The organism is Aquisphaera insulae (assembly GCF_011064615.1).
GTDB classification, from domain to species: Bacteria; Planctomycetota; Planctomycetia; order Isosphaerales; family Isosphaeraceae; genus Aquisphaera; species Aquisphaera insulae.
In genome coordinates, this window is record NZ_JAALJH010000023.1 from 57672 (window position 1) to 104193 (window position 46522).

Sequence of the window (46522 nt, forward strand, 5' to 3'; positions counted from 1 at the left end):
CTGGTGGGGCCGGGATGAGACGACGGCCGTTCTGAGGGATATGGACCGGCTGAATCAGCTCGCGGCACCACGATCGGAGATACCATGAGGACGCCCGCCTGCTTTGAGGATCGCGACACTCGCGCGATCATTGATGACTTGTGCCGTCGCAACAACATAGACACCCAGCTCATCGTCGAGCTTTGTGAGGTTGTCGAGAAGTTCTCCGGCTCCGGCCGCAAAGAAGGTCTCGCCAGTGATATATCAACTTGTATTGATTCGTATCTGACCCGATCCGGCTCGGCCAAGAAGTGACATGTATCTGTCCAAAGTCCATCTCACAAACTGGCGTAGTTACGGCGATGCCGAGTTTCGGTTCCAGAAGCCGAGCGGCCGTCGCCCCCTCGTGCTCGTCGGGGCGATGAACGGGCACGGCAAGACCAGCCTGCTTTTCTCGCTGTACGTCGGTCTGTTTGGGAGGTTCGGCCTGCGACACGCGGAGGGGTTCACTCACACAGACGGCGAGGACGCACCACGGTATCGAGAGGCGATCCGACGGTTTCGCCGCTCGACTTCGACGTCGGATGAGCCTACTTCTGTCGAACTCGTCTTCACCCCGACCGCGAAAGAGGAAGGGTCGGAGATCAGAATCATTCGACGCTGGTTCTTCTCGTCTTTCGGGTCGCCTAAAAGCGGTGACGCATTCGAGACGCTCGAACTGTATCTCGACGACAAGCCACAGAAACTCCACACCGGTCTCGACGCCGCGATCCCCCGACTAGAGAGGTTCCTCTTTCGCGCCGACGTGATGCCCGCTTTCTTCTTCGACGGCGAGCAGGCCCAGACGCTCATCAACAACTCTGGCCAGGACGGCATGAAGAAGGCGGTGGAAGTGCTCTTCGGCACCCGGGTTGTTGAAGAGGCGCTCGACGCCACCAAACAGTTTATCCAGCTCTCACATTCGAAGCTGGGCGGAAAGAAGAACGCCGACTCCCAGCAAGTGCAGTTGGATGAGAAGATACAAGTCCGCGATGCTCTCGAGTCCGAGATCGTCGACCTGGAAAAGACGATCCGCTCTCTGGAGAAGAAACGCGAATCCCTGGAAACCGACCAGAGGCACAACCAGGAAGCGCTGTCGAAGCTCGGCGGCGAGCGAAGGGATGACTTGGTTCAGATCCACGCGGCGGTGGACCGCGCGGAGACTGAGAAGCGGAACGCCGAGAAGTCCCTCACGGAATCAGCCCGCAAGATGGGCATCGCTTTGGCGCTTTCACGCCTGGCGACCTCCGTCGCGAACCGTCTGAATGCCGAGGCTGCCCGTGAGCGATGGGAGAATGTCCGGGACGGCACGATCCAGCGTAGCGACGAGGTCCTCCAACTCGCCCTCCCCGAGCCGCACTCGTCAGATCCTATCCTGCATGATCTGGATGCTGGGAATTGGTCGCGGCTCCGGGATCGTTTCAAAGCGGCGATCGAGCGCATCTACATCCCGCCCCCCAATGATTGCGCCGCGGAGTACATCCTGGGCCACGTCAGAGGAGAGAGCCGCGACCGGCTGATGATGCAGCTCAATGTGGCAAAGGGCCAGAGCGTCGCCGACATTCGGGGGCGTGCCAAAAGGCTAACGGATGCCAGGCAGCAGTTAGAGGACGCGGTCTGGCGGCGGGAGCGGATCGGGACCCTGCCGGAAGAGGTCGAGAAGATCAGCGAGAAGCTCAGCGAGATCGGCGAGCAGATCTCGGAAACGAGCCGCCAGCTGGGTGCCGCCGAGAACGAAGTTAAGAAGCGGCGGGCCGAACTGCGTGATTTGAACGCTGAGATTGGCCGATTTCAGGAGTTGCTCGCCAAACTTGGACCTGAGCAGAAGCGGATCGCGGTCGCCGAAAGGGCACGAACCGTCCTCTCGTCTTTGAGTGAACAATTACGCCCGATCACAGTCGAGCGATTGCAGGACTCGGTGACGTCGCACTTCGTTCGGATCGCCGACAAGCGGTATCAAAAGGGAAAAATCGTCTTCCCTGAGAGCGGGGCGCCTGTTTTGCGCCGCCCCAATGCTCCCGATGCCCTAATCGAGATGATGAGTGGCTTCGAACGCCGCTCTTTCGGCATCGCTTTTTCCCTCGCTCTCGCGGAAATCACTCAGAAACGCGTTCCGCTCGTGATCGACACCCCTTTGGGCAATGCTGACCAGGGATACCGCCGCCGACTGCTCAAGGCTCTCATGAACGTAGACCTCGATCAGGTGATAATCCTGACGCACGACGCGGAAGTTGCCGGCTCCGTTTTTGAGGAGATCGAGGGGCAGGTAAGGCAGTACTTCCTCGTCGAGTTCGACCAGAACAAGCAGGAATCGGTCGTCTATCCGGACAGGTACTTTGACGGGATCGGCAGATGAACCTGGATTTTAAGGAACAGATCTGGAAGGGCGGGTTCAGGCCGACCCTGCAAGCTGAATCGTTTGAGGACAGGATACGCGCCAAGCTGGGCCTTACCGCGAAGTACGAATCGGCGAGGCTGTCTATCGGACGGTCTCTTTGCGATTCGGCCCCGCCGGAGCCCGTCAGGCCGACCGATGAACGCGGGAAGCCGATCGCGGGAGAGTATCTCTTTGGCGATGAGATCGACCTCTGGATGTCTATCATCGCGATCGACGGCCAGCTCGGCGAGAGTGCCACTCCCGACGATTTCCGCACCCTGCTCGAAGCACATTGGCTAAGGGGAGCGAGACTGCTGCAGGGGGAGTTTGAGGAGTGCGGGGAAGATGAGGTTCGCTTCATCACCCGCCTGGCCCAACTGCTACCAAGCTCGTTCGGAGCGAAGGCGAGCGCAGGGTTTGCCCCAGGGGTGTCTGGCGAGATCAGCCTGAAGGTGGGGAGCGTGTCGAGGACCTTCCCGGGCGAGGTTCCGGTAACTTTCTCGATCAACTCACCCGGGAAGGCGCCTCATATCGCCCTCATGGGCAAGAACGGAAGCGGGAAGACCACGACCGGCGTCCAGATCGCCGTCGAGATTGCGAGTACGGCTCGCATCCCACTTCTCTTCATTGACCCCAAGGGCGAGTTCGTCTCCGGCGTGGGTGCTGTTGGTGCCCTCGGAGCGGGGCTCCCCTCCATGCAGGCTGTCGAGGTCGGGATGGAATCCATCCCACTCGACTTCCTTCCCGACCCGGACGTCGGCAACGCCAGTATCACTCAGGCGGCAATGCAGTTCAGGGACTCAATCGCCTTGTGCTGCAACCACCCGGGCGACATCCAACTCGACATCCTTCGGACAGCGGTCGAGAAGGTCATCCGTCACGAGCGAAAGAGGGACCTGTCCGCGGTCCGAGAGGCTTACAAGCGGGAACTCGATCAAGCCGGAAAGAAGCACGATAGCATCCTGAGCCGACTCAACGAGCTGACGCAGCTCCAAGTCTTCGCCGCATCTTCGACCCCGTCCGAATTCTTCGGCCAGAGCTGGGTCCTTAGCCTGAAGACGGTCGCGACGGAGGAGCTAAAGAAACTTGTCATCCTCCTAATCCTCGACTCGCTTCGTACCTTCATGCTCTCGCAACAGGAATCCCCGGTCGTCGAAGGGTACAGGACGCTGAGGCACCTGCTCGTGATCGACGAGGCCCGGAGAATCCTGGCGAACAAGCGATATCAGTCGCTGGTCGACCTCGTGCGGCAAGGCCGCTCGAAGGGCGAGGTTGTCATGCTTCTCTCGCAAGATCCCAGCGATTTCGATGGTCAGGCGGACTCTTTCATGACGCAATTAGGTACTGTGATTGCGTTTGCGTGCGTACAAACGCAGAGGGGACTTCGGTCTCTTCAAGGTACCTTCGGTAGGCGGTTGCAGCCGAATGAGTTCGCCGATACATTCCTGCCGCCTGGGGTTGCGTTCGCGAAGCTGCCAGGGCGGGAGCCGGAGCGGATTATGTGCTGGTCTGCAGAGCGCGAGAAAGCTTGAGTATCATAAACCGGATTCACGCGTGAAATTTCGATAGATCAAGATCGCCGTCAAGTGACACATGGCGTGGAGGGGGCAAGATGCCAGCTATTAAACTCTCGTCAAAAACCCTGGTCCATATTAGCTCTGGGCTCTATCGCAGTACCGCCAACGCGCTGAAGGAACTTATCAGCAACGCTTTTGACGCGGACGCGACGCTCGTCGAGATCAACACAAACTCCCCAAGATTCGACACGCTTACTTGCAAGGATAACGGCACGGGAATGTCCAAGACAGAGTTCGAGCGGCTGATGGAAGGAGGTATCGGCAACAGCAGGAAACGCGTAGGCATGGCCGATGACAACGAGGTCACAGCAACTGGACGGCCGCTGATCGGGCGAATTGGCATTGGGTTGTTGGCGATAGCTCAGGTCTGCTATCAGTTCAAAATCAGTTCGCATCATCGCGAGACACGCACCGCATTCGAGGCCGTCGTTAACCTTCGGCCTTACCGACGTGATGAACTGGCGTCGGCTGATACTGAGAAGAACATTGATCTTGAGGTTGGCCAATATACTTGCAAAGAAATCCGATACGATGAGTCAGCTGCCGGGGTTTTCCTGTCAACGAAAGACATGCACCCGTCCTACACGCAGAGATACAGCGACGATGTTGTGCGAGAAGCCTTTCAGCTTGTCCCCATGCGGTTTTCGAGCTTTCTGAGCGAGGTCCTTTCCAAGCGTTCAATAAGAGAGCTTGGGGACTACTGGCAACTTCTTTGGGAGCTATGCATCTCCTGCCCGGTCAGTTATGTAGACGAGGGACCGTTGCGTGCCGATTACATCATTGCCTCCTCGGAACACGATTCCAAGACCCAAGTTGTGGCGTCGGCTACCGAGGCCATCGGTATAGCGGGCAAGCTCTCTGCGGCTCTCACAGGCTACAACTTCACAGTTAAACTCGATGGAACACCAATTCGCAAACCTGCATTGCTGCCGCACAAGGAATCTCTCCAGCTTGAATCACGGGCGTTCCCAATCGAGTTTGACGGGAAGATAGAAGGCAGCCGCCTCAAGTACGATGGTTATATTTACCTTCAAACGCGAATGATAAAGCCCGCCGAGTTGAGGGGTATTCTGGTTCGCGTACGCAATGTTGCGATTGGCGATTATGACCTCACCTGCTTGAACTACGAAAAGGTTCAAGGTTTTCGACGAGACTGGTTGAGCGGAGAGGTGTTCGTCGAGCACGGCCTCGAAGACGCGCTCAACATCGATAGGCACAGTTTCAACGAAGTTCACCCTCATTTCATGGCGATGCAGCGGCATATACACAAGCTTCTGAACGAAGACGTTTTCCCATCAGCGTTACGTGCCTCGACTCTATCTGGACGCCGCAAGTCGGAATCAACCAGAACAACGGGGGATAGCGCTCTCACTGAGTCAATCAAAGCCGTCGTCAATATGCGTTACACAGTCTCGAGAGATGGAAAGAAGACCAGCGAACCAGTACCGATAAATATTGACGAGAAGAAGCACCGCATTGTCATCCACGAACATCCACTTTGGCCGAAGAACAGGACTGCTCGCATAGCGGCGGAGAGAATAGCTGTCGCATTCATGCTGGCGAGACTGCACGCCGAGGATTCCGAATCTATTGCGGAGATCGCGTTTCAGATTCTCGGAGGTTCGACGGCGTCATGAGCAGGATCGATTACGACACAGACATCGTAAAGCACTTTGTCCGATACGACGGTTGGCTCCAGGCCCTTAAGTATCGGCATCAGGCAGTCCGGCGCGCGATCAACGGGAAACGAAGGACTCAGCCTATGAATTATTTCACGTTTTGCGCGTCGAGTGCCATCGACGTATTTATGCTTGAACGTGCGAAGCTCTTAAAGCGAGACAGGTCATCTGGACGCCTTGAAAACGTCTATTACTGTGAGGCCGATGAGCAAGAGTTCGCAAAGATCGCGAGTCTCCTTGGGTCCGGTGAAGCCGGATTTATGGAGAAGTTTGAGGATTTTGTTCTATTCAGGGATGATAATCACACTCGAGGAAAGTCGAGGCTTGATCCAAGCGAAAAGGTGCCCGATGATTCGAGCATCCGACGAAAATTCGCGTGTAAGGCGCTCCACGAGAAATTCGTCGGTTTGTTTCCATTTGACGTTATCAATCTTGACTTGTTCGGAAACTTGTTCCCGCCTCTCGGCCCTGCCTACAGCCCAATACTCAAGACCTTTGAGCGAATCTTCGAATGGCAGAATCGCGCCTCGGATCACGACGGACATGAGTGTGAGGGTTTCTCGCTTTTTCTTACTGCCTATGTCCACAAAGAAAATATCAATAAAACTGCACTTGGAGATCTCATCAGGAGCGCGAGGTCCAATCTGCGTCATGAGGTTCTGTCAGCGGCTTTTACCGAGCGCTATCCCCATGGCGACCCCGGTCAACTCATGGAAGATAACTTCCCTGTGTTTTTCTCGATCATCTTGCCCAAGATTATTGCAAACATTGCTTTGAAGCATAGGTGGATCGGAACTCACCGGAAAATCTACCTGTATCATCGAACAGAACTTGGCAACAGGCCCGAACTTGGCGATTACCACATGATGACGTCCGTGGTTTGCTATAAGAGGTTCGATGAGTCGGATTGCTTGCCCGGCGAGGCGCATCATGACCGATTTCTGAGATACTATCTGCCAGAAATTGCCAGCATATTTCGTTTCAAACCCCTTGATGTTGGCGATCACCTCGACATGCGAGGTAACGAACTAGTAAGAATAATATCGAAAGACCTCGCGGAGGTCGTGAGCTTTCGTAATAATGTGCTTGAATCATTCTGCGAATAGACCACGAAGGATAAGCCTTGATTGATTTGGCCGAATCAGGTCATTTACCACTTCAAATCCGTCGGTATCTGGTCCCGCTGGGAATTCAGTAGCCACTCACTCAAGATAGAAAATCTCGAAAAGCGGGGAGACGCATCTCCCGAGGGGGCCGGAAAAGGGGCCGGAAAAGGGGCCGGAAAAGGGCCGGAAAAGGGGAGGGCCGGAAAAGGGGACATTCTTATATCAATAAGGGCCGGAAAAGGGGACATTTTTATATCAATAGGAAAGCCAGTGAAACTGGGAAATCCTTCAAGACTGGGCACAGGATGGGTATCACTGGAAGCTCGTTCGTGGTCTCGTGGCCCTGGTCGGGGACGCAACGCAGGTCCCGGATGTCAGAACTGGGTGGCGAGCTCGGCTTCCGTCGAGGTAAGACGGCTGGCGTAGTGGGGCACGATGGCTCTCGCGGACAGGACGCAGGCGGGGTGGGTACGTGACGAGAGTCGAGCTAGCGTCGGGAGCTGAGCAGGGCTCGGGATTCACGGAATTCGCGGGTCCGGTTGGCGGGGCATCACATCGAGGTCCGCCGTGTCGAGGAGGAATCAGGAGGAGGAATCAGTGGCCACGCACCCAAGATAGAGAAGCTCGAGAAACTGGGGGGGGGCTCCCGAGAGGCTCCTCGAATTTCGCGCCCCCCATCCGAGCGATTGGTCTCGTGCTTCGGCGTCAATCCACGGCTGACAGACCCGCTATATTCAGCACATTACCCAGTCTGTTGGCCTTGAGTGTCTGGCCTCGAACATGCCCTGCGTGGCAGGCCTCGGTGATGTTTGGTGGCCTTCGACGCGGCCCTCGGATGCCGGGTGACGATCCGTGTCAGGAACGAGCCGCGACCAGATGCCGCGGAGCCGACGCGGGGGCGGCGCGGCCGCACCAGCCATCGTACAGGGAGCCCCCCTTCAGAGCAGTCCGCCTTTCAGGTCGGGGTGGGTTTTGCGCCAGGCCTTGAACGCCCGTGCGAGCTTGCCGCGGGGAGAGCAGTGGATCACGCTGGAGAGGTCGTGGGCGAAGTCGCCGACGTCCTGGTCCGGACCGAGGGGCCAGCCGGTGTCGTTCAGGAAGGTTTGGGCGACGTCGTAGTCTCGGGAGTAGCTGAGCCGGTTGGGACGGTAGACCATCGACGTCTTCCGGCCGATCACGTGCTTGCCGATGAATCCGTCGAAGGTCTTCGCCAGCCGCTTCAGGGCGCCGTGGCGGGGGAGGAGAGAAACGCCGCACTCGTGTCGCGCGGGATCGGTCGAGTCGCGGGCGTCGAAGGCGTACGCGTCGCCGCCGTTATCGCTCCCGAACACGATCAGCCCGCGGATGCGGTCGAGGGGCACGTCCGGAAACCAGTCGGTGAGGTCCTCGTCGCTCCGACTGGCGAATCGATAGAAGCGGTTCAGGCGGGCGAGGTCGTGCCAGGTGAGGTCCTTCGGATAGCCGGGCGACGCGACCTTGATTTCCGCGTCGTGATCGAACCGGCCCGGCCCGAACCGGAGGACGAACGCCCGGTAGCTCGCCGGCAGGGTGAACCCGGACTCGGCCTGGAATGCGTCCAGGTCCTCCGCGGTCGGTAGCGGGACCGACTCGTCGTCGGCCTGCAGCTCGATTCGGTCGTACACCACGTTCCAGGGGCCATCCTCCCTCGGCCCCTCCGGACAGGCCACGCGGGGATTGCTCCTCGGCACCGGCTCCCAGCGCACCTCGTGCGGGCCCGGCACGCTCCAGTCGATCCGCCTCGCGGCCTCCTCGAACCGCTGCATCTCCGTCCGCTCCTCATCCGACCCGACCGTCCAGATCCGGATCTCGACCTCCCCCGTCGCAGTGACCTCCGTGTACAGGATGCCCTCGTCGATCGACTTCCCCACCCGCCGCGGCGGCATCACCAGCATCACCCTCGACTCCGCACCAAGCTCGGCCATGATTCCGCTCCTGGGCATCGATCGGACTCGAATCTCGGGCCGGAAAAGAGACAGTCTACCCCAGGGATGTTGGAAAGTTGGTCTTTACGACCGGCGAGGCATGCCGGATTTCTTGCGCGGGATCGAGGCTTCCTTGAACATCAAGGGCCTGCCCGGGGCTCGGCCGGAGCCTCGCCCTCCCGAAGGGAAACGTCCCCGGCCCGGGAGGGCGAGGCTCCGGCCGAGCCCGGCGCGAGCTGTCGACCGCGCCCGGGCCGGGTTCCCAGCCGCATCTCGGGCCCGAGAGGGCGCAACAGAAACGGTCGGGTTCCGACCCCGCCTCCGGGTCGCCAAGACCCACTTTCCGGCATCCCAGGCCAGGAGTCTGTCCCATAAGCCGTACGCCATGGTCCTGCGACCCCCTCCGACTCCCACTCGGTAAGGGCTCTGATTGACCCACAAGTGAGTCGGTCCATTCTGATCCCCTCCCCCCTGGTGGGGGAGGGTTAGGGAGAGGGGGAACGGGCAGGCCAAGGATGAAAGACCGGCCGCTCCGATGAGGACCGCTCGGCATCAACGCCGGGCCGGCTGGCCGGTGTGGTAGCCCCCTCTCCCTAACCCTCCCCCACACGGGGGGGAGGGGACCGGAAGGCCCGCCCAGCCCGCCATGTCCCCCCCTTAGACAGGGCTTCCTAGCACCGTGAGTGCCGATGAGCCAAGGGGGAGCGGATCATCGGTCGCCTCTCCATTCGTGGGTAAAGCAAAGCCTTTCGAAGGGGGGATTCAGGGGGGTCCTATGGGACCGTCACGGACAAGTCACCCGGCAACGAACCGAGGAGATGCGAGTCGTGAACTCGCTTCGCTCAAGGCTCCCTCACCGCTCGCGGAGTCCCCATGCCTCGGCCTCGCGGCGGCCGGCCTCGAGGCCGTCCTGGTAGCCCTGGTCGAAGAGGCGGTCGCGGAATTCGCGGTCGTGGACTTCCATGCGATCCTCGTGGACCTCGGGGCTCTCCGCGCCGGTCCAGCGGATGAGCTGGGCCACGCGGTCGAGCTGGTTGGCGAGGAAGCCGCCGACCGGGGTCCCCCAGGCGCGGAAGCCCAGGGCCTCGTGCTCGACGATCTCGAGGAACGTGGTGGGCTGGCCGTTGGCGGCGACGCGATCGGTCGCGGGGACCTGCACCGCGTCACCGGGCAGGGGACGCGGGCGCGGGTGGGCGATCTCCTCGGCCTCGTACTGCTCGTCGAGAGGAGACTCCATCAGCCCGCAGGAGACCAGGGCCTTGACGTGCTTGCAGCCGCCCGGATCGATACCCGCGCGGTGGAAGACGAAGTCGGGGCACTCGCAGGCGATCCCCGTCTCCGCCTGGACGACGTCGTACTCGGTGCCGTCGAACTTGCGGAGCCGGAACGCCCGGACCACCCCGGGCTCCTCCACGACAAGCGGCCGGACCTGGTACGCCGACCCGTTGATGAACAGACTCAGCCGCGCCGAGCACCGGGCCGACGGGCGGGGCGAACCCCCGTCGGGCCGCTCGTGAAGTCTCGGGTATGGGGCGTGCAAGCTCGGCATGATGACCCTCCCTCGTCGGCAATCCGTCCTGATCCTGGTGCCCTCGTCGCCGGAACTGTTCCTTCCCGGGGATCGCTGGCGGTATCATCGGGACCATGCTTCCTTACTCCATCCCGCACCTTGAATTATAGCCGCGAAGTGTACCTGTGTATAGTATTTCTCGAGAGATTTTTCCGGGTGTCTTCGCGGCCGTTTCGGCGGGCGGGAATCGTGACTGAACGGCGGCATCGGGCGGTGTACCTGACGGGTCCGACGGCCTCCGGGAAGTCGGCGGTGGGGGTCTTCCTGGCTCGTCGGCTGGGCGCGGAGGTGATCGCGCTCGATTCGATGACGCTCTACCGCGGGATGGACATCGGCACGGCCAAGCCGTCGATGGCGGAGCGGGGGGGGGTGCCCCATCACCTGATCGACGTGCTGGACCCCTGGGAGTCGGCGAGCGTGGCCGAGTACCGGCGGCTGGCCGAGGCGGCGGCGGCGGAGATCGAGGCCCGGGGAAAACGCGTCCTGTTCGTGGGCGGGACGGCCCTGTACCTCAAGGCGATGCTCCGCGGCCTCTTCGAGGGCCCGGGCGCCGATCCGGGGTTGCGGTCGCGTTTGGAGGCGGAGGCACGCCGGGTCGGCTCGCCGGCGCTCCATGCGCGGCTCGCCGCGGCGGATCCGGTCACGGCGGCCCGGGTGCATCCCAACGACGAGCGGCGGATCGTCCGGGCCCTGGAGGTCCACGAGCTGACCGGCCGGCCGCTGAGTTCGCTCCAGTCCGAGCACGCAAGCCCCGCGCCGGCCGGGACCATGGTCTTCGCCCTGGATCGGCCCCGGCCCGAGCTGCACGCCCGGATCAACGAGCGGGTCGACGCCATGTTCGAGGCCGGCCTGGTGGAGGAGGTCCGCGGGCTCCTCTCGGCGCCCCGGCCGATCGGCGGCATCCCGGCCCAGGGCGTCGGCTATCTCGAGGTGATCGATCACCTGCAAGGCCGGACCACGCTGCCCGTGGCCGTCGAGCGGGTCAAGGCGCGGACCCGGCAGTTCGCCAAACGCCAGATGACCTGGTTCCGGGGCCTGACCGAGGTCCAACTCCGAGCCGTCGATCCCTCGGCGTCTGCCGAATCGATCGCCGACGACCTGTTCCGTGAGCTGACGACCGGTTCGAGCGACCGCTGAGGGGAGGTTGATTTGCCCTTCACGGCATGGTCTCGATCTGCTATCAACCGGGCTGATCGACGGGATTGGGCCGTCCCGCGCCGGGATTGCGCGAGGATCGGGCCGACCGGACGGTCTTCCCCGTCTGCACTCGGGTCGTCGTGACACGGCGGCGAGCGTCCGCCAGGCCTCGATCGGGGCCGTTCCCAGGGAGGGGACTGATGCCAATGGGCCGGCGAATCTTGATCCTGCTGGCGATGCTGCTCCTGCCGACGCTCCTGGAATGGCCGGCCCGCGGCCAGGACCCGCCGCTCCCCACGCCCGCCCCGGGGGAGGTCGTCGGCTCCGGGTTGCCCCCGGTCTCTGCCGCGGCCGACGATCCGCCGGCCGGGCTCGCGGCCCCGCAGGACCCCGCCCCCGCCCCCCCGCAGGACGCGAAGCCGATCGGGCACGAGCCCGCGGCGACCGACGCGACGGCTCCGCCGAAGAAGGCGCCCGCGAAGCCGAAGGCCCCGGCGGCGAAGCCGGCCGTTGCGATGCCCGAACCGACGCGCGACGAGGAGGTCCGTCGGACCGAAGGTGCCGAAGGGACGCCGCCCGCCCAGCCCGCGGCTCCTGCCGCGACTCCGGCCGCGCCGCCCGCGTCGGCGCCCGCCTCCGCGGCGGAGGGGACCGGCTTCGCCCTGCCGGCGGACCAGTTGCTCATGGGCAAGCAGGAGGCGGTGCTGAGCGTCGAGGTTCAGGCCCCGCCGGACATCGTCTTCAACCGCGAGTCGACCGCGAAGCTGATCATCCGCAACAGCGGCTCGTCGGACGCCGCCGCCGTGATCGTCCACGACGAGCTGCCGCCGGGCCTGGAATTCGTGAGCTCGCAGCCGGATGCCGAGCGGCCGGCCCCGAACCTGCTCGCCTGGCGGATCAGCACGATCTCCGCCGGCACCGAACGGGTGATCCTGGTGAAGACCCGGCCGACGAAGCGAGACGGGGCCGTCGACCACGCGGCGACGGTCACGTTCCAGGCCGGCAGCAAGGCCAACAGCCGGATCCTCTGCCCGCAGCTCAAGGTCGAGGTGACGCAGGCCCCCTCCGAGGGGAAGGTCCTCAAGAACAAGTACGCCGAGTTCCGGATCGTGGTGAGCAACCCGGGCAACGGCCCCGCGCGGGACGTCATCGTCAAGGCGATCCTCTCCAAGGGGCTCCGCCATGGCGGCACCGAGCCGACCGAGGACAACAGCTTCTCCCTCCCCCTCCAGAAGCTCGTCGCCGGCCAGCGGATGGAGCTCGACCCGCTCGAGGTCGACGCGGTGCAGGGGGGAGAGCAGTCGTGCATCGTCAGGGTCACGAGCGCCGACGTCGACTTCGCCAAGGAAGCGCACGAGGTCGAACGGAAGGTCGAGGTCGTGGAGCCCAAGCTGAAGATGACCATCACCAGCCACGACAAGCGATTCACCGACATGGTCGCCCCGTACACCATCACGCTCGAGAACGAGGGCACGGCCCCGGCGCGGAACGTCAAGCTGACGGCGACGCTGGGCATGAACGGGAAGTTGACCGCGCCCCCGGCGGGCGGCAAGTACGATCCCAGCACGCGCAAGCTGTCGTGGGTCGTCCCGCTCATCGAGCCCAAGGAGAAGCCCCGCCAGTTCTCCTTCGAGGTCCGGATGGGAGGCGTGGGCGACTACGAGGCGTACTTCGAGGCCCGGGGGGACAACGGCCTGAACGTGTCGGATAGCCGGCACACGAAGATCGAAGGGATGGCCGACGTCGACCTGGTCGTCAAGGAGAAGCGCCGGGTCGTGGATGTGGACGGCACGACCACGTTCCAGATCCTGGTGCGGAATTACGGCACAAAGGAAGCCACCAACCTGAATCTTCGCGCCGCACTCTCGTCCAACGTCCAGGTGGAAGAGACGGGAGGAGGGCCCAACAAGCCGGCCCACGTGAACCCGGGCAAAGAAGGGGAGGTCATATTCCCCCCGATCGAGCGCCTCGGGCCGGGCAAGGAGATCGCCCTGTCCATCAAGGTGAAGATCCTCAAGCCCGTGCCCAAGATCGCCACCTGCCGGGTCTTCCTCCTCCACGACGGCCTCGAGCCGAACGAGACCCTGGAAGACATGGCCGGCGTGAAGGTCGGCGAATCGCGCCGCGCCCTGAGCATCGGCGGGCCCTGACCGGGCCCCTCGATCGAACCCGTGCCGCCCTCTCGCCGTCTCGAACCCCTCGATCGCCGTGCCGGTCCCCGTTACCCTATCGACGGCACGCCTCGGGAATCGGGCGTGCCCGGGGTGGCGCCGGGTGCCCGGCGTCTTCGCGAGTGCGGGATCTCGGGGCACGCAGGGGCGCGGGGGGTGAACGATGGCGCGACGCTCGGCCGCGACGGCCGGCCTGGGTGGTCTGGTCGTCGCCGTGAGTTTGATGGCGACCGCTCCGGCCGCACCGGCCGACGGCCCTCCGCTGCGGGGCGGGCGCGTGGTCGTGCTGGGAGACTCGATCACGAAGGGAGTGCGCCCGGGAGTCCGGGCCGAGGAGACGTTCGGGTCGCTGGCGGAGCGTGCCCTCAAGGTCGACGGGATCGACGTCGAGGTCGTCAACCTCGGGATCGGCGGAGAGCGGACCGACCAGGCCCTGAAGCGGCTCGACTCCGTGGCGGCGGTTCGGCCCCGGGTCGTGACCGTGATGTACGGGACGAATGACAGCTTCGTCGATCCCGGGTCGTCCGCGAGCCGGATCTCTCGAGACGAGTTCGGGGCCAACCTGCGGGCGATCGTGGCCGGCCTGCTGCTCCGCGGCATCGAGCCGGTCCTGATGACCGAGCCGCGATGGGCCGACGGGGCCCCGTTCAACGGACTCGGCGAGAGCCCCAACGTTCGGCTCGCTTCCTACATGGAGGCGAGTCGCGAGGTCGCCGCCGAATGCCGAGTCCCGCTCGTGGATCATTTCGCCCGCTGGAGCGAGACCCGCGCGAAGGGCCAGGACCTGGCCGAGTGGACGACCGACGGCTGCCATCCCAACCCGAGGGGCCACCGCGAACTCGCCCAGGCCCTGGCGCCGGCGCTCCGCGCCGCCTTCGGTCCGGCTCCCGCGATCGTTCCCTTCCGGACCGAGCTTCGGACGATCCTGGAGCATGACGACGGCCGGTTCCTCTGGTATCACCCGAGGGCGACGGCCGTTCCGGGCGCCGGCGGTCCGGCTCGGCCCGAGGTCCTCATCACGCTCCAGAAGCACCTGCGGACCTCGGACCATTATTCGGGGCTGAGCGACCTGAGCAGTCCCGACCTGGGGCGGACCTGGATGGGCCCCCGGCCCGTGGCCGAGCTGGACTGGGTCCGCGAGCCGGGCGGCGTGGACGTGGCGGTGGCCGACGTCACCCCGATGTATCACCCGCGGTCGGGGAAGGTCCTTGCCGTGGGCGCCCAGGTCCGCTACAGCGCGAAGGGCGAACAGCTCGAGGACCGTCCCCGTTCCCACCAGACGGCCTACGCGGTCTTCGACCCCCCGTCGGGCCGATGGACGCCCTGGCGGCGGGTCGAGATGCCGGCGAATGAGACCTTCCATTTCGCGCGCAGCGCGTGCGCACAGTTCGTCGTCGAGGCCGACGGTACGGTGCTCGTGCCGTTCTACGTCGGGAAGTCGGCCGACGTCCCCTATCGCGTCACGGTCGTCCGCTGCGGCTTCGACGGCGACGCGCTGACGTATCGCGAGCACGGCGACGTCCTCGCCCTGGACGTCGCCCGCGGGCTCTACGAGCCGTCGCTCATTCGCCTGGGCGATCGCTATTTCCTGACCCTCCGCAATGACCTGAAGGGGTATGTGACCTCGAGCGGCGACGGCCTGCGTTTCCGCCCCGTGAAGCCGTGGACCTTCGACGATGGCGAGGACCTGGGGAGCTACAACACGCAGCAACACTGGCTGGCCCACGCGGGCGGCCTCTTCCTCGTCTACACCCGCCGAGGTGCGGGCAACGACCACATCCCGCGCCACCGCGCCCCGCTCTTCATCGCGCAGGTCGACCCCGAGCGGCTCCACGTGATCCGCGCGACCGAGCGGGTTCTCGTCCCCGAGCGTGGCGCGGAGCTCGGGAACTTCGGGGCGTCGCCCATCACCGACCGCGAGTCCTGGGTCACCGTCGCCGAGGGCCTCTGGGACGAAGCGTCCCGTCGCCGGGGGGCGAAAGGGGCCATCTTCGCGGCCCGGGTCCTCTGGTGGGAGCCGGCAACGGCCCCGGATTGACGGGGCCCTCGGGATGTTGGACTCGCGACGGCCCGGCTTTCATCCTCGGCCTGCCTGTTCCCCCTCTCCCTGACCCTCCCCCACCAGGGGGGAGGGGAACGGAATGGACCGCCTCACTTTTGGGTAATGAGAAGCCCACCAGGGGGGAGGGGAACGGAATGGACCGCCTCACTTTTGTGTAATGAGAAGCATGGTCAGGGGGAGAGCCGGGTTTGGCCTCGTCCTCAAGCCCAGGCACGCTGTGCCGGATGAGCCTGTTTTCGTGTGATCGAGGTGGCACATGTTCCTTCCATCGCTCGTTCTGGCCTTGCTCGCCGCCGCCGACCCGCCGCCGCAAGCCGCCTCGATCGCGACGATCGAGGAGCTCTGGTCCGGGTTCGACCCGCGGGCCGCTCCCCTCGACTTGGAGGTCGTCAAATCCTGGGATGAGGGGGAGGTCCACCTGGAGACTTTCTACTTCACGGGCGAAGTCTTCGAGGGCGAGGCCGTCCGCGTCTTCGGCCACTTCGGCCGTCCAGCGCAAGCCCGGGGACTCGTGCCTGGCGTCCTCCACGTCCACGGCGGCGGGCAGACGGCCAGCCTGGACTGGACCCGGTTCTGGGCGAAACGCGGGTATGCCTGCCTGAGCTTCGACTACTGCGGAGACGCGAATGTCGCGGGCCAGGGACCGGGCCCTCGGCGCGAGCGGTACACGCGCTGGGGGAAGGTCCCGGCCGACATGATGAAGGTGGGCGGCGGCCTGTCGATGACTCCGTCCGCCCGGTACAACCCGTGGTATCACTGGACCCTCGTCGCCCGCCGCGGGCTCACCGTCCTGGAATCCCGGCCGGGCGTGGACGGGGAGAAGCTCGGCGTCTTCGGCATCTCGGTCGGCGGGACGCTCACCTGGAGCATCGCGGCCCTTGACTCGCGGGTGAAGGCGGCGGCCCCGATTTATGGCTGTGGGTGGGAGTTCTACCCATATCCGCCCGACGAATCGGCCCCGGTGACCGACGACCTGAAGCTCTGGCGCAGGCTCATCGCCCCGGAGGCCCATGCCGCCTCCATCCGGTGCCCTGTCTTCTTGCTGAGCGCGACCAACGACTTCCACGGCCGGATGGACCTCGCCTTTCGCACCCTGGACCGCGTGCCGGCCCGGGTGAAGGGGCAGGTCTTCTCGGCGAACTACGACCATCACGTCGAGCCCGCCGAGGCTCGTTCGCTGCCGCTGTTCATGGACGCCCACCTGAAGGGGGCAGGGGGGCCGTGGCCCGCGTCGCCGCGGGTCGAGGTGGACGCCTCCGACGGGGTGCCGGTCGTCCGCGTGGTCGCCGCCGACCCCGACCGGGTCGAACGGGCGGACCTCTACTACTGTCTGAACAACGCCTGGCCCACGGCGCGATTCTGGCGGTCGATCGCGGACGTGCATCGTCAGGGGGACGGATTCGCGGGGCCGGCCCCCTTCCTGACCACGACCGACGTGCTCCATGCGTTCGCCAGCATCACCTACTCATCGGGCGTGCGGATCAGCTCGCGGCTGTTCACCAGGCCGGTCGCCTCGCTCGCCGGCGTGCGGCCGACCCTCGAACGGCAATCGCTCGTGGACGCGATGGAGACTCCGCGCGACTGGGCCTGGGTCCCGGCGTTCACGGACCCGTGCCGGGAGGGACGCTTCTTCGCCGAATGGTCCGGCCCGGACGGCCGGCGAGGGTTCACCCTCGACCCGGACATGTTCCCCCGCTCCCGGCCGATGCCCTTCCACTTCGGCACGCGGAAGGTCGGAGATCCGCAGTTCAGCGGGGAAGGTCGCAAGGCGCTCCTGCTCGACCACCTCGCCGCTCACGTCCCGGATCGGGTGACCGTCCGCCTTTCGTACCGGCCTCCGGACCAGAACCCGACCGAGTACTCCTCCGTCCTGCCGGCCGCGATCGGCGAGGGCGACTGGCGGACCTGGCGGATGGAGCCCGGCCAGTTTCGCGACATAGCCGGTCATCGGCTCCCGGGCTGGGATCGCGTCGACCGATTCGTGCTCGAGGGGAGCAGCCCGGCGCACCGACCGCCGGTCTTCAGGAACCTCCGCTGGGCGGACGAATGAGGGATCCCCAGACGATCGAGCGGAGACGCGACGGGCAATCGCCCGGGGCACACCCAGGCCCCCGCGGGCTCGGCCACGTCGCCGCCCGCTCGAGTCCCGTCAGGCGTCGGTGGACATGCCGGACGCCTGGAGGACCGATCGCTGCACGGCCAGGTCGTGCCGCGGCGAGAAGTCGGTCTCCTTCTCGCCGCGAATCACGCGGGCCATGTCGGCGGCGTCGGCGACGTATCGGGTGTACTTCGGAAAGGTGAGGTCCTGATACCCCTTGCGGTACGGCTCGTGGGGGGTCTTGAAGCTGACCCGGGCCGACGGATCGTCGAGCGGCTGGATGTGGAACGTCCCCTCCGTGCCGCAGACGACGAGGTGACGCCTCTCGCCTCCGTCCACTTCCAGGGCACTCGACCTGACCGTTGCGGTCGCTCCGGGATACTCGAAGACGGCGAGCATGTTGTCGATCAGGGAGTCCTTCGCCCGCGATGAGTGACGGGCGTAAGGGATGACCCGCGCCGGCGGACCAAGCACCCCCACGACCAGGTCGATGACGTGGCAGCCCAGCTCGAACATGATCCCGCCACGGTACTGGGCGAGGCCGATGCGCTCGTCGGGCCCCACCACCTTGCTCATGACCGCGTGGACCTCGAAGACGTCGCCGAGCCAGCCGCGCCGGAGCACCTCGCGGAGCAGGACCACGGCCGGGTTGTAGCGGTACATGTAGCCCATCTGCACCAGGAGCCGCTTTTTCTCCGCGGTCTCCAGGATCCGGCGGTACGCGGTGAGCGACTCGCCGGCCGGCTTGTCGAGGTGGACATGGAGCCCCGCGTTCACGCCGGCCTCCGCCGCGTCGAGCAGGTCCCGGACGCGGGTCTCGACCAGCACGGCCTGGAGCCCTGGCACGTTGAGGAGCTGCTCGCGAGTCATCCAGGGCAGGCCGCGGTAGGCCTCGTTCGAGCTCACCTTCTCGCGCAACTGGTCGTCCGGCTCGACGAGGCCGACGACCTCGTAGTCCCGGGATTGCCGGTAGACGGACAGCTTGGTGGCATGGGCGTGCCCCACGCCGATCTGGCCGATCCTGATCCGCGGCGGCGACGGCCCGACGTCGTCGTGTCCTCCCCGCGCCGGGGCCCCGAGAAGGGGCGCGGCGAGGAGACCGGCGGCTTCTCGCATCAGGGTCCGACGGCTTCGACCGTGCATCGTTTCCTCCGTTGGAGCGGCGGTGGAACCAAGTTGATCGCCGTGGTCACGGTCCCTGGAAGTACTTCTTGACGATCCAGTCGGGCTGCCACTGGTCCGGCTTGCGTTCGAAGTCGTCGAATCGCACCGCTTTCGGCTTCGGCTCCTTCACGGTCAGCGGCTGCGCGTCGCCGACCTTCTCTTGCCAGGTCTTCATCAGGACGGTCAGGCGCTTCATCTCCGGCTCGTGCCCGGGCTCGGCGGCGAGGTTCCGGGTCTCGTGGGGATCGTCTCGCAGGTCGAAGAGCTCGCGGTGGTTGATCCGCGGATAGACGATGAGCTTCCACCTCGCGTCGCGCACCGAACGCATCAGGTCGCTGAAGGGGAGGAAAACGGAGTCGCGAATCTTCGCGTTCTCATCCGTCCAGAGCGGCCGAAGATCCCGGCCGGCGAGCCCGGCCGGCGGTTTCGCACCGGCGAGGGCGCAGATCGTGGGGAAGAGGTCGAAGAGGTACGTGAAGGCCGTGGTCGTTCGACCGGCGGGGATGCCGGGGCCGGCGATGATCAGCGGGCTTCGCATGCTGTGTTCGTAGAGGCTCTGCTTGCCGAGCAGCCCGTGGCTCCCGAGCGCCAGGCCGTGATCGGCCGCGTAGATGACGATCGTGTCGTCCGCGTGGCCCGACGCCTCCAGGGCCGCGAGGATCCGCCCGACCTGCTGGTCGAGATGGGTGATCAGGCCGTAGTACTCGCAGAGCTGGTCGCCGATGACCTGCGGGGGCCGCGGGTAGGCCGCGAGGTTCTCGTCGCGGACGTCCTTGAGGATGCCGTTGTCGAACGCGGGCTCGGGCAGGAGGTTATCCGGGAGCGGAGGCCGGTCCCGGTAGTAGATCTGCCGGAACGACTCCGGCGGGTTGCGCGGATCGTGGGGCGCGGTGAAGGCGACGTAGCAGAAGAACGGGCCGCGGCCCGTCCGCGTCCGGAGGAAGTCCACCGCGGCGTCGGCGAACTGCTCGCTCGAGAATTTCGCCGCGATCCGGCGATCGACGACCTTGCCATCCCGGACATCGGCGACCGGGACCTTGGTGTGATCGGCCATGCCGCCGAAGAAGACGGATCGGCCGTTGGGGAAGGCTCGCACGAACGAGTCCTCGCCGTTGTGCCACTTGCCGGTCGCGAAGGTCTCGTAGCCGGCCTCGCGGAGCACCTCCGGCAGCAACTTCACCTCGTGAAGGTCATGCGGGACGTCAAGCCAGGTCCGGCCGCTCATGAGCATGGCGCGACTCGGGATGCACACGGCCCCGCTGTTCGAGCCGAAGCAGTAGTTGCCGCGGAAGCTGGCCCCGCGGCGGGCGAGCCGGTCCAGCGTCGGGGTCTGGATGTGCGTGTTCCCCCACGCGCCGATCGTGTCCGCGCGCTGGTCGTCGGCGAGCAGCAGCACGATGTTCGGCCGCGCCGGCTCCGCCCCGCTTGCCCCGGAACCGACCAGAGCCACCAGGACCATTGCCTGCGCAGTCACCGCGCGTCGGAAGTTAACCATGCACATCGGAGTTCCTCCCTTCGAGCCATCCGAGCCGGCTCGAGGGTCCATCAAACCACGTCCCGGTGCGAATCGCGAGGGACCTCATCGGGACGTCCGTGGGATCCGGCCGATTCGCGGCTCGGGATGAGCGGCGGTCTCGTTCACGCCGCGACGTGAGCGGATCATCGGTCGTCGCTCCACTCGTGGGTAAAGCAGAGGTTCTTCGAGCGGAGAATCGATGCCAGGAGCAACCTCAGCGCCGGTCGCCCTCGCGGGCGCCGACCGCGCGGAGCGGGCTGTCGGGACGCAGCCGCAGGTCGCCGGCCTCGGCATCCCGAAAGCCGGGATCGATCCCGTACGTTCCATCCTTCTCGGGGATGGGCAAGCTGGGGCGGCTTCGGCCAGACGCGTCCAGGCAATACCAGGCGTTGCGAGTCAGGGTGAAGCTCTGAGGGGCGGTGGCGTCGCCGATGTTGGCCGGCACGACCATCTCGTCGGAGCGGAAGGCGATCAGGTTGTCGGTGAACTGTCCGTTCCGACAGGGCACGAAGCCAGGCGCCCGGTTCTCCTGGAGGATCCGGAACCCCCAGCGCCTGGGGCGGTAGATCGTATTGTGCCGCACGCTGGCCCCGTCCACGCCAACGAAGGCAACGGGCGTCATGGATCCGTCGAACGTGCAGTCCTCGACCGTGATCTCCTTCGCCTCGTGGCCCTCGAGCCTGGGGCGGAAGAAGGCCAGGCCCGTGCTGCCGCCGAGGTTGACGGCCCGCTGCCCGGCATGCTCGAACCGACAGCGGCGGATCACGATGTCCCGGCTCCCCCCCTTGGCCTGGACCCCGCTGTCGCCGGTCGTGTCGCCGTGCCGGAAGGTGGAGCCGACGATCTCCCCTCGATGGCAGCCCACCATGTCGATCCCCGAGCCGCCGCTCCCCCAGCGTTCGATCGTGCAGCCCTCGACCCGGAAGTCGTCCACGCCCGAGAGCTTGAGCCCGTCCCGGTTGCCCGTCGGGCCGATGTCGCGGATGACCAGATTCCGTACCAGGACGTGGTGAGAGGGCCTGTCCAGAGTGCCGCCGTCGTCGATGTTCACGCCGTTGCCGGTCGCCCCGATCACGATCAGGTCACGGAGCTCGACGTGGGCCACCCGAGACAGGTGCAGCCCGGTCGTCCCGTCCCGGAACACGGGAGGTCGTTTCGGGTCGCTCGCCCTCAGGACGATCGGCTTCCCGGGCTCTCCGTGCAGACCCTGGACCATCACGTCGCCCCGGTACTCGCCCGGCGCCAGGAGGATCGACTCGCCGGGACGGGCCCGGGCCAGGGCGTCCCTCAAGTGCGGTACGTCGCTTACCGTTCGCGTCGGCTCGTCCCGGGCCCGGACACGAGCGGACGAGGCGAGCACGAGCAAGACGAGGGCGATGCGCTTCATTCCATGCCTCGGCGAAACGGGATTTCCCGGGACGGGTCAGGACACTCAGGAGGCCCGTGCGGCCAGCGCGCCCACTCCGCGGGCCAGCGCGCTTGTTGTCTGGGTAGCCGCTCAGCGCGCGGGAACCATGCCCAGACGATCGCACAATTCCAGCGGCATTTCCAAGCCCTTCTCCTCGAGATGACGAGCGATCCGTTGTCCGAGAGTCGACGCGTCTCGGGGGCGGTTTTCCAGGGACTTGTTTCGCGTGATCGCCGGGCCATGTAGGTTGAACGTCACACGAGATCGGGGCCGGCTCGACCGGCGGGAGCCTTCCGTCAGGAGAAAGAAGACGATGATCCTGCGACCTGCCACGGTCCTCGCCGCGCTGTCGGTGCTGGCTTCTGCGGCGTGGGCCGACGAGCGTGCGGCCCGGCCGGCGATCGCGATCCATCCGGAGAATCCGCACTACTTCCTCTTCCGCGGGAAGCCGCTCGTGCTGATCGCGGCGACGGAGCATTACGGGTCGGTCGTGAACCGGCCCTTCGACTTCGACCGGTATCTCCGCGATGCGGCGCGTCTCGGGCAGACCGTGACGCGGACGTTTCTCCTCTTCCGCGAGCAGCAGAGCGCGCAGAATCCGTACTCGCCGATCAAGCCGGAATCGCCCGACTTCGTCACCCCCTGGCACCGGACGGGGCCGGGCAAGGCGATCGACGGGGAGCCGCGCTATGACCTCGATCGGTGGAATCCCGAGTACTTCGATCGGCTCCATCGCTTCCTCTCGCGGGCCTCCGAGCTCGGGATCGTCGTGGAGTTGACGCTGCTGAGCAACACCTATGGCGACCAGGTCTGGTCCCTCAACCCGCTCCGAGCTCCGAACAACTTGCAGGGCGTGGGCCAATGCCATTTCGCGGACTACAACTCCCTCAAGGACAGGGATCTGGTGTCTCGCCAGCTCGCGTACGTCCGCAAGGTCGTGCAGGAGACGGCGGGCTTCGACAATGTCTACTACGAGATCTGCAACGAGCCCGGCGGCGGCATGCCAGGGCATGCGACACCGGCCGATGTCGACGCATGGGAGGCCGAAGTCAACCGGGTCGTTCGTGAGGAGCTGAAGACGCTCGGGCGTCCGCACCTGGTCTTCGGGTCGCAGGCGTTCTCGTATCATCCGAAGTTCACTCAGCCCCTCGACGGTAGCTTTGCCGACCCGTCGCTGGACGCCGTGAATGTCCATCCCTTGCCCGATACGGTCCTTGGGGGCCGGACATTCATGATGGGCAACTTCATGTCGAAGGAGCTGGCCCTGTCCGAGCTGCGCGACTTCGGCCTGATGGCGAACCGGGTCGCCGCCAAACCCTTCGTCCATGACGAGGACAACGCCGCGAGCTGCTACCGCAACGAGATCGGCTGGACGATCCACCGCAAGCGGGCCTGGGTCGCCGTGATGACGGGGGGGCACTACGACTACATCGACTTCTCGATCAACGTCGGCAACGAGACCGGCTCGGCCGAATCCCGCGCCGGGATCCGGACCTGGATGCACCACCTCTCGAGATTTATTCATGATTTTGACTTCATTCATGCCAGGCCGGCCCCCGGATGGATCGTGGAGAAGCCGGCCCCGCTCGTGGTCGCATCCCTGGCCATCCCGGGCAAGGATTACGTGGCCTATCTGGCCGATGCCCGCGAGGTGACCGACGCCGCCGCCGGCTCCCCGGTCTCCGGGACCGTCGCCTTCACCCTGCCCGCAGGCAAATATGGCCTCTCCCTCTACTCCCCGAGCGGCGGCCTCTCCTCGCCCGCGATCCCGATCAACGGCGGCCCACGCGCCACGATCGACCTCCCGCCGTTTCACCACGACGTGGTCATCCGGGTCACTCGTGTCCCCTGAGACTTCGAATCACGCGCCGTTCGGTGATCGGTCACGGCGGTGCCGTTCGAGACCGAGGTCGACGGAAGGGGGGGCTCTGAAGGGGCGTTCTGGTTCACGATCGGTGTTCAGGAAGACGGGGCGGGTCGCCTTACAAGTGCCTTCCGATCCGGGCATGGCAGGCGGTTGACTCACTCGAGGGCCGCACGACGGGGACGTAGCAATTGGTGCAGCTAGAAGGTGCAGCTCGAAAGGGACAGGCAGCTCGAAGGGGATATAGGAATTGCCCCTGGAGATGAACGAAGCAGCGGCAATGCTCGACTCACCGCCTTCTGCGTGAACAGAGTCCTGATCGGTGAGTGTGCGGGCGAGCCTGATAGGCGGAAAGGTGTCGGAGGCGAGACTGGTGAGCCGACGTCCGGGTGACACGAGGGGGCCATCCCGACCCTTACCTGTCGGGAGTGGCGGGTGGCTGGCGGGGATCCGCATCACGAACCACGCCTCGTCGTCTTCCCCTTTTGATTGGTCCGGGAGCCACTTGCCGAGGCGGTCGGTGGCAGATCGAGCAGGTGGGAGATGACCTCCAGATCGGGGTGGGTGTTTCGGATCAGGATCGCCAATCGATCCATGTAATGCTGATGGATTTGGGTCTCGATCTCCGAGCCGACCGGAGCCTGATCCGTCGTCGGGAGGGCACCGAATTCCCGATAGCCGCCGCAGTCCCGGTGGTCGAGCAGGTAGACCTGCTTGATCCGATGGAGCTTGATCGAGACGGCCAGATGGTCCCAGAACGTGGTCGCCCACTGCGGGAAGACACCGCTGAATACACCCAGCGAGGCACCGGCGAGGACGATGTGATCGTAGGTGATTTTCGGCTTGCCGGGGGGCGTCAGACTGTCCATGTAATCGACGATCTGGTGGGGGAACCGGAAGTCGATGCAGGTGAGGACCAGGGCGTCGGCATCGTGGGACTTCCCCTGGTAGGACCGTTCCAGGAAGTCCATCTGGTGTCCCTGTCGGATGTGATCTCCCGGCATCCGTGGCTCCCTGATTGTCGACCCGTGATAGAACGCTGCTCAACGGTCATGTTGGCTTCGTAACCCTGGCGTGTCAACGACGGCTCAGTCCAGGAGGCCACCATCCTCCTGGACCGCATGGCCCGTTCAGGCCATCGCAAGTGTTGATTCTGCGAGAACATACATATATCGTAATGATACTCCGAATCGGATTTCCGCTGGGCAGCGGCCGCTGCTCCGCTGGGGACCTCGCCCTGGCATCCACGCCGACCGATCGATCAGGAAACCCCGAAAAAGAGGATGGTTCGGCTGACTGTGTACATATGAAACTATACAGGAAGCTAGATTCTCATCACCGTGTGGTCGGGTCATCTCTCGGGCGGAATTTGGCCTCGGAATTGCAACTGGATAGATGGCGACTGGATAGCCCTTGACGAGGTTGGATACCGATGCTTCCGCAGTCAAATCTCGGAGAGTACCTGACGGTGACGGTCGCACCCGGGTTCCCTGGTGTTGGTGCGTCCACTCTCCGGACCGGGGCCGTGCCGGTAAACTGAAGCCCCATCGCCACTCACTGAATCGCTGCCGGCTCGATCGCCGCTCCGAGCTGGAAGCCGTCCACCGATCCGCGGCCGAACGAGATCGCGACGATGGCTGACTTCAGGCAGTTCGTGACGACCGGCGTGCCGGGGCTGGACAAGGTCCTGAGGGGCGGCTTCCTGCGGCGGGGCTTCTACCTGATCCAGGGGGACCCGGGTTCGGGGAAGACCACGCTCGCCTTGCAGTTCCTCCTCGGCAGGAAGGCATCGGGCGAGCGTTGTCTGTACATCACCCTCACCGAGTCGTTCGCCGACATCGAGAACACCTGCCTCTCCCACGGCTGGGACCTGGACGGGCTTCCGGTCTGCGACCTCACGAGCTCGGCGGCCAACCTCGCCGGGGAGGCGGAGGCGTCCGTCTTCCACCCCTCGGAGATCGAGCTGGGCGAGACGACGCGGGCCATCCTCGCCGCGATCGAGGAGGCCAAGCCGGAATTCGTCGTGTTCGACGGACTCTCCGAGATGCGGCTGCTGGCGGGCAACCCCCTGATCTATCGCCGCCAGTTGCTCGCGCTCAAGGAGTTCTTCGCGAGGCGGAATGCGACGGTGCTCCTGCTCGACGACCGGTCGTCGCCGTTCGGGACCGTCCAGCCCGAGAGCCTCGTCGGCGGCAATATCGTGCTGGAGCGGACGATGCCCGTCTACGGGCGGGCACGCCGCAGGATGTACGCGACCAAGGTGCGGGGCTCGGACTTCCGCGAGGGCTACCACGATTACGAGATCATCCAGGGGGGCGTCATCGTCCACCCCCGACTGGTGGCCGCCGAGCATCATGACTCATTCGAGAGGGAGCAGGTGCCCAGCGGCGTGGCCCAGTTGGATTCCATGCTCGCCGGCGGCCTCACGTCCGGCTCGACGACCCTGCTGCTGGGCCCGTCCGGGGTCGGCAAGTCCACGGTCGCCATGCAGTTCGCGATCAACGCGATGAAGCAGGGGAAGAAGGCGGCCGTCTACATGTTCGACGAGGTGATCGAGACCCTGATCGACCGCGTGGAGAAGCTCTGCCTGAACAGGCCGGGCGGCCTGCAATCCTACCTGGCCGAGGGCCTGCTGCACGCCCAGCAGGTGGACCCGGCCGAGCTGTCGCCCGGCGCCTTCGCCCACGAGGTAAGGCGCGCCGTCGAAGGGGGCGCGACCATCGTCGTCATCGACAGCCTGAACGGCTACCTCAACGCCATGCCGGAGGACCGATTCCTGACGACGCACCTGCACGAGTTGTTCTCCTACCTGAATCAGAAGGGCGTGACGACCATGATGGTCGTGGCTCAGCACGGGATGGTCGTCAGCGCCGGGGCTGCCGGGGACGTGGACGTCAGCTACCTCGCCGACACCGTCCTGCTGTTCCGCTACTTCGAGGCGAGGGGCGAGATCAAACAGGCCCTCAGCGTGTTCAAGAAACGGACCGGCGAGCACGAGCGGACCTTGCGGGAGTTGAGGATTTCCAGGGAGGGCGTGGAGGTGGGCGAGCCGCTCCGCGAGTTCCGGGGGATCATGACGGGAGTGCCCCAGTATGTCGGCGAGCCGAGCATCCTCTCGGGTTTGAAGGGAGACTGATCCCGTGCAGACCCAATTCGACGAGCGAGTGCTCGTCCTGATGCCGACCGCGCGGGACGGCGAGCGGACGTCCCGGTTGATGGCCGAGGCAGACATGGCCTGCCACCCCTGCGAGAATGTCCCCGAGCTCTGCCGCGAGATCGAGCGCGGCGCGGGCGTGGCCTTGCTCACCGAGGAGGCGATCGAGGGTGATCGCGAGGGCCGACTCCGGGAAACCCTGAAGGCCCAGCCGCCGTGGTCGGACTTGCCGCTGGTGGTGCTCGCCCGCCAGGGCGGGGCGGACGCGCCGATCCGCGAGGAGATGAACGCGACGCTGATCGAGCGGCCGTTGAAGGTCCGCTCGCTCCTGAGCGTCGTCCGGGCGGCGTTGCGGTCGCGGCGGCGGCAGTACGACGTCCGCGACCACCTGGAGGAGCGCCGACTCGCGACCGAGGCCCAGGCCTACCTCGTGCGGCTGTCGGACGCGCTCCGACCTCTCTCGAGCTCCAGCGAGATCCAGGCCGCCGCGAGTCGCATCCTGGGGGAGCATTTCGGCGCCAACCGGGTGGCGTACTTCGAAATCCGGGAGGGCGACTACGTCGTCGAGCAGGACTACACCGATGGCGTCGAGTCGCACGTCGGCCGGCATGAGGTCTCCTCGTTCGGCGCCCCGCTCCTGGCCGCGTTCCTCGCCGGCCGCACCGTCATCGAGGACGATGCCGCCTCCGAGCGCGGTCGCACCGCGAAGGAGCTGGCGGCATTCGCGGCGATCCGGGTGCGGGGCCACGTCGAGGTGCCTTTGGTCAAGGACGGCCACTTCGTGGCCGGCATGACCGTCCATTATCGCGAGCCCCATGATTGGAGGGAGGAAGAAGTCTGGCTCATCGAGCAGACCGCGGAGCGGACCTGGGCGGCGGTCGAGCGGGCCCGGGCCGAGGCCGACCTGCGCGACATCCAGTCGCGGATGGAGGCCGCGCTGGCGGCCGGAGCCATCGGCACCTGGGCGTGGGACGTGTCGGACGACCGTTTCCACGGGGCCCCGAGCTTCGCGCGGATCTTCGCCGTCCCGCCGGCCGCGGTCGCCGGCGGGCCGGTCGCTCGGATCGTGGCTTCAGTCCACCCCGACGACCGCGACCGGGTGAGCGGGCTCGTCGACGCGGCGATCGAGGCCGGCGGGCGCTACGAGGCGGACTATCGCGTGGCCGACGGGGCGGGCGGTTGGCGGTGGGTGAGCGCCCGTGGTCAGGTCGACAAGAAGGAAAACGGCAAGGGCGTGCGGCTCTCCGGCGTGGTGATCGAGGTGACCGATCGGAAGGAGGCGGAAGCCGCCCTGGATCGAGTCAAGGCGGAGTCGGACCGGCGGACGCGGCTCTACGAGGCGGTCCTGTCGTCCACCCCGGACCTGGCTTATGTGTGGGGCCTCGACCATCGGTTCACCTACGCCAACGAGGGGCTGCTCCGGATGTGGGGGAAGACCTGGGACGAGGCGATCGGGAAGAACTGCCTCGAGCTGGGGTACGAGCCCTGGCACGCCGAGATGCACGACCGCGAGATCGAGGAGGTACGCGCGACGCGCAAGCCGCTTCGCGGCGAGGTGCCGTTCACGGGCACGTTCGGCCGGAGGATCTACGACTATCTCCTGGTGCCGGTCCTCGGTGCGGGGGGAGAAGTGGAGGCGGTGGCCGGGACGACCCGGGACGTGACCGAACGCAAGGAGATGGAGCAGGAGCTCCGGGATCATGACCGGAAGAAGGACGATTTCATCGCCCTGCTGGCGCACGAGCTGCGAAATCCCCTGGCCCCGATCCGCAACGGCCTCAACGTGCTCCGCCTGGCCGGCGCGGAGTCCGCGGTGGCCCGCGAGACGCGGGAGATGATGGAACGCCAGCTCACCCACATGGTGCGGCTGATCGACGACCTGCTCGACATCTCGCGGATCAACCGCAACAAGATGGAACTGAGGCTCTCCCGGGTGCCGCTGGCCGAGGCCCTGAAGGATGCCCTGGAGGCCGCCCGCCCGTTCATCGATGCCGAGGGCCATACCTTGACCGTATCGGTCCCCGACCGGCCGATCTACGTCGAGGCGGACCTGACCCGGCTGGCCCAGGTGTTCGGCAACCTCCTGACGAACAGCGCCAAGTACACGAGACGCGGCGGCAATATCCACCTGACCGTGGAGCGGCGGGGCGAGGTCGCTTCCATCTCCGTGAGCGACGACGGGATCGGCATCCCGGCTGCATCCCAGGCGCACATCTTCGACATGTTCTCGCAGGTGGACCGCAGCGTGGAACGCGCCACCGGCGGGCTGGGGATCGGCCTGGCCCTGGTCAAGGGGCTCGTGGAGATGCACGGGGGGAAGGTCGCCGCGCAGAGCGACGGCGAGGGGATGGGCAGCACCTTCACCATCACCCTGCCGATCGCGGCCGAGCCGGCGGCCCCGAAGGCCCGTCAACCCAGCGGGCAAGCCGCCATCCGGAGGCGGGTTCTCGTCGTGGACGATAGCCGCGACGGCGCCGTCAGCCTGGCCCGGATGCTCAGGCTGATGGGCCATGACGTCCGGACCGCGAACGACGGAATCGAGGGCGTCGAGGCGGCCCGCGAGTTCCGCCCCGAAGTCATCCTGATGGACCTGGGGATGCCTCTGCTCAACGGCCTGGACGCGACGCGACGGATCCGCGGACAGGATTGGGGGCGGGACATCGTGATCATTGCCCTGACCGGCTGGGGCCAGGAAGGCGATAAGGAGCGATCGCGCGACGCCGGCTGCGACGGGCATCTCGTCAAGCCCGTCGATTTCGACGAGCTGCGGAAGCTGCTGGAGATGATGCCGACGAAGGACGGCCGTCATTGACCGTGGAGAGGATGCCACATCCGCCGATGCGGGATCCTTCAAGCCTTCCATCGCAGGGCCTTCACGCCGGCTCGCTGGGCGAGCTGGTCGATTGCGGCGGGCGCCTTCGGGCCCTCGGGGCCCGGTTTCCACTTTACTCCGCAGCGGACGATGCGCCGGAGGTGCCCGGCTCGTCTCCTGGTCTCGATGCCCCAGGACGTGATCGAGAAGCCCGTGGCGACCAGCGCCGCGTAAAGCTCCTCGATGCTGAGGCCACCCTCCTCGATCACGGCGTCGACCTGGGCGTGGCGGACTTGGGGGATCCGCGCTTCGAGCCACTTGAGCGCCCTGAGGACGAGGAGTGAGAGGGCCGTCGCCGCGATGCCGAGGCCGAGCTGCCCGCCGCCGAAACAAAGGCCAATGACGGTGACCAGCCAGAGCGAAGCGGCCGTCGTGACGCCCTGGACCATGTCCCCCTTGCGGAGGATCGCCCCGCCGCCGATAAACCCCATCCCGGTCAGGATGCCGAGCGGCAGGCGCATCAGGTCGAGGACGGCAAACGATTCGGACGTCTTGCCGGTCATCGGCAGGAGCAGGTTGGTCTGGATCATGGCCACCGACGCGGCCAGGCAGACGAGCAGCGTCGTCCTGAGCCCGGCCGCGTGCCCGCCCTCGCTGCGATTGAGGCCAATCAGGGATCCGGCGACCATCGTGAGGGCGAGGCGGAGGGCAATGTCCTCCCAATGCAGGACAAGGGGCATGGCATGTCCTCCGCCTGCGGGTCGCCGATCAATGCGATCCGGCCCTCGCCGCCGCGTTCCGCTTGCGGGTCGCGGCCGCCTTACGGGCCGACGCCGAGCGTTCCTCGGCCGTGCGGGAAGCCGAGACGGCACCACCCTTCTTGCCCCCCTTGCGGCTGGAGTCATGCGACTCGGGCTTGCCCCGGCCGCTGCCGGACTTCTCGCCGCCGCCCGACTCCTTGTTGACCGTCGCCCAGGCGCGTCGTTCGGCCTCGGACTCGGGCACGCCCCGACTCTCGTAGCTCTCCTCAATATGCTCGGCCTTGCGCTTCTGCTTGTCGCTGTAGGCGGATTTGTCGCCGCGTGGCATGTCCCTGTCTCCGGATCGTGTGTCCCGCGGATTTGGGGTGAAAATGACTCCGAAATACAACACGCAAAGAGGGTGCCGGAGCCCTGAACGAACGGAGCCTCATCATGGCGAGAGTGGCCACGCGGAGCTGGGCCGAGCCCGACGCAAGCCCCGGCATCATCCCTCGCATCCGCGACGTTTCAGGGCCCTGGCATGGCTCACGCCATCCTGACCCGCTCGCCGCTGCCTCGGTCATGGACGACCGCGCCGAGGTTACCGAGGTCTTCGCGTCCGGCCGCCAGGCGCACGCTTTGCTTCGAGGTTCAAAGAACCGTCCCAACCCGGGGCGATCGATATCCCGCGTTCGTGGATGGCCGGGGTCCACGACCCTATCCACCCGAGCAAGGACCACGAGGACGACCAGGGCCGGTGGCAACCGGCCTGAACTCCGAGTCGTGATCACGGAGGGCGGGCTGGAGGACACCCACCCCGGCCCATTTCATCCCAGGAGTCGCCATGCCGACCGAACCCGATTCGATCCCGGAGCCGACAGGCCCGACCATCCCCGAGCCGAACGAGCCCGGAGAACCGAAGCCGCCCCCGGACTTCCCGAATATCCCCAAGCCGCAACCCCCGGAGACCCCGTTCCCGGCGGAACCGGTGAAGCTGCCCGGATCGAAGCCGGAGCCGGGGCCTCCCGGCCCGAAGGCATGAGGCGACGACGGATCACACGCCCGGCTTCAACTCAAACTTTGCTGAGTTCTCCCGGATCAGATGAGCGGCTTGCCGCCGGTGACCGCGACGGTGGCCCCGGACATGTAACTGGCGTCGCTTGACGCGAGGAGCACGAAGGCCGGGGCGAGCTCGGCGGGCTGTCCGGCGCGACCGAGGGCCACATTCTTGCCGAAGCTCTTGACCTTCTCCTCGGGCATGGTGGCCGGGATCAGCGGCGTCCAGATCGGGCCGGGCGCGACGCAATTGGCCCGGATGCCCTCCTTGCCGAGCATCTGCGCGAGGCCGCCGGTGAAGTTCTGGATCGCCGCCTTGGTCATCGCGTAGGGCAGCAGCTCGGGGCTCGGGTTGTCGGCCTGGATCGAGGAGGTGTTGATCACCGCGCCCCCCCTGGGCATGTGCGGGACGGCCTCCTTGGTCAGCCAGAACATCGCGTAGAGGTTGGTCTTGATCGTACGGTCGAACTCCTCGGTGCTGATCTCCGAGATGTCGTCCCGGCTCATCTGGAACGCCGCGTTGTTGACGAGGATGTCGACCTTGCCGAACTCCTTGACGGCCCGGTCGATGATCGACTTGCAGTGGGCCTCCTCGCTGATGTCACCCGCGACGGTCACGCATTTCCGCCCGGAGGCCTCGACCACGCGTGCGGTTTCCCTGGCGTCGGACTCTTCGCTCAGATAAGAGATGAGCACGTCCGCGCCCTCGCGTGCGAAGGCCAATGCCACGGCCCGGCCGATGCCAGAGTCTCCTCCGGTGATGACAGCCGACTTGCCTTCCAGTTTTCCCGACCCCCTGTAGGACTTTTCCCCGTAGTCGGGTCGCGGGTCCATCTCGGCTTCGAGCCCCGGCGGCTCCTGCCGCTGCGAAGGTTGGGGCGGCTTCTCGTGCTTCTCGCGCGGGTCCTGGGACATGGGGAACGTCCTGATGTCTGTGGTGTTCGATTGGACGGCCCGAATCCTCCCTCGGGCCGTGCGTCCGGGTCGCGTTCTCCTTGCAACGGCCATACCGGCGATTGGATCGGGGAGGATCGATCGCTGGTTGACCTCCCGGGCGCGAGGTTTGCGGATATCTGAGCCTGCCAAGATTCCGAAGGCCTGGTCGGCTGGTTGGACCGACAAATGGCCGATGCGCCTCAACTCGAGCAACAGCGCGACTCACATGACCAATCCGGGCGACCCGAGCATCGACGATGCCACCCCCCAATGGCGGCCCGATGTGGACGACCGCGCCAACCCGGAGCTCTACCGGGTCGGCAAGGGCGAGCAGGGTGTCCTGACCTGCCAGCCGTACAAGGGTGAGCTGAGGGTACTTTGGCGGTTCAAGACGCCCCAGATCGCGGCGAAGAGCAGCGAGGAGCGAGGGAGGTCGGCTCCACTATGCCGGCAAGGTCGGCACGGGATACACCCGCGAGGTCCTGCTCGACCTCCGCACGCGGTTCGACGAGCTGGGCCGCGATGATAATCCCTTCGACGAGGGCGAGCCGCCCGTCGGCGAGGCCGTCCACTGGGTCGAGCCCACGCTGGTGGCGGAGATCGCCTTCGCCGAGTGGACCCAGAACGGGCTGCTTCGCCAGCCGCGATACGAGGGACTTCGCCCCGACAAGAAGGCCATCGAGTGCCGCCGGGAGCGCCCCGCTCCGGCCGCTGCCGCCCGCAACGCCGCTCAAACCCGCGCGGGAGAGATCGCCATGCCTCTCGAGGAATACAACCGGAAGCGCGACTTCACCAGGACCCGCGAGCCGTCGGGTTCGAGGACGGAGAAGCCCCACCAGCAGCCGATCTTCGTCGTGCAGGAGCATCACGCCTCGGTAGATCACTATGACTTCCGCCTGGAGGCCGATGGCACGCTCAAGAGCTGGTCGATCCCCAAGGGTCCGTCGATGGACCCGTCGATCAAGCGGCTGGCCGTCCAGGTCGAGGACCACCCGATCGGCTATGCGAGCTTCGAGGGGACGATCCCGCAAGGCCAGTACGGCGGGGGCACCGTCAAGATCTGGGACCGCGGCACGTACGAGAGCCTGATGGACCAGAATGCCGAGCCCCAGACCGCCGGTGAAGCGATCGAGGCCGGTCGGATCGAGTTCGTCATGCATGGGGAGCGGCTCAAGGGGAAGTTCGCCCTGATCCGCATGAAGCCTCGCGGCAAGGGCAAGCCGCAGTGGCTGCTCATGAAGCTGAAGGACGAGTTCGCCGAGGCCGGGACCGGCGATACCCCGACGCCTGTGGCGAAACCCAGGGCTTCCTCCAGGCAGACGGTCTCCGCGCGCATGAGCCGTGACGGGAAGTCCCCGAAGACGGTCGAGCTGACCCACCCCGACCGCGTGATCTACCCCGAGGCCGGCCTCACCAAGGCAGACGTGCTTGCCTACTACGAAAAGGTCTCTGACCGGCTGCTACCATTCCTCAAGGATCGGCCGATCACCCTCGAACGGCTACCCGAAGGGCTCTCCGAGAAGGCCCCGCACTTTTGGCAGAAGGACACCCCGGACTACTACCCCGACTGGATTCCGCGTATCGAGCTCGAGACCGAGCGGGGCAAGACGGTCCACTACGCCCTGGTCAACGATCGGGCGACGCTGCTCTTCCTCGTGAATCAAGGGACGCTGACCTTCCACGTCTGGGCGTCGCGGACGAAGGACCTTGACCGGCCCGACTTCGTGCCCTTCGACCTCGATCCCGGCAAGGCGTCGTTCGAGGACGTCATCGCCGTGGCCAGGGCCATCAGGGTGACGTTGGAGGACGAGGGCGTCGCGTCATTCGTGAAGACCTCCGGCCGGACCGGCCTGCACGTCCTCGCGCCGTGGGAGCGGGACGGAGATTTCGACGAAGCCCGGACCTGGGCCCGTGAGGTCGCCGAACGCACGGCCGAGACGATGCCGGACCGGGCCACCACCGACATCCGCAAGGCGAAGCGCGGCGAGCGGGTCTACATCGACGTCTTGCAGAATGCGCGCGGCCACCACGCCGTCCCGCCCTACGTCCTGCGGGCGGTCCCAGGCGCCACCGTCTCAACGCCACTGAACTGGGACGAGGTTGCCGAGGGGCTTGATCCCGGGTCGTTCACGTTGAAGAAGGCCCTTGCCCGGTTCGCGAGACGCTGGACCGACCCCTTCGAGGGGCTGCTCCGGTCATTCAACGGCCGAAGGAAGAAAGCAGCCAGGGGCTGAGCCATGGCCGTCTACATCGGCACCTCGGGCTGGAGCTACGACCACTGGGTGGGCATCCTCTATCCGAAATCGGCGAAGAGCCTGGAGCGGCTCGACGCCTATGCCCGCGCGTTCCGCTCGGTCGAGGTGAACAACACGTTCTACCGCTGGCCCAGGGAAGAGGTCTTCGCAACCTGGCGCGAGCGTTCGCCCAACGGATTCATCTTCTCGGTGAAGGCGTCCCGGGGCCTGACCCAGTTCCGCAAGCTGAACGACCCCGTACCCTGGCTGGAACGGATGGAGGCGGGGCTGTCCCGCCTCGAAGAGAAGCGCGGTGTGACGCTCTATCAGCTCCCGCCTCACTTCCCGATCCATCTCGATCGCCTCGACGAATTCCTCTCGGTCGTGCCGTCGGGCCGGCGGACCGCCATCGAGTTCCGCCACCGGACCTGGGATGTCGAGGAGACGTTCGGGATCCTGGAACGCCATCACGCGGCCTATTGCATCATGAGCGGAGCGAACCTGCCCTGCGTGCTCCGCGTGACGGCGGGCTTCGTCTTCGTCCGGCTCCACGGACCGGACGACCAGCGCCTGTACGCCGGGTCCTACTCGGAAGCCGACCTCCGCTGGTGGGCCGATCGGATCGGCGAGTGGCGGTCTCAGGGCCGCGACGTCTACGCCTACTTCAACAACGACGGCTACGGCCACGCCGTCCGCAACGCCCTGCGGCTCCGGGAGCTGGTCGGGGAGTGAGGCGGCCCGCCTACCTCACGCTGTTGCCTCTGCCAACGCGTGATGAGCCGCGGACGCGGCGAGCCCGCCCGCCGTGTACCAGGTGATCGTCATCACGGCCGTCTGCGGGGTGCGGGAACCGGGGCGGCTCCCCAGCCCCATGAGCGGGGCCAGGATCAGCGCGCCGAGGCCGGCGGCGGCGCCAAAGGTTGTCCCGCGAGCCAGTGAGGGCTTGCCGAGGCAGGCGAGCGAGTAGAAGAGCGTGTTGGCCACGACGTCGCCGCCCAGCGCCATGGCCTGCAGCCGGTCCTCCGGCGGTGCCTCCAGCCCGGTCGCTTCGAGACCCCTCGCGATGGCCCGGCGCCCGAGCGTGTCCATCCTGGGGGCGTCGAGGCGGACTTGGCGGACCGTTTCATGCAGGACCGTAAGGGCCGTTGCTCCGGCCAGGCCGCTCAGGAGCGCGGTCATGAGCTTGTTGTCGTTCACCGCAAATGCCTCCAGACTCGATCTCCCTTCAAGCCATGGGAGTCCGCAAGTGCCGTACCGGGGGAGGACGGTGGACCGGTATCAGGGGCCCGTGCCGAGCAGATCGATCACCGAGGTGGTCAAGTCGGGTCGAGCATCCTGTGGCGGCGTCCCGTTTGCTCTACAGGGCCTAGCCTCCAGGCTGAACAACCCGGAGTCACACACGATGCCCGTACTCGACCTCCACGCGAGAAGGATCGGCGCGTCAGCCCTTCCGGGCCTTCCGTTTCTTCGGGGTCTCGCCGACGCCCGTCATCTCGCGAAGCTCGTCGATCTTCATCGACGCCTCGGCCTTGGTCATCTCGTCGGGCACCTCCTCCCCGGCCTTGCGGGCCAGCGTGTGCACATAGGATTCCTGCGCCCCGGTCATCGGCTCCTCGCCGGTGGTCCACTCGACCGGATCCTTGATCGCGCCGTTCTCGGTGTCTGGCGTGTTCCTGTCGCTCATCGAATGAGTCCCGCAACATGCTGCCCGCCGCTCCCCGTCTCCGCGAGACCGTCGGTACGCGGCGAATGTGGACTAAGGTACAGCAATGCGCGTGCCAGCGGCTCGCTTCTTCGACGCCGAGGGGTCGCCTGATCGCGGCATCGGTTTTGGGCCTAGTTCTCTGAACCAAGTCCAGCCGAGGAACGTATTTATGTTAGGAAATCGAGAGCGAGAAACGACGGTCAGGAAGGTCGATTACGACCGAGGAACCAACCCATGAGACGACTGGAGAACTACGTCCGGAAGTATGGTCCTGAGTTCGGCCCGATCCTCTACCACGCGCTCCAGAGCCAGGCTGCGCATGCCGGCGTGAGCGCGCGGCTCCGTCGAAAGATCGACGTGCTGACGGGGAAGGTTCCCGCTTCTCCCCGGACACGGCGGGTCGTCGACACCCTGCCGCTCTTCCCGGAGGAGCCATCGGCTGCCGAGCCCGCCGAGATCGCGGCGATCGGTGCCTGAGTATCAAGAAGCGCCGAGGGGCCCCGCGGTCACGGAAGACTGCGGGGTGCTCTCCGGAGGTCCTGAATTCGACGCGACGAGAGGGCTCGGCGAGGGGCCGCCTCGTGGGAAGCTCGCATGAGCATCGGCTCGAGACCGCGGCTCCGCACGGTCCTATTCAATTGGACGAGGCTCACGTGGCAGAGAGCAAGTCACAACGATCGGGCACGATTCGCGTCGGCTGCGCCGGGTGGTCGCTCCCGAAAGAAATCAGCGTTCATTTCCCCGCCGAGGGGACGCACCTCGAACGGTATGCCGCCCGCTTCCCCGCCGTTGAGATCAACTCTTCATTCTACAGGCCGCATCGGCCGGCGACCTACGCCCGCTGGTCCGCGTCCGTCACCGAGGACTTCGCGTTCTCCGTCAAGGTCCCGAAGTTGGTGACCCACGAACGCCGCCTCAAGGGCGTCGATGACGTGCTCGACGGCTTCCTCTCCGAGGTGACCCAACTCGGCGAAAAACTAGGGCCGCTGCTCGACCAGTTGCCCCCGAGCCTGTCGTTTTCCGCAGCTATCGCGGAAGGGTTCCTCGCGTCGCTCAGGCAGAGATTCGACGGCGCCGTGGCCCTTGAACCCAGGCACGCGAGCTGGTTCGAGCCCGTCGCCGATCAGTTGCTGACGCGGTATCGCGTCGCACGGGTTGCGGCCGACCCGGCGATCGTCCCGACGGCCGGGAAGGTTGGGGGGTGGGACGGCCTCGCGTACTTTCGGCTGCACGGCTCGCCCAAGGTCTACTATTCGACGTACGCCGAGGACTACCTGGCAAACCTCGCGAAGACTCTTATACGTCAGGCTCGAACGGCCGAGGTCTGGTGCATCTTCGACAACACGGCCGAAGGTGCCGCGACCGCCAATGCGCTCGACGTGCTCACCCGGATCCGGGCGGATTGAGCATCAGCTCGATCTGGTACATTTCGCCTTTAGTCTCTGCCCGCAACGTGCTGACACATCTCAACAATTCCATTCACCAGACCGTCGAGATGAACTGGGGCGACCGGTTCACGATAAAATCGCCGCTGGCGGCAACGAGGCGAAGTCGAGAGGACGGCTGACGACGCCGGGCACCAGACCATCGGTCAGGGCCACATCGACCGTGGCAACATAGAGACGGACACCGCGATACATCGGCCCCGGCTCGGACCCGGTCCGGACGATCCGCAGGTGGCCCGCGGGGAAACCGGCGAACGGACGGTCGTTGTGACAGCACTGGACTCCGGCCCTGACTTCCTCGGAGTGGCCGATCTCGATGCGGTGGCAGGTGGACGACGGCCCGGCCACCGAGAAGGCCGTCCGCACTGCCTCCTCGAACGAGCGGAGCCGAAGGACGGGGGCCGCTTCGGCCGGAGTCGGAGCAGCCCCCGCGCGGTGGCCGATGCCGAACGGGACCGCGACGCCGAGTGTCGAAAGGATGGATCGTCTCGTCTGGTTCATCGTCGGTGATCCTGCGACCGGGGAGACGCGCATGACGCGGAATGGAAGCGATGCCGGGCTCGGTGCCCAAGCGCTTCGCCGCACGGCCACGAGCCGTCCGCTCAGCGCTCGGCGGCGGCGCGATCCCAGAACCGGAGCCCGCGGCACCTGGCGACGAAGCCGTTGGCATCGCCCGACTTGTTGAGGGGAACAAATCCCTCGTCCATGGCCACGCCCGCCTTTTCCAGCAGCGGGGCCGCAGCGGGCGCGTACGCGACGAACTTCCGGTGCGCCGTGGCGTCGGCGATGAAGTCGCGGGCCGCGGGGAGCGACGCCAGGAGGCCCGCTCCCTCCTTGGAAGGAAGTATCGCGACGGCATCGAAGAGCACGGACGGGCCGCCTTCGAGCTTCTCGTCGGCGTCATGCCACGCCCCCGCGGAGTCCTTGACGCCGCCGACTTCCGGCGCGATGAGCTTCAGCATCGCCCCTTCGGCCTTGAGCGCCTTGCCCAGGGCCGCGAGGACGGCGGCGTCGACGCCGTCGGTGACGAGCGCCCCGACCTTGCGACCGGCGAAGCTCTTCGGGCCGTTCTTGATGATGCTCAGCTTCGCCGATGGCTTGAGGTCCTGGCGCGTCGGCCGGGCGGCCGTGGCCGGCCCGGGGATCTCCTTCAGCCGCAGGCCCGCGGCCACCACCTCGGCCAGCCCGGCGTCGATGTTGAGCAGGTGCGAGACCATGCGCGCGCGGATGGCCGGGGTCTGGACCTTGCTCAGCTCGAACGTCAGGGCGTTGCCGATGTGACGCTGCTCGATCTCGGTCTGGCTGATGTAGAACTGGCGGGCCTGACTGTAGTGGTCGGAGAAGGTCTCCGAGCGGACGCGGACATTGGGGCCTTCCACCGGCTCGGGGTAGGACTTGAAGCCGGCCTCCGGGGACTCACGCGGCCCGCCGTCGCTCCAGGAGTTCGGCTCGTAATTGACCCGCCCCCTGGGGTTGTGCATCGCCATGTGCCCGTCCTGCTGGAAGTGCGCGAACGGGCATTTCGGCGCGTTGATCGGGAGGTGCGTGAAGTTCGGGCCCCCCAGCCGCTTGAGCTGGGTGTCGAGGTAGGAGAAGTTCCGCCCTTGCAGCAGCGGGTCGTCGCTGAAGTCGATCCCGCGAACGATGTTCTGCGTGCAGAAGGCAACCTGCTCGGTTTCGGCGAAGAAATTGTCGACGCGCCGGTCGAGGACCATCCGGCCGATCCGCTTCACCGGCACTTGCTCCTCCGGGATGATCTTGGTCGCGTCGAGCACGTCGAACTCGAACTTCCGGGCGAAGTCCTCGTCGAAGAGCTGGACCCCGAGCTCCCATTCCGGAAAATCGCCCGCCTCGATCGCGGCCCAGAGGTCGCGGCGGTGGAAGTCGGGGTCGGCCCCGTTGATCTTGACCGCCTCGTTCCAGACGACGGATTGCAGCCCCTGCTTCGGCTTCCAGTGGAACTTGACGAAGGTCGACTTCCCCTCGGCGTTGATGAGCCGGAAGGTGTGGACGCCGAATCCCTCCATGAACCGGAAAGAACGCGGGATCGTCCGATCGGACATGATCCACATGACCATGTGCATGCTTTCGGGCGTGAGAGAGATGAAGTCCCAGAAGTTGTCGTGGGCCGTCTGCGCCTGGGGGAAGGCGCGGTCCGGCTCGGGCTTGGCGGCGTGGATCAGGTCGGGGAACTTGATCGCGTCCTGGATGAAGAAGACGGGGATGTTGTTGCCGACGAGGTCCCAGTTCCCCTGCTTGGTGTAGAACTTCACGGCGAAGCCGCGGACGTCACGCGCCAGGTCGGCCGATCCCTTGCTGCCGGCGACGGTCGAGAAGCGGACGAAGACCGGGGTCTTCTCGCCCTTGCGCTGGAACAGGTCCGCGCTCGTCACGTCGGCGAGCGGCCCGTAGTTCTCGAAGTAGCCGTGGGCGCCGTAGCCGCGGGCGTGGACAACCCGCTCGGGAATCCGCTCGTGGTCGAAGTGGAAGATCTTCTCGCGGAAGTGGAAATCTTCCAGCAGCGTCGGACCTCGGGCACCGACTCTGAGCGAGTTCTGATCGTCGGCGACCGGGACGCCCTGCTGCGTGGTCAGAACCGGAGTATCGCCGCTCGCGATCTGGTGGGTCTCTCCGCCTTTCCCCGCAACGGCCTCGGCGTCCGGCTTGCTGAGAGGCTTGCTCGCGTCGTCCTTCCGCTTGGCCATATGCGTGTCCCTTCTCCCTGCTGGTCCATCTGTGGTATTGACCTGATTGAAGCGGGGCGACGTAATGCAAACGCCATTCCGGACTGGGCGCTTGAATCGTTCGTCGCCTGTCGTCCTCGAGTCGGCAACGGCCCGGGTGCCTTTGTGTTTGAGGGCAGGGGGGGGCCAGGCTCGGCGGGCGCTACATCGGGCCGCGAGGCGAGCGGATCCGGACCGGAGAGACCGACCCCTCGTTCGTGATCGCGCACGAGGTGCCGCTCGTAGGTACGCCCGAAACGTTCGTAAACTGCCGCGAGAAGGCGGACCGACGCATCAAGGTCCCTTTGAAGCCGTAGACTTGGCCGGCCCTCCGCGGCCTCGTGCGATGGCGCGGAGATCGAGCTCGTCGGAGGCCCGCGTGTCCGCCTTCAAGACGCGCTTCATTTGCTCGAGTGCGTACCGATTCTCTTCCTCCGTGTTGGACGCCACGCAATCGCCGGGCACGTAGAGTCCGAAGTCGCGCATGTAGGCATCGTTGGCCGTGAACAGCACGCAGATATTGGCGGCGACGCCCGTGATGATCAGGGTTTCGGCTCTCAGGTATTCGAGCAGGATCTCGAGCGTTGTCGAGAAGAACCCGGAGTGTTTCGGCTTGAGTACGAAGTAGTCGTCCTCATCGGGGGCGAGCAATTGCACGATGGGCCTGCCCCTTACCCGATCTTCAAGACAATGCTCGACCTGGGCGTGGAAGTTGGACTGCCAGCGACCGAAGTTGTCGTTCACGTAGATCGTCGGTATGCCCGCTTTCCTGGCCCCTTCCTTGAGGGCCAGGATCTTGCGGGCCATCGGTAGGGCGTACCGGAGGAGCTGGTCCCCTTCCGGGAACTCGAGGTCGTTGATGACATCGATCAGGAGCAGGGCGGCCGCGGCCTTGTCCGGGGCGTTGCCGTGGAGGTCTTCGCTGCGGGGCATCGCGGGCCGCCTTCCCGATGGTCACACCGCCTGGAGGTTGATCGTGCTCTCGGCCAGCTCGCTCAGGGCCTTGTCGGTCGCCACTTCCTCGGCCATGGTCTCTTTCAGGAGCTTGTGGACCTCCTTCTCCTTCAGGAGCCTGGCGTAAGTGCTGACCGTGCCGTAGCCGGCCATCTCGTAGTGCTCGACCCTCTGGGCGGCGGCGATGAGCGCCGCATCCTTCACCTCGGGCTCGGCGTCCTCCTTGATCGTCTCCTCGCCTTCCTCGATCAGACCCTTGATCGCCTGGCAGGTCTTCTTCTTCGCCTTCTCGCCGAGGGCCTCGAAGGCCCGTTCGAGCCGCGTGACCTGGCCCTCGGTCTCCGCCAGGTGCTTCTCGAAGGCGGCCTTCAGCTCGGGCGACGACGCAGCCTTCGCCATCTTGGGCAGGGCCTTGGTGATGCGGTTCTCGGCGTCGTAGAGGTCCTGGAGCTGCTCGACCAGGAGGTCGCGCAAGGATTCGAGTTTCACGGTGGGTTCCCCTCGGCTTGATTTCCGGTGCGTGCGATCGATCTCCCGCGATCGGAGACGACGCCCTGAAATTGCAAACGGCATTCCGCGCCCGTGCGTACCCGCCCAATCGCCGGGCGGCGCGGGAAGGGCGTTGGTAGAGCGAATGACATTAAGGAGGCATGGTACCGGCGCGTGGCGATTTCCCGGCGATATCACCCTCGACTCGGGCGAGATGGAAGACCTTCCTCATCCAGGGCGATGACCTTGCAGTCCCGCAGGCTCTCGGGGACGTCGCCCGAGACGATCCGCTGCGCCCGGCTCTTGACCTTGGTCAGTCCGAGCAACCGGTGCTCGACCGTCACGGACTCGTCCTTCTACCGGTCGGCTCCGGCGTGGGCCGCGTCGAGGGCGCGGCGAAGGTCGGGACCGAGCGTCGTCTCCCCTCCGGTGGCCTTCGGCGGGGCGTCCAGCCCCTGCGGGGCAGGGGCGGACCGGCGCCGCTGCCATCCGATCCGAGACCGGCACGAATCTATTTCTTCTCCTCGAATTCGACGTCGATGACCTCATCCTCCTTGCCCCCGCGAGCGGCCCCGTTCGGCGAGGCCGAGGGGCCGTTCGACCCCGCCCGGCTCCCGGCCGCAGCCGCGGCCGCGCCGACGCCCGCCCCCGCGCCGGCGTAGAGGTGCTCGGACATCGCCTGGCTGGCGTGCTGGAGCTCGTCGAGGGCCCGCTGGATCGCGGCCGGGTCGTCCCCGGACTTCACCTGGTTGACCTTGGCGATGGCGCCGCGGACGGCGGCCAGGTCGGCCTCCGTCAGCCGGCCCTGGTTCTCTGTGAGCAGCTTCTCGAGCTGGTAGACGCGCTGCTCGGCGGCGTTGCGGGCCTCGGCCAGCTCGCGGCGGTGCTTGTCCTCGGCGGCGTGGGCCTGGGCGTCGCGCTGCATACGCTCGATCTCATCCCTGGTCAGGCCGCCGGAGGACTCGATCTTGATCGTCTGCTCCTTGCCCGTCCCCTTGTCCCTCGCCGAGACCTGGAGGATGCCGTTGGCATCGATGTTGAAGCTGACCTCGACCTGGGGCACGCCCATTGGCGCCGGCGGGATGCCCTCGAGGTTGAACGTGCCGAGCAGCCGGTTGTGCTCGGCGATCTCGCGCTCGCCCTGGTAGACCTTGATCGTCACGGCCGTCTGGTTGTCCTCGGCGGTCGTATAGACCTCCTTCTTCTCGGTCGGGATCGTCGTGTTCCGCGGCACCAGCACGTTGAAGATGCCGCCCTTGACCTCCAGCCCGAGCGACAGCGGGGTGACGTCCAGCAGCAGCACGCCGGTGACGTCGCCGGCCAGGACGGCGCCCTGGATCGCGGCGCCGACGGCGACGACCTCGTCGGGGTTGACGCCCTTGTGCGGCTCCTTGCCGAAGATGTCCTTGACGATCTGCTGCACGCGCGGCATCCGGGTCGACCCGCCGACCAGGACCACCTCGTCGATGTCCGATGCCTTCAGCTTGGCGTCCTCCAGGGCCTTCTGGACCGGGCCCCGGAGTCGTTCGAAGAGGTGATCGGTCAGCTTTTCAAACTGGCTGCGGGTGATCGTCCTCGTCAGGTGCTTGGGGCCGGTCTGGTCGGCCGTGATGAACGGCAGGTTGATGTCGGCCTGCGCCTGGAACGAGAGGTCCTTCTTCGCCTTCTCGGCCGCCTCCTTCAGCCGCTGCAGGGCCATCGGATCGGTGCGGAGGTCGATCCCCTGCTCCTTCTTGAACTCGTCGGCGATGTGCTGGACCAGCTCCTCGTCCCAGTTGTCGCCGCCGAGGTGCGTGTCGCCGTTGGTCGACAGCACCTCGAAGACACCGTCGCCGACGTCCAGGACCGAGATGTCGAAGGTGCCGCCGCCGAGGTCGAAGACGGAGATCTTCTCGTTCTTCTTCTTGTCCAGCCCGTAGGCCAGGGCCGCGGCGGTCGGCTCGTTGATGATCCGCGCCACCTCGAGCCCGGCGATCTGGCCGGCGTCCTTGGTCGCCTGGCGCTGGGCGTCGTTGAAGTAGGCCGGGACGGTGATGACCGCCTTGCGGACCTTGTGGCCCAGGTAGCTCTCGGCCGCCTCCTTGAGCTTGCGGAGGATCAGCGCCGAGATCTCCGGCGGGCTGTATTCCTTGCCGCCGGCGCGGACCTTGACGTAGTCGTTCGGCCCGCCGACGACCTCATAGGGGGCCATCTTCTCCTCGGCCTGGACCTCGTCGTGGCGGCGGCCCATGAACCGCTTGATCGAATAGATCGTCCCCCTGGGGTTCGTCACGGCCTGGCGCTTGGCCGGCTCGCCCACCAGGGTCTCTCCCTTGCTGGTGAAGGCGACGACCGACGGGGTCAGCCGGCTCCCCTCCTGGTTGGCGATGACGGTCGCCTCGCCGCTCTCCATCACGGCGACGACGCTGTTGGTCGTACCGAGGTCGATGCCGATGATCTTCTCACCTTCCGCCACGGCAAGTCTCCTTCCGGGGCTTCAGCCCGGGTTCGGGGCTCGGCGACATAGTCCGCGACCGATCCGCGATGCCACGCGGCGACGAGCGGCCGGAGCACGGCCTTCGTGTCCCGGCCCCCTCGCGCCCCTCCGATTCCCACCGACCTCGGACGCCGCTAGATTGCGGCATTCCGCGGACCGGGCGCCACCGAGGCCTCCGGCCCGATCGACGAACCGACCGTGAGGCGCGACGGCCGACGCGCCCAGTCCCTCATCCGGAAGCCGAGGGCGATCATCAGGGTGCTGAAGACGATCGCGTAGGCCCCGATCATCCAGGAGATGGCCACCACCCCCGCGACGGGCCGCATCGCCGCGAGCAGGCCGAACAGGATCGAGGCGATGCCACCCAGGGCCAGCAACCACTCGCCCTCGATCTCCCTGCGGAGTCGGATGGCGGCGATGACCTGGAAGAGGCCCGTCACGACGGCCCAGGCCGCGACCACGTAGAGCAGCGCCAGTTCGGCGACGGGGAGCCAGACGAAGGTCATGATCGCGACGGCGACGCCGACCAGGCCCTGGACCAGCATGGCCCACCAGGGCAGGCCCCCGGTTCGGCCGGCCACGGCCGCCGCGATGGCGAAGCCGCCGTCGACCAGGGCGTAGGCACCGTAGAGGAGGACCAGCGCCCCCCAGGTGATCCCCGGCCAGGCGAAGGCCGCGATCCCGAAGAGCACGGCGAAGAGGCCCCGCAAGGCCAGGGCCCACCAGTTCTGCGACAGGACGATCACCATGATCACTTCACTCCTCTCAGGAAGACGGTCAACTCGACCGACACCCGGGAACCCCACGCGCCCGGTGGGCGCCGGGCGCGTGGCAAGCGGCCCCCGGGCCGGCGGTCAGAGATACCGGTGGAACCAGCCGTTGATCCCGTCCCACCACTTGGTCAGCAAGGTGCCCTGGCGAGCCCGCTCGGCGCCGGTGACCGACCGGTTCCCCTCCTGCCGGAGCTCGCCCTCGAGCTGCTCGATACTGCGGAGCATCTGGTCCACCTCCTGGCGCTGGTCCTCCGACAACAGCCCGCGATAGGTCTGCAGCCGGAGCCTCGCGGTCTCCAGGTTGGCGAGGGCCTGGGTCGAGTTGTTCTCTTCCAGGGAGCGACGCGCCATCCAGATCCCATCTCGGGCCGCGGTCAGCGGCGAGTCGTCCTTGTTGTACTGGATGGAGAGGCCGTGGATCATGGCCGTCGCCAGCGCCTTGGCGGCCTCGGCCGTCTTGTCGTGCTCCAGGGCCTTGGCCGCCCTCGTCAACTGGGTCTCGATCGAGTCGACATCGGCGACGACCTCGGTGGCGATCGTCTCGGCGTCGACCAGGCGGTAGCCGGCGAACTCCATCGCGGTGCGGCGGGCCGCCAGGATCGGCTCCAGGGTCTGCCTGTGCAGGATCCCCTCGTACAACGGGATGCGACCGGGCTGGTCCTCGCGGTCGTCCTCGTAGATCGCCTTCCCGTCGGGCGCGAGCGTCCGGGTGTGGACCTCGGTCCTGGGCAGCATGGAGCGAACGGCCTTGATGGCGTCGCGAGCCTTGTTCACCTCCTTGAGGGCCTCCTTGGGGCCGTCCTCGTCAATCTTGTCGCGAGCCTCGGCGATGTGCTGGAAGACCTGGGCCATCAGCAGCGAGGCCTGCCGCAGATCGTCGGTCGTGAGCTTGCCGGTGGTCCGGCTCTTCAGCTCGGTGCGGTAGCCGCCCTCGCTGCCGAAAGTCCGGACGACGGCCCCGTCCTCGCTGGACCGGACCTTCTCGGACGCCTTGGAGGATTTCTCCTGCGCCTTCGCCGGCCCGGCGAAGACCAGCAGGGCCACCAGGCCCGAGACCGCGAGCCGCCACCTTGACGTCGAAAATCGACCGCTCATGATCTACTCCCTGGAGCTTGAGTCCCTGGCGATTGGTCCCGATACGGAGTGCTTCGTTCGACCCCGCCGTTGCCGATCGAGTGGCGCCTGTGGCCGACCCGGCCGGACGCGAGGATTTGCCGAGTTCTTGTCGCCTCCGCTCCAAGTTTCCGGTGCGAAGGCGAGGGAGATTTGCCGATGGCGTCGACCCCGGCCGGAGGGCCCTGGTCCGCCCGGTCGTCACGGCTCGACGACAATCTG

Annotated in this window: 38 protein-coding genes (1 of these 38 running past the window's edge); 19 read left to right on the forward strand and 19 right to left on the reverse strand. The window is 66.1% G+C overall.

From position 1 onward, the window contains the following. From dndC to G6O54_RS14765, 6 genes are all read left to right on the forward strand, one after another. Positions 1-88, forward strand: partial view of a DNA phosphorothioation system sulfurtransferase DndC gene (gene dndC, locus G6O54_RS14740; protein ID WP_165226408.1) — the 3' end only. The gene continues 1091 nt to the left of window position 1, outside the view; only the last 88 of its 1179 coding nucleotides appear in the window; its start codon lies beyond the left edge, outside the window; its stop codon occupies positions 86-88. Continuing rightward, positions 85-294, forward strand: a complete 210-nt coding sequence (locus tag G6O54_RS14745) for a hypothetical protein (protein WP_165226409.1) — start codon at positions 85-87, stop codon at positions 292-294. Before dndC ends, G6O54_RS14745 begins: the two co-directional genes overlap by 4 nt. A 1-nt stretch (position 295) precedes the next feature. Next, positions 296-2374 (forward strand): AAA family ATPase, encoded by a 2079-nt coding sequence (locus tag G6O54_RS14750; RefSeq protein ID WP_165226410.1) that lies wholly within the window; start codon positions 296-298, stop codon positions 2372-2374. Continuing rightward, entirely contained in the window at positions 2371-3927 is a 1557-nt protein-coding gene (locus G6O54_RS14755; RefSeq protein WP_165226411.1) for an ATP-binding protein, read from the forward strand. Before G6O54_RS14750 ends, G6O54_RS14755 begins: the two co-directional genes overlap by 4 nt. A gap of 80 nt (positions 3928-4007) precedes the next feature. Further along, positions 4008-5609, forward strand: coding sequence for an ATP-binding protein (locus G6O54_RS14760; protein WP_165226412.1), 1602 nt, complete (start codon positions 4008-4010; stop codon positions 5607-5609). Further along, a complete protein-coding gene (locus tag G6O54_RS14765; RefSeq protein ID WP_165226413.1) occupies positions 5606-6757 on the forward strand; it encodes a hypothetical protein in 1152 nt (383 codons plus the stop codon). Before G6O54_RS14760 ends, G6O54_RS14765 begins: the two co-directional genes overlap by 4 nt. 938 nt (positions 6758-7695) lie before the next feature. Here the strand turns inward: G6O54_RS14765 and G6O54_RS14770 are convergent. Further along, entirely contained in the window at positions 7696-8700 is a 1005-nt protein-coding gene (locus tag G6O54_RS14770) for an SMI1/KNR4 family protein (protein ID WP_165226414.1), read from the reverse strand. 853 nt (positions 8701-9553) lie between these two features. Continuing rightward, on the reverse strand, positions 9554-10249 hold the full coding sequence (locus G6O54_RS37350; RefSeq protein WP_205678806.1) for a hypothetical protein: 696 nt from the start codon (positions 10247-10249) through the stop codon (positions 9554-9556). A gap of 210 nt (positions 10250-10459) precedes the next feature. Between G6O54_RS37350 and miaA the strand changes: the two genes are divergently transcribed. From miaA to G6O54_RS14795, 4 genes are all read left to right on the forward strand, one after another. Next, positions 10460-11407 carry a tRNA (adenosine(37)-N6)-dimethylallyltransferase MiaA gene (gene miaA / locus G6O54_RS14780; protein WP_250846899.1) on the forward strand — a complete coding sequence of 316 codons (948 nt, stop codon included), beginning with the start codon at positions 10460-10462 and terminating at the stop codon, positions 11405-11407. Positions 11408-11607: 200 nt separating this feature from the next. After that, entirely contained in the window at positions 11608-13557 is a 1950-nt protein-coding gene (locus G6O54_RS14785) for a DUF11 domain-containing protein (RefSeq protein ID WP_165226415.1), read from the forward strand. 184 nt (positions 13558-13741) lie between these two features. Next, positions 13742-15616, forward strand: a complete 1875-nt coding sequence (locus G6O54_RS14790) for a GDSL-type esterase/lipase family protein (RefSeq protein ID WP_165226416.1) — start codon at positions 13742-13744, stop codon at positions 15614-15616. A 280-nt stretch (positions 15617-15896) separates the two neighbouring features. Further along, positions 15897-17690: an alpha/beta hydrolase family protein gene (locus G6O54_RS14795; RefSeq protein ID WP_165226417.1), complete on the forward strand. Its 1794-nt coding sequence runs from the start codon at positions 15897-15899 to the stop codon at positions 17688-17690. 99 nt (positions 17691-17789) lie between these two features. On the opposite strand, the gene G6O54_RS14800 is transcribed toward G6O54_RS14795, so the two are convergent. The 3 genes from G6O54_RS14800 to G6O54_RS14810 form a co-directional block, all read right to left on the reverse strand. Then, a complete protein-coding gene (locus G6O54_RS14800; protein WP_165226418.1) occupies positions 17790-18881 on the reverse strand; it encodes a Gfo/Idh/MocA family protein in 1092 nt (363 codons plus the stop codon). A gap of 46 nt (positions 18882-18927) precedes the next feature. Then, positions 18928-20397: a sulfatase family protein gene (locus tag G6O54_RS14805; protein WP_205678808.1), complete on the reverse strand. Its 1470-nt coding sequence runs from the start codon at positions 20395-20397 to the stop codon at positions 18928-18930. Positions 20398-20632: 235 nt separating this feature from the next. After that, positions 20633-21805, reverse strand: coding sequence for a right-handed parallel beta-helix repeat-containing protein (locus tag G6O54_RS14810; protein ID WP_165226419.1), 1173 nt, complete (start codon positions 21803-21805; stop codon positions 20633-20635). 334 nt (positions 21806-22139) lie between these two features. Between G6O54_RS14810 and G6O54_RS14815 the strand changes: the two genes are divergently transcribed. Then, positions 22140-23678, forward strand: coding sequence for a hypothetical protein (locus G6O54_RS14815; RefSeq protein WP_165226420.1), 1539 nt, complete (start codon positions 22140-22142; stop codon positions 23676-23678). Positions 23679-24145: 467 nt separating this feature from the next. On the opposite strand, the gene G6O54_RS14820 is transcribed toward G6O54_RS14815, so the two are convergent. Beyond that, entirely contained in the window at positions 24146-24694 is a 549-nt protein-coding gene (locus G6O54_RS14820; protein ID WP_165226421.1) for a hypothetical protein, read from the reverse strand. Positions 24695-25323: 629 nt separating this feature from the next. Here G6O54_RS14820 and G6O54_RS14825 point away from each other — a divergent pair. Together G6O54_RS14825 and G6O54_RS14830 are read left to right on the forward strand one after the other, a co-directional pair. Continuing rightward, entirely contained in the window at positions 25324-26826 is a 1503-nt protein-coding gene (locus G6O54_RS14825; protein WP_165226422.1) for an ATPase domain-containing protein, read from the forward strand. A gap of 4 nt (positions 26827-26830) precedes the next feature. Then, complete coding sequence (locus G6O54_RS14830) at positions 26831-29656, forward strand: ATP-binding protein (RefSeq protein WP_205678810.1); 2826 nt, start codon at positions 26831-26833, stop codon at positions 29654-29656. A gap of 38 nt (positions 29657-29694) precedes the next feature. Here G6O54_RS14830 and G6O54_RS14835 read toward each other — a convergent pair whose 3' ends face one another. Continuing rightward, entirely contained in the window at positions 29695-30396 is a 702-nt protein-coding gene (locus G6O54_RS14835) for an MgtC/SapB family protein (protein WP_165226423.1), read from the reverse strand. Between the two features lie 28 nt (positions 30397-30424). Further along, the gene (locus G6O54_RS14840) at positions 30425-30745 is read right to left on the reverse strand and encodes a plasmid stabilization protein (protein WP_165226424.1); all 321 of its coding nucleotides are present in this window, start codon (positions 30743-30745) and stop codon (positions 30425-30427) included. A gap of 495 nt (positions 30746-31240) precedes the next feature. Between G6O54_RS14840 and G6O54_RS14845 the strand changes: the two genes are divergently transcribed. Then, the gene (locus tag G6O54_RS14845; protein ID WP_165226425.1) at positions 31241-31438 is read left to right on the forward strand and encodes a hypothetical protein; all 198 of its coding nucleotides are present in this window, start codon (positions 31241-31243) and stop codon (positions 31436-31438) included. Positions 31439-31494: 56 nt separating this feature from the next. Here G6O54_RS14845 and G6O54_RS14850 read toward each other — a convergent pair whose 3' ends face one another. Continuing rightward, on the reverse strand, positions 31495-32367 hold the full coding sequence (locus G6O54_RS14850) for an SDR family oxidoreductase (RefSeq protein ID WP_165226426.1): 873 nt from the start codon (positions 32365-32367) through the stop codon (positions 31495-31497). 247 nt (positions 32368-32614) lie between these two features. On the opposite strand from G6O54_RS14850, the gene G6O54_RS38840 reads away from it, so the two are divergent. Genes G6O54_RS38840 through G6O54_RS14865 form a run of 3 tightly spaced genes read left to right on the forward strand, consistent with a single transcriptional unit; the run spans position 32615 to position 35354 of the window. Next, the gene (locus G6O54_RS38840; protein ID WP_165226444.1) at positions 32615-32914 is read left to right on the forward strand and encodes a DUF4385 family protein; all 300 of its coding nucleotides are present in this window, start codon (positions 32615-32617) and stop codon (positions 32912-32914) included. After that, a complete protein-coding gene (gene ligD, locus G6O54_RS38845) occupies positions 32871-34622 on the forward strand; it encodes a non-homologous end-joining DNA ligase (protein ID WP_250846901.1) in 1752 nt (583 codons plus the stop codon). The genes G6O54_RS38840 and ligD overlap by 44 nt, the downstream gene beginning before the upstream one ends. A gap of 3 nt (positions 34623-34625) precedes the next feature. Next, complete coding sequence (locus tag G6O54_RS14865) at positions 34626-35354, forward strand: DUF72 domain-containing protein (protein WP_165226428.1); 729 nt, start codon at positions 34626-34628, stop codon at positions 35352-35354. A gap of 15 nt (positions 35355-35369) precedes the next feature. Here G6O54_RS14865 and G6O54_RS14870 read toward each other — a convergent pair whose 3' ends face one another. Both G6O54_RS14870 and G6O54_RS14875 read right to left on the reverse strand, forming a co-directional pair. Continuing rightward, positions 35370-35819, reverse strand: a complete 450-nt coding sequence (locus tag G6O54_RS14870) for a hypothetical protein (protein ID WP_205678814.1) — start codon at positions 35817-35819, stop codon at positions 35370-35372. Positions 35820-36063: 244 nt separating this feature from the next. Next, positions 36064-36306 (reverse strand): DUF3072 domain-containing protein, encoded by a 243-nt coding sequence (locus G6O54_RS14875; RefSeq protein ID WP_165226429.1) that lies wholly within the window; start codon positions 36304-36306, stop codon positions 36064-36066. A 255-nt stretch (positions 36307-36561) separates the two neighbouring features. On the opposite strand from G6O54_RS14875, the gene G6O54_RS14880 reads away from it, so the two are divergent. Then, positions 36562-36804, forward strand: coding sequence for a hypothetical protein (locus G6O54_RS14880; protein WP_165226430.1), 243 nt, complete (start codon positions 36562-36564; stop codon positions 36802-36804). A 176-nt stretch (positions 36805-36980) separates the two neighbouring features. Next, positions 36981-37733 carry a DUF72 domain-containing protein gene (locus G6O54_RS14885; RefSeq protein ID WP_165226431.1) on the forward strand — a complete coding sequence of 251 codons (753 nt, stop codon included), beginning with the start codon at positions 36981-36983 and terminating at the stop codon, positions 37731-37733. Positions 37734-37841: 108 nt separating this feature from the next. Here G6O54_RS14885 and G6O54_RS14890 read toward each other — a convergent pair whose 3' ends face one another. The 8 genes from G6O54_RS14890 to G6O54_RS14925 form a co-directional block, all read right to left on the reverse strand. Beyond that, positions 37842-38273 carry a hypothetical protein gene (locus tag G6O54_RS14890; protein ID WP_165226432.1) on the reverse strand — a complete coding sequence of 144 codons (432 nt, stop codon included), beginning with the start codon at positions 38271-38273 and terminating at the stop codon, positions 37842-37844. Positions 38274-38374: 101 nt separating this feature from the next. Then, entirely contained in the window at positions 38375-40477 is a 2103-nt protein-coding gene (gene katE, locus G6O54_RS14895; RefSeq protein WP_165226433.1) for a catalase, read from the reverse strand. A 312-nt stretch (positions 40478-40789) separates the two neighbouring features. Then, positions 40790-41428 carry a cysteine hydrolase family protein gene (locus G6O54_RS14900; RefSeq protein WP_165226434.1) on the reverse strand — a complete coding sequence of 213 codons (639 nt, stop codon included), beginning with the start codon at positions 41426-41428 and terminating at the stop codon, positions 40790-40792. A gap of 21 nt (positions 41429-41449) precedes the next feature. Next, positions 41450-41938, reverse strand: a complete 489-nt coding sequence (locus G6O54_RS14905; protein WP_165226435.1) for a YciE/YciF ferroxidase family protein — start codon at positions 41936-41938, stop codon at positions 41450-41452. A 194-nt stretch (positions 41939-42132) separates the two neighbouring features. Continuing rightward, positions 42133-42282, reverse strand: a complete 150-nt coding sequence (locus G6O54_RS14910) for a hypothetical protein (protein WP_165226367.1) — start codon at positions 42280-42282, stop codon at positions 42133-42135. Between the two features lie 167 nt (positions 42283-42449). Continuing rightward, entirely contained in the window at positions 42450-44393 is a 1944-nt protein-coding gene (dnaK, locus tag G6O54_RS14915) for a molecular chaperone DnaK (RefSeq protein ID WP_165226436.1), read from the reverse strand. A 155-nt stretch (positions 44394-44548) separates the two neighbouring features. Beyond that, the gene (locus tag G6O54_RS14920) at positions 44549-45163 is read right to left on the reverse strand and encodes an HdeD family acid-resistance protein (protein ID WP_250846900.1); all 615 of its coding nucleotides are present in this window, start codon (positions 45161-45163) and stop codon (positions 44549-44551) included. 105 nt (positions 45164-45268) lie between these two features. Continuing rightward, entirely contained in the window at positions 45269-46282 is a 1014-nt protein-coding gene (locus tag G6O54_RS14925) for a YfdX family protein (protein WP_165226437.1), read from the reverse strand. Positions 46283-46522: the final 240 nt, after the last annotated feature.

Coding starts and splice junctions, on each gene's coding strand:
- G6O54_RS14765 (WP_165226413.1), top strand. CDS start 5,606: ATGAGCAGGATCGATTACGACACAGACATCGTAAAGCACTTTGTCCGA.
- G6O54_RS14875 (WP_165226429.1), bottom strand. CDS start 36,306: ATGAGCGACAGGAACACGCCAGACACCGAGAACGGCGCGATCAAGGAT.
- G6O54_RS14920 (WP_250846900.1), bottom strand. CDS start 45,163: ATGGTGATCGTCCTGTCGCAGAACTGGTGGGCCCTGGCCTTGCGGGGC.
- G6O54_RS14755 (WP_165226411.1), top strand. CDS start 2,371: ATGAACCTGGATTTTAAGGAACAGATCTGGAAGGGCGGGTTCAGGCCG.
- G6O54_RS38840 (WP_165226444.1), top strand. CDS start 32,615: ATGACCAATCCGGGCGACCCGAGCATCGACGATGCCACCCCCCAATGG.
- G6O54_RS14840 (WP_165226424.1), bottom strand. CDS start 30,745: ATGCCACGCGGCGACAAATCCGCCTACAGCGACAAGCAGAAGCGCAAG.
- G6O54_RS14795 (WP_165226417.1), top strand. CDS start 15,897: ATGTTCCTTCCATCGCTCGTTCTGGCCTTGCTCGCCGCCGCCGACCCG.
- G6O54_RS14745 (WP_165226409.1), top strand. CDS start 85: ATGAGGACGCCCGCCTGCTTTGAGGATCGCGACACTCGCGCGATCATT.
- G6O54_RS14800 (WP_165226418.1), bottom strand. CDS start 18,881: ATGCACGGTCGAAGCCGTCGGACCCTGATGCGAGAAGCCGCCGGTCTC.
- G6O54_RS37350 (WP_205678806.1), bottom strand. CDS start 10,249: ATGCCGAGCTTGCACGCCCCATACCCGAGACTTCACGAGCGGCCCGAC.
- G6O54_RS14805 (WP_205678808.1), bottom strand. CDS start 20,397: ATGGTTAACTTCCGACGCGCGGTGACTGCGCAGGCAATGGTCCTGGTG.
- G6O54_RS14750 (WP_165226410.1), top strand. CDS start 296: ATGTATCTGTCCAAAGTCCATCTCACAAACTGGCGTAGTTACGGCGAT.
- G6O54_RS14770 (WP_165226414.1), bottom strand. CDS start 8,700: ATGGCCGAGCTTGGTGCGGAGTCGAGGGTGATGCTGGTGATGCCGCCG.
- G6O54_RS14880 (WP_165226430.1), top strand. CDS start 36,562: ATGAGACGACTGGAGAACTACGTCCGGAAGTATGGTCCTGAGTTCGGC.
- G6O54_RS14845 (WP_165226425.1), top strand. CDS start 31,241: ATGCCGACCGAACCCGATTCGATCCCGGAGCCGACAGGCCCGACCATC.
- katE (WP_165226433.1), bottom strand. CDS start 40,477: ATGGCCAAGCGGAAGGACGACGCGAGCAAGCCTCTCAGCAAGCCGGAC.
- G6O54_RS14865 (WP_165226428.1), top strand. CDS start 34,626: ATGGCCGTCTACATCGGCACCTCGGGCTGGAGCTACGACCACTGGGTG.
- G6O54_RS14850 (WP_165226426.1), bottom strand. CDS start 32,367: ATGTCCCAGGACCCGCGCGAGAAGCACGAGAAGCCGCCCCAACCTTCG.
- G6O54_RS14890 (WP_165226432.1), bottom strand. CDS start 38,273: ATGAACCAGACGAGACGATCCATCCTTTCGACACTCGGCGTCGCGGTC.
- G6O54_RS14790 (WP_165226416.1), top strand. CDS start 13,742: ATGGCGCGACGCTCGGCCGCGACGGCCGGCCTGGGTGGTCTGGTCGTC.
- G6O54_RS14815 (WP_165226420.1), top strand. CDS start 22,140: ATGATCCTGCGACCTGCCACGGTCCTCGCCGCGCTGTCGGTGCTGGCT.
- G6O54_RS14785 (WP_165226415.1), top strand. CDS start 11,608: ATGCCAATGGGCCGGCGAATCTTGATCCTGCTGGCGATGCTGCTCCTG.
- G6O54_RS14835 (WP_165226423.1), bottom strand. CDS start 30,396: ATGCCCCTTGTCCTGCATTGGGAGGACATTGCCCTCCGCCTCGCCCTC.
- G6O54_RS14810 (WP_165226419.1), bottom strand. CDS start 21,805: ATGAAGCGCATCGCCCTCGTCTTGCTCGTGCTCGCCTCGTCCGCTCGT.
- G6O54_RS14820 (WP_165226421.1), bottom strand. CDS start 24,694: ATGCCGGGAGATCACATCCGACAGGGACACCAGATGGACTTCCTGGAA.
- G6O54_RS14925 (WP_165226437.1), bottom strand. CDS start 46,282: ATGAGCGGTCGATTTTCGACGTCAAGGTGGCGGCTCGCGGTCTCGGGC.
- G6O54_RS14900 (WP_165226434.1), bottom strand. CDS start 41,428: ATGCCCCGCAGCGAAGACCTCCACGGCAACGCCCCGGACAAGGCCGCG.
- G6O54_RS14760 (WP_165226412.1), top strand. CDS start 4,008: ATGCCAGCTATTAAACTCTCGTCAAAAACCCTGGTCCATATTAGCTCT.
- G6O54_RS14825 (WP_165226422.1), top strand. CDS start 25,324: ATGGCTGACTTCAGGCAGTTCGTGACGACCGGCGTGCCGGGGCTGGAC.